This is a genomic window from Microbacterium sp. NPDC008134 (genome assembly GCF_042957055.1).
Taxonomy (GTDB): Bacteria; Actinomycetota; Actinomycetes; order Actinomycetales; family Microbacteriaceae; genus Microbacterium.
In genome coordinates, this window is sequence record NZ_JBIBHO010000001.1 from 1,697,032 (window position 1) to 1,753,628 (window position 56,597).

Sequence of the window (56,597 nt, forward strand, 5' to 3'; positions counted from 1 at the left end):
ACGGTCGTCGTCGAAGAACCGCATGTCCTGGACGACCTTCAGCGCCCACTGATCGGCCACGATGCAGTCGTGCCGCTCGGCGATCGCGCGGACGTTCTCGTTGTAGATCGCGACCTTGCCGCGGAACGCGCGGAACACGGGGGTGAAGGCGGTGTCGATGCCGGTGAAGAGCACCACGGCCGCCCCCGTGGAGGCGAGCCGCGTGACGGCATCCTCGAGCTGGGCGGCGATCAGGTCGGGGTCGGTGCCGGGGCGGATGACGTCGTTACCGCCGGCGCAGATCGATACGAGGTCGGGGTGCAGTGCGACCGCCGGCTCGATCTGATCCTGCACGATCTGGGAGATCAGCTTGCCGCGCACCGCGAGGTTCGCGTAGGCGAAGTCGTCGACCTGTGCGGCGAGGACCTCTGCGACCCGGTCGGCCCAACCGCGGTGGCCTCCGGGGGCGGCGGGGTCGGGATCGCCGATGCCTTCGGTGAAGGAATCCCCGATGGCCACGAAACGACGCCACGGGTGGGCGGATTCGTTGGGAACGTAGGGGGTCCGGGTCGAATCCTGGTCGGTCATCCAGCTCTCCTTCGCGAACATGCGCGGCACGACGGTCACGGCTGCGCAGTGTCAGAGCCTACTCCGCCGGGCGGGTCGGGGAGGGGCGCGCGCCGATGTCCGATGGAGCGATTATCGTTGACCCGATGCTCTCTCCGTCCTTCCCACAGCGCGCCCCCTGGGGAACCGCCAACAAGCTGCGCGCGTGGCAGCAGGAGGCCCTCGAACAGTACTTCGCGGCCGACCAGAGGGACTTCCTCGTCGCGGCGACGCCGGGCGCAGGAAAGACGACATTCGCCCTCACGCTCGCGGTCGAACTCATGCGCATGGGCGAGGTCAACCGCATCATCGTGGTCGCTCCCACCGAGCACCTCAAGACCCAGTGGGCGGATGCCGCGGCGCGCGTGCACATCCGTCTCGACCCGCGCTTCCGCAACAGCGATTGGGCGCCAGCTCGGCACTATCACGGAGCCGTCGTGACCTATGCGCAGGTGGCGGCGAAGTCCTCCGTGCACCGGCACCTGACCGAAGACGCGAAGACGCTCGTGATCCTCGACGAGGTGCACCACGGCGGCGACGCGCTCAGCTGGGGCGACGCGATCCGCGACGCCTACGGTCCGGCGAAACGACGCCTCCTGCTCTCCGGAACCCCGTTCCGCAGCGATACCGCTCCGATTCCGTTCGTCGAGTACCACCCCGACGAATCGGGGGCGCGCATCTCGCGCACCGACTACAACTACGGCTACGGCCGGGCCCTCGCCGACGGCGTCGTTCGTCCCGTACTGTTCCACATGTATGCGGGCAAGATGCGTTGGCGCACCACCTCGGGCGACGAGCTCGAGACGCACCTCGGGCAGGACAACACGAAGGACGTCACCTCGCAGGCCTGGCGCACCGCGCTCGACCCCGAAGGGGAGTGGATGCCGGCGGTGCTCTCCGCCGCAGACCGTCGGCTCACCGAGATCCGCCATCACGTGCCCGATGCGGGCGGTCTGGTGCTCGCGACCGATCAGACGGTCGCCCGCGCGTACGCCAAGATCCTGCACAGCATCACCGGCCAGCAGGCGACGATCGTGCTCTCCGACGACGCCACCGCCTCCGAGCGCATCGAGAAGTTCAGCGCCGGCGAGCAACGCTGGATGGTGGCCGTGCGCATGGTGTCGGAGGGGGTCGACGTGCCCCGCCTCGCGGTCGGCGTCTATGCGACCTCGTCGTCGACGCCGCTTTTCTTCGCCCAGGCGATCGGCCGATTCGTGCGTGCGCGTCGCCGCGGTGAGGCGGCCAGCGTCTTCCTCCCGCAGGTGCCCGTCCTCATGGGGCTGGCGAACGAGATGGACAAACAGCGCGACCATGCGCTCGACCGGCAGTCGAAGGAGGACGACGGTCTCGAGGACTCCCTGCTCGAGAGTGCGAACCGCGAGGAGGAGACTTCCGACGCCCTCACTCAGGAGTTCAGCTACCAGGCGCTGTCCTCGGTCGCCCACTTCGACCGGGTCGTGTTCGAAGGTCAGGAGTTCGGACAACTGGCGGAGCCGGGAACCCCGGAGGAGGAGGAGTTCATCGGATTCCCCGGCCTCCTCGAGCCCGAGCACGTGCACGAGCTGCTGATGCAGCGGCAGTCCCGGCAGTCGCGCCTCCGTGAGGCGCGCGAGGCCTCGGCGGGGCCGACCGAGACGACGACCCTCCCGCCGCCCCTGCACCGCACCCTCAAGGAGCAGCGCCAGCTGCTCAACAGCCTGGTCGGTCTCTACGCGCGGCAGAAGGGCGAGCCGCACGGAGCCGTGCACGCCGAACTGCGTCGGATCTGCGGCGGGCCGGCCGTCGCGCAGGCCACGGTGACGCAGCTCCAGTCCCGGATCGAGATCCTCCGCAAGCGCGTGCGTTCCTGAGCGCTTCGGATCCCCGAAATGCTGGCAATCCCGGCGTCCACTGCTTGTCGGGGCTTCGTCGCGGATACCGTGGAACGGTTGTCCACGCATCCGAGGAGTCAGACATGACCGCCCCGCTCGCCCCCGAGCCCACGGCCGCCGACCGTCGCCGCTGGGCGCGCTATCTCGTCGAGGAGCGTGCCGAGGGAACGGTCTACCAGCGTCTCGCGGCGCGCCGGACGGGCGAGGAGCGCGACATCCTGCTCCGTCTCGCCGATGCCGAGCGCCGTCATAAGCAGCACTGGTTGGATCTGCTCGGCGAGGAACCCGCCCGACTGCCCCGTGCCGGCGTCCGCTCCCGGCTTCTGGGATGGATGGCCGGACGCTTCGGATCGATCTTCGTCCTCGCCCTCGCGCAGAGCGCCGAGGCGCGGTCTCCCTATGACGCCGAGCAGTACGCGACCCCCGCCATGCGCGCCGACGAGAAGGTGCACTATGAGGTTGTGCGCGGTCTCGCTGCGCGCGGCCGGCGCCGCCTGTCCGGTTCGTTCCGTGCGGCGGTGTTCGGGGCGAATGATGGACTCGTCAGCAACCTCGCCCTCGTTCTGGGCATCGGAGCGACGGGAGTCAGCTCGGGATTCGTGCTCTTCAGCGGCATCGCCGGCCTCCTCGCCGGCGCGTTGTCGATGGGAGCGGGGGAGTTCGTATCCGTCCGCTCCCAGCGCGAGCTCCTCGCAGCGACCGAGGCGAACGAGGACGCCGCGGCATCCGCCCATGATCTCGACATCGACGAGAACGAGCTCGCCCTCGTGTACCGCGCCCGGGGTGCAGAACCCGAGGAGGCACTCGAGAAGGCGCGACGCATCGTCGCCGCGGCACAGGCCGGAGTGCGACGCACCGCGACCGGGCCGATCCGCACCCACGGTGACGTGAACGAGGTCGTGGGCAGCGACTGGACGGCCGCGATCTCGAGCTTCCTCCTGTTCGCCTCCGGCGCGATCATCCCGGTGCTCCCGTGGATCTTCGGCCTCCAGGGTGCCGCCGCCGTGATCGTCGCACTCGTCCTGGTCGGGATCGCGCTCCTGAGCACCGGTGCCATGGTCGGCATCCTCTCGGGAGGACCGCCGCTGCGCCGCGCCCTCCGCCAGTTGGCGATCGGTTTCGGTGCCGCGGCGATCACGTACCTCCTCGGGCTCCTGTTCGGCGTCGGCGCGGTCTAGGACGCCTCCGCGTCGGTACGGTCAGGACGCGTCGCCCTCGCCCTGACCGTCGCGGGCGGGAGCGCTGCCACCGGGCATCCCGCCGCCTTGGCCACCTCCGGGCTGACCGCCCATCCCGCTCGTGCCGCCCTCTCCGGCCGTCACCGTGGTCGTGACGCCGTCGACGACCACGTCGTACTCGTCGCCGCTCACGATTCCGTTGCCCGAGTAGACGACCGTCGCGAAGGCTTTGTCTGCGGTGTATTCGGCCACGACGGTTCCGTCCGAGACGATCTGCACGGTCGAACCCGCCGTGCCCGAGACCGAGGCGAAGACCCACCCCTGGGCGGAGTCCGTGGTCGGAGCCATGGCCATACCGGCACTGCCGGCGGCGAGAAGCGTGCCGTCGGAGATGTCGAAGGTGCCGTTCACGTCGATCGCGCCGTTCCCGTTCCCGGTCGGGCCCCAGATCGTAAGGGTGCCACCCGTCATCGTCGCGGAGCCGTTCGAGTCGAACCCGTCTCCCTCGGCGTCGACCGTGACGTCACCGCCGTTGATCGTGATCATCTCGCCGCTGTCCTGCATGCTCTCGCCGCTCCCGGACGATGCGTTGAGCCCATCGTCGGAGGCCGTCACGAAGACCGTTCCCGCGTCGATCGTGATCTGCGCGCTCTCGAGCCCCTCGTAGGAGCGCGTGACGTCGGTCTCGCCGCCGTCGATGTACAGCGCGACGTCGGCGTGGATGCCGTCGTCACCCGTGGCGAGCGTGAGGGTTCCCGCGTTGACGTGCACCGCCCCGTTCGAGTGCACGGCATCGTCCGCGGCATCCGCGTCGATCGTTCCTCCTTCGATGACGACGTACACGCCGCCCTTGAGCGCTTTCGAGGAGACGTCCTCGCTCGGCGTGCGGGTGGATCCGCCGCCGCTCGACACGGCGATCTCTCCGCCGGTGACCACGACATCGGTGGCCGCCGAGAGCCCGTCTCCCGTACTCGTCACCTCGATCTCGCCGCCGGACACCCAGAGGTAGCCCTGGGCCTCGTCGTCGGTCTGATCGCTCGTGAGCCCGTCGCCGCCGGCCGTCACGCTGATCGTGCCGCCCTCGATCGTGAGCGAGTCCTTCCCACGCAGTCCGTCGTCCGCAGCCGTGACCGTGAGGGTGCCGCCGAGGATCTTGAGGTCGTCCTTGCTGGTGATTCCGTCGTTTCCGTTGCCCGTGACCGCCAGCGATCCGCCGCCGCTGATCGTGAGGTCCGCGTCGCTGTAGAGGGCGGCGTTCGCCTCCGCATCGTCGGCGTACGACGCGGCGTCCGACAGGCTGTTGGTGCTGCCGTCGGCCAGCACGATCGCGACATCGTCGGCGCTGAACACCGAGAGCGCCGAGCCCGCGGTGTTCGAGATCGCCACGTCGTCGAGCGTGATCGCCACGACCGCATCCTCGGGGGCGTCGACGACGACCGAACCCTCGAGCGTTCCGGTGAGGGTGTAGGTGCCACCGGCGGTGATCGTGACCGTCGAGCCGTCGACGGTGACGCCGTCGCCGTCGACCGTCGCCGTATCGCCGCTCAGCGTGACGGACGCCGCTGAGCCGCTGGCCTCCTCGGCATCTACCGTCGTCGCGTCCTCGTTGTCGGCGAAAACCTGCTCCGCCGTCAACGTCGCATCGACGTCCTGGACGGCCGCTGCGGTCTCGGTGGTCGCTGACGAGCCCGAGGTGGCGGTCGTCGCGGAGCAGCCCGCGAGCACGACGCCGGCGAGGGCGAAGGGAGCTGCGGCGAGCAGGATTCGGTTCTTCGTGTTCATGGTGGTCACTCTCTTTCGCGGGTCAGGCGGCGGTCGCCGTGGGAAGGACGCTGCGCCGGAGCACGCGCGTCCACTTGTTCGAGGGGAGGTCGGGGCGCATCGCAGCGAGTCCGGTGCCGTACTTGCTGATGCTCGACGGGCGGATGCCGTGGCGCCAGAGGAGCCGGTCGAGGTCACCGGTGCGCAACCCGGACTTCGTCTCGATGATCACGAGACCGGGAGTGCGCAGGCGTGTTCCGTCGGCCAGCTCCCAGGCGAGCCCGGTGTCCACGGTCGCGCGACCGCCGCCGTCGGGCGCCAGAAGCGTCGTGCGTCGATAACGGGTTGCGAGGGTCGCCTGCAGCCCGAGTTCGGATGCTCGGGGGAGCCCGAGCGGGCGGAGGCCGTCGGAGGCGTACTCGAGGCCTTCGGGCGTCAGCGCATCGCGGGCGTCGAAGTCGTACTCGATTCGCTCCTTGACCGTGGTGCTCCGGGCTCCCCGCGTCTTCAACTCGAGGAAGGCGTCGGTGGAGTCGACGTAACTGCGAGTGCGGAGCTTGAAACGGCGTCGACGACCGAGCGCGGCCATCCGATAGCTGAGCAGCTCGGGGGTGTCGAAATAGTGCGACTCGTACGCGAACGCCGTGCGGCCGTCGATCGTCAGCACCCGGGTTCGGGGCTGGAGCGCCGCCAGCACGCTCTCGGCCTCGCCCCGGGAGAGCACGTACTTCCGATCGACGCGGGTGAGCAGGGCGGCTTCGGCCATGAGCTCGTCCAGCCCGATGGGCTCGAGCGTCGGGGGAGTCATCGCCGGCTCGCGCTCAGTGCGGTACCGACCTCGGCGGAGACGGACGCGCGGTAGCGCACATCGACCAGGGTCGTGTCGTTGACGAGATCGATCTGCAGCACCGACAGCTGCGTCACGGGACCGTCGAGAACGCGCTCGAGGTGCGCGGTGAGCGCCCGCTCGTCGGTGTATGCGCGGTCCACGGAGACCGTGAGGTTGCGCGATCGCGCGAGGATCCGCGGGTGGTCGGCGACGTACAGCGCGACGATGATGAGCGCCATCAGTCCGAGCGCCGTCGGGGAGACGTCGGTGGAGAGGCCCGCGATCAATCCGAGGGCGAGTGAGGCGAAGTAGTAGGCGACCTCGCGCTGCGAGATCTCGGAGGAGCGCAGCCGGATGATCGACAGAACGCCGAACAGCCCCAGCCCGAGGCCCAACGCGACGGTCGCTCCCGAGAGAACGACGGCCACCGCGAGCACGCCCACGTTGACACCGACGAAAGCGACGAGGAGGTCGCGACGGCGATGGCGGGTGAAGTAGATGCCGAGGGCGAGGATCGCGATGGCGACGAGGTCTGCGGCGATCATGACGAGGCTGGCCATGGAGGACTCCTGGGGTCGGTGGGGGAACGTGTCCGATCATTTAGCCGTGTCGGGCTATGCGGTTCCTATGTCGCGCCTATGCGGAGATGAGGAATGTCCGCGCGCATCGAAGACCCATAGGCGGGGGACCGGAATCGCCGAGCATCCGGAAAGCATCCCGATAAGGGCGCGCCGTACTCCTGGAGCATGGACACCGCACACGACACCTTTTCCCGCCCGCGTCGTCGTCGGCGCCTGCTCATCGCCTCCGCCGTCGTCGCCTCTCTCGCGCTCGGCGGCGGAGGCGTGTGGGCCGCCGACCGCTATCTCGTCGAGCACGTCGCGATCAGCGATGTCTCCTCGTACGAGGCGGCGCAGAGCACGACCGACGACGCGATCACCACGACGACGAACGGCGAGACGACCGACACCTCGTACACCTCCGATCAGGCCGACATCGCGCTGTCGACCGTCACCGCCGGAACCGGCAGCGACACCGTCACGTACTACGTCGCCGATGTCACGCTGACGGATGCGACGGCCCTGCGCTCCGCGTTCGCCGGCGACGCATATGGCACGAACATCACCGAGACGACGAGTGACATCGCTGCGGCCAGCGACGCGATCTTCGCGATCAACGGCGACTACTACGGGTTCCGCGACACCGGCATCGTCATCCGCAACGGCGTCGTCTACCGCGACGAGGGCGCGCGCGACGGGCTGGCGTTCTACGCGGACGGGCGCGTCGAGGTCTACGACGAGACCGCGACGACCGCCGAGGAGCTCGTCGCCGACGGCGTGTGGAACACCCTGTCCTTCGGCCCGGCCCTCGTGGCGGACGGGTCGGTCGTCGACGGCATCGAGGACGTCGAGGTCGACACGAACTTCGGGAACCACTCGATCCAGGGCGAGCAGCCCCGCACGGCCGTGGGGGTGATCGATGACAACCATCTCGTCTTCGTCGTCGTCGACGGCCGTGACGAGGGGTATAGCCGCGGGGTCACCATGACCGAACTCGCCGACATCATGGTGTCGCTCGGGGCGACGACGGCATACAACCTCGACGGCGGCGGATCGTCCACCCTGTACTTCGACGGGGAGGTCGTGAACCGGCCCTCCAACGGCGGCGAGCGCGGCACGAGCGACATCCTCTACATCGCGGGGAACGGCTCGTGATCGTCCTGATCCCGGCGTACGAGCCGGACGAGCGGATGGTCGAGCTGGTCGATGCCCTCGATGCCGCGCACCACCGGATGCTGGTGGTGGACGACGGGAGTGGGCCGACCTTCGCCCCGTTGTTCCGACGCGTCGAGGATCGCGGTGTCGAGGTGCTGTACGGGCCGGAGAACGCCGGCAAGGCGAGCGCACTGCGGCGCGGACTCGCGCACATCGCCGGGCACTGGCCGGGCGAGGACGTCGTCACCGCCGACAGTGACGGGCAGCATCGGCCCGACGACATCGGGGTGGTCGCGGTGACGCTCGCGCAGAGCGACGGTCTGGTTCTGGGCGGTCGGCGGTTCTCCGGCGACGTGCCTCTCCGCAGCCGGTTCGGGAACGCCGTCTCCCGGGCGCTCTTCCGCGCGGTCGGGGGAGTGCGCGTGCACGACACCCAGACGGGCCTGCGCGGCATCCCGGCCGCCCGCATCCCGGAAGTTCTCGCGGTCGCGGGCGAGCGGTTCGCCTGGGAGATGAACGTGCTGATCGACTTCGCGCGGCGGCGCGTGCCGATCCGCGAGGTCGAGATCGCGACCGTCTATCTCGACGGCAACTCCTCGTCGCACTTCCGTCCGATCCGGGATTCGCTGGCGGTCCTGCGACCGCTCCTGCGGTACGTCCTCGTCTCGTTCGGATCGTTCGTGCTCGACGTCGTCGCGCTGCAGCTGCTGTATGCCGCATCGGGGATGCTGCTGCCGTCGATGATCGGTGCACGCCTGTTGAGCGCCGCAGTGAATTTCGTGCTCAATCGAGCAGTCGTGTTCCGTGCTGCCGAACGAGGCGCGCTCGGGCGTCAGCTGGTGCGGTACGCCGGGCTCGCCCTCGTCCTGCTCGGGATCGGATACCTCGGCGTCGCGCTTCTCGTCGGTGCAGGCGTCCCCGTGCTCATGGCCAAGATCCTGGTCGACGCGGGCGTGTACGTCGCAGGCTTCACGGCGCAGCGCGGGTTCGTGTTCGCGCGCGGGCGGCGCGGTCGGAAGGGGCAGCGAAAAGCCCCGGTGGATCTTGGAGATCCACCGGGGCCATCTGTGCGCGGAGGGGGACTTGAACCCCCACGCCCTTACGGGCACTACGACCTCAACGTAGCGCGTCTACCATTCCGCCACCCGCGCAGGTTTTGGATGATCGTTGCCGACCGAGAAATGACATTACCACCTTCTGGGGTCGGCCTCGAATCGAACGCGACGCCCGGGCGTGGCACGCGGCTTCGATAGCCTGGTTCGCATGACCGAACCCTCTCTTCCCGAGGTCGCGCGCATCGCGAGCGAGCTGATCCGTTTCGACACCTCGAACTTCGGCGGCGGCAACGCGAAGGGGGAGCGCGAGGCGGCGGAGTACGTGGGGGCGTACCTGACCGACCTCGGGCTCGAGGTCGAGTACTACGAGCCCATCCCGCGTCGCACCAACGTGATGGCGCGAGTGCCGGGTCGGGACCGATCGCTGCCCGCTCTCGTCGTGCATGGACACCTCGACGTCGTCCCGGCGATGGCGGAGGACTGGACGGTCGATCCCTTCGCGGGAATCGTGCAGGACGGGATGCTGTGGGGCCGCGGTGCCGTGGACATGAAGAACATGAACGCGATGATCCTCACGGCGGTGGCCGACATCCTGCGGGCGGGTGAGACGCCGGCTCGTGACCTCGTGCTCGCATTCTTCGCCGACGAGGAGAACGGTGGGGTCGAGGGATCCGCACTCGTGGTACGTGATCGCCCCGCATGGTTCTCCGGCGCCGCAACCGCGATCAGTGAGGTCGGCGGATACTCGATCACGGTCGACGACCGTCGCGCGTACCTCTTGCAGGTGGGGGAGAAGGCGCTGATCTGGATCCGTCTGGTCGCGAAGGGGCGCGCCGGTCACGGCAGCCGCCTGCACGACGACAACGCGATCACGAAGCTGGCCGAGGCCGTGGCGGCGATCGGTCGCACGCGCTGGCCGATCCGTCTCACGCCCACCACCACGGCGCTCCTCGAGGGGCTGGCGGCACTCACCGGGCGCAGCGCCGAGGACCCGGACGCGCTGGCATCCGCCGCCGGCCCCGCCGAGGCGTTCCTGCGGTCGTCGTTCCGCACGACGACGAATCCCACTGGCCTCACCGCCGGATACAAGCACAACGTGATCCCCGAACATGCCCAGGCGCTGATCGACGTGCGGGTGATCCCCGGCACCGAGGACGAGGTGCTGGCCGAGCTCCAGCAGATCGTCGGCGACGACATCGTGATCGAGACCGTCGTTCGCGACATCGGCATGGAGACACCGTTCGAGGGCGAGCTCGTCGAAGCGATGGTCGCGAGCATCGGACGGCACGATCCCGGTGTTCCCGTCATCCCGTACCTGCTCGGGGCCGGAACAGACAACAAGGCGCTGTCCACACTCGGGATCACCGGCTACGGTTTCGCGCCGCTGCGCCTGCCCGCCGATCTCGATTTCACAGGCATGTTCCACGGAGTCGATGAGCGTGTGCCCGTAGACTCGCTTGTCTTCGGTCAGCGGGTGCTGGCCGATCTGCTGCGCACGTACTGAGCGCTCCCGCCGGCTCCGTGCCGTCGTCGACCTGAAGGCCCTCCATGCATCTCTTCGAAGCGCTCATCCTCGGCATCGTCCAGGGGCTCACCGAGTTCCTGCCGATCTCCTCCAGCGCCCACCTCCGCATCGTCGGATCGTTCCTGCCCTCGGGGGAGGACCCCGGCGCGGCGTTCACGGCGATCACGCAGATCGGAACCGAGGCGGCCGTCGTGGTGTTCTTCTGGCGCGACATCGTCCGGATCATCACGCAGTGGTTCCGGTCGTTGGTCGGCAAGGCCCCGCGCACGGATCCCGACGCCCGGATGGGCTGGATGATCATCATCGGCAGCATCCCGATCGTGATCCTGGGGTTGTTCTTCCAGGATCAGATCGAGAGCGTGTTCCGCTCGCTCTGGGTGGTCGCGATCATGCTCATCGTCTTCGGCATCCTGCTGGGGATCGCCGACCACGTCGGCGCGAAGAAGCGCACGCTGAACCAGCTCACGTACCCGCACGGCGTCGCCTACGGGGTCGCCCAGGCCCTCGCTCTCGTGCCCGGTGTCTCACGCTCCGGCGGCACGATCACGATGGGACTCTTCCTCGGCTACGAGCGGGCGGCCGCGGCGCGCTACGCGTTCCTGCTGGCGATCCCCGCCGTCTTCGGCAGCGGGTTCTACCAGCTCGCGAAGAGCTGGAACGAGCCGGCGTTCTTCTCGCTGGGTGACACACTGGCGGCCACCGGCATCGCGTTCGTCGTCGCTCTGGGCGTGATCGCGTTCTTCATGAGCTGGATCTCGAAGCGCAGCTTCCTGCCGTTCGTGATCTACCGCATCCTGCTCGGTTCGGTGATCCTCGTGCTCCTGGGCACCGGAGTCATCGCCGCCTGAGGCCGACGCGCGGCCCGGTCAGCGCTTGTGGTCGCCGGGGCCGTCACCGCGGCGCCGCAGGTACTTCTCGAACTCCTGCGCGATCGCGTCGCCGGACGCCTCCGGCGAGTCCCACGTGTCGCGGGTGCGCTCGAGCTGGTGGATGTACTCGGTCATCTCGTCGTCGTCCGCCGCTGCCGCGTCGATCGAGGCTTCCCAAGCGGCGGCTTCCGTGCGCAGCGCGTCGCGCGGCACCGACACCCCGGTGAGTTCGTCGAGGCGGTCGAGCAGGGCAAGGGTCACCTTCGGCGACGGGGTCGCGTTCGCGACGTAGTGCGGCACACTCGCCCAGAGCGTCGCGGTCGGAATGCCGGCCGACTCGGCATAGTGCTCGATCACGCTGAGGATCCCGACGGGACCTTCGTAGAGCGATTTCTCGAGTCCGAGCTCCTCGCGGACCTGCTCGTTCTGGCTGGCGGCGAAGATCGAGATCGGCCGGGAGTGCGGCACGTCGGCGAGCATCGCGCCGAGCAGGATGAATCCGCTCACGTCGTCGCGGAGTGCGACGTCGATGAACTCGGCGGCGAACGACTGCCAGGTGCGGGCGGGTTCGACGCCGGTGAGCAGCCAGAACTCGGGCCCGTCGCCGACGTCTCGGGGGCGCCACAGGGTCGCCTCGGGCCATTTCAGGCTGCGACGGCCCTCGGTGTCCATCCGGGTCGACGGGCGCGTGTACTGGTAGTCGAAGTAGAGCTCGGGGTCGACGGTGTGCACGAGGTTGTACTCGCTCGTCGCACGCAGAGCGGCGAGGGCCCCACTTGCCGCCTCGCCTGCGTCGTTCCAGCCGTCGAAGGCGACGATCACGATGCGTGAACCGAGAACATCCATCGTGATCCCCTTTCGATCGAGTGACGATGCCGTCTCCCCAGGCTAGTCGCGCTCGGCGGAAGACGGGTCCCACGCCGGATAACATGGCTCGGTGAGCACACAGCCCCGCGCGGTCCTCTGGGACATGGATGGAACAGTCGTCGACACCGAGCCGTACTGGATGGCGGCCGAGACCCGGCTCGTCGAGTCCTTCGGTGGGACGTGGACCCACGAGGACGCGCTGCAGCTGGTCGGCAGCGGCCTGATCGACAGCGCGATCATCCTGCAGAATGCGGGCGTGCGCATGGAGGCGGAGGCGATCGTCGCGCACCTGACCGACGAGGTGCAGAACCTGCTGCGCACCGAGGGCGTGCCTTTCCGCCCGGGAGCGCGCGAACTCCTCCTCGACCTGAAGAAGGCGGGCGTCACGACCGCACTGGTGACGATGTCGCTGCGCCGGATGGCGCTGAGCGTCGTCGACCTGATCGACTTCCCGGCGTTCGATCTGGTGGTCGCCGGCGACGACGTCGACAACCCGAAGCCGCACCCCGAGCCGTACCTGCAGGCCGCGGCCCTGCTCGACATCGACATCGCCGAGGCGATCGTGATCGAGGACTCGCCGACCGGCGTCCGTGCCGGGATCGCCTCGGGAGCCGTGACTCTCGGGGTTCCGCACATCGTCCCGCTCGACGACCTCGGCGCCCACGAGCTCTGGCCGACGCTCGACGGACGCACCGCCGCTGACCTGGTCGAACTCCTCGACCGACACTCCGCCACGACGGGAGCCACCCGATGACCGCCTCCGGGGCACACCGTCCGAGCGGCCCGTTCCGCGAGGGGGATCGGGTTCAGCTCACGGGTCCCAAGGGCCGGTTGCACACCGTCACCCTCCGCGAGGACGGCGAGCTGCACACTCACCACGGCGTGCTGCGCCACCGCGACCTCATCGGCCTTCCCGACGGCTCGGTGGCCGCGAACAGCTCGGGTCATGAGTACCTCGCGCTGCGCCCTCTGCTGAAGGACTTCGCGATGTCGATGCCCCGCGGGGCGGCGATCGTGTATCCGAAGGACGCCGCGCAGATCGTCATGCAGGCCGATGTCTTCCCCGGTGCGACCGTGGTCGAGGCCGGAGTGGGGTCGGGGGCGCTGTCGCTCTCGCTGCTCCGGGCCGTGGGTCCCGCGGGAAAGCTCGTGTCGTTCGAGCGCCGTGAGGACTTCGCCGAGGTGGCGCGCGGCAACGTCGCGACCTTCTTCGGAGAGCAGCCCGACACCTGGGACGTCGTCGTCGGCGATCTCGTCGAGCAGCTGCCCTCCGCACTGCCCGCCGGGTCCGTCGATCGCGTCGTCCTCGACATGCTGGCCCCGTGGGAGTGCATCGACGTCGTCGCCGACGCGCTCACACCCGGGGGAGTGGTGCTCTGCTACATCGCGACCGCCACGCAGCTCTCGCGCGTCGCGGAGTACATCCGCAACACCGGCCTGTTCACCGATCCGGATGCCTCGGAGACCATGGTGCGCGGCTGGCACGTCGAGGGCCTCGCGGTGCGTCCCGATCACCGGATGGTCGCGCACACCGGCTTCCTGCTCACGGCGCGCCGCCTGGCGCCGGGAACCATCGCTCCGCAGGTCAAGCGCCGCGCGTCGAAGTCCAGTTACGGCGACGACGACGTGGAGCAGTGGACGCCTGGTGCCGTCGGAGATCGTGAGATCACTGACAAGAACTTGCGCAAGCGGGCGCGCGAGGCCGCTCGGGCCGCCGAGGGCGCGCGCATCGCGACCGCATCGCGCGAATCGGAGCACCCGACCGAATAGACTGGAGGGCGTGCGTAAAACGTCCGCCGTTCTGGCCACTCTCAGCCTCGCCGTCCTCGCTCTGACGGGGTGCACGGCTGCTCCGACTTTCGATGGCGCCGCGTGCGACCGCTCCAGCGGTTCGACCGGTCTCACCGATGCGGTGACCGTCGAGGGCGACCTCGGCACGAAGCCGGACGTGAGCATCTACACACCGTTGCACGTCGAGACCTCCGCGGCGGCGGATGTGGTCGTCGGAGACGGCCGTGCCGTGCAGAACGGCCAGCAGCCCTTCGTCTACGAGCTCACGCTCTTCAGCGGAGAGACGGGCGAAGAGATCGACGGAACTCCGTACGACCCGACCCAGGGGCCCTTGACGACCCTCGACGTCCAGGGCGCGCGTTTCCCCGCTCTCGCAGAAGCGCTGAAGTGCGTGACCCAAGGGTCGCGCACGGTGGTCGCCGTGACCGCAGACGACGCCGGGGCCGAGGCGCTGCAGGCCTTCGGCCTCGACGCCGACGACACGATGGTCTTCGTCGTCGACACCATCGATGTCCTCCTGCCGAAGGCCGAAGGGGCTCTGCAGTTCAACGACGCCCGCGGCATGCCGACGGTCGTCCGCGCGCCCGACGGCACCCCTGGCGTCATCATCCCCGCGTCTGCGGCGCCCTCCGAGCTCGTCACGCAGACGCTCATCCGCGGTGAGGGCGATGAGGTCGGGGCCGATCAGGTTCCGATCGTCCAGTACACGTCCCTCGGTTGGGGCGACAGGAAGGTCATGACGCAGACCTGGGGCAACGCCGTCTCCACCGATCTGCAGCAGGTGGCACCCGCCGTGGCGCAGGAGCTGGTCGGCGAGCCCGTCGGTTCCCAGGTGCTGGTGGTCACGCCGGCATCCGAGTCGGCACCCGCCGTCGTCTACGTCGTCGACATCCTGGGCGCGATCACGGTCCCCACCTCCTGATGGCCGCCCGTATTCCCGCTGAGGAGCGCCTGACGAATCTCGTCGTGGCCCTGATGGCGACGGAGATCGGGCTCACGAAGCAGCAGATCCTCGACAACGTCTCCGGGTACCGCCAGCGCGCGGATGCCGGAACGCGGTCGGATGCCCTCGAGAAGATGTTCGAGCGCGACAAGGACGAACTCCGCTCGCTCGGTGTCCCGGTGGAGACCATCGGCGACCCCGCAGATCCGAACGATCTGCGCGAGGCTCGCTATCGGATTCCGCAGGCGGAGTACGACCTGCCCAGCGATATCGACTTCACGCCCGCCGAGCTCGCCGTGCTGCGCCTCGCCGGAAGCGTGTGGAGCGCGGAATCCGCGTCGGGCGACGCGCAGGCCGGTGTGCGGAAGATCCGCGCTCTCGGTATCGACGGTGACGAGCCGATCATCGGGTTCGCGCCCCGCATCACGGCACGGGATGCCGCCTTCGGGCCGCTCCAAGAAGCGATCGAGAAGAGCCGGGTCGTCGCTTTCGACTACCTCAAGCCGGGGGAGGACGCGCCCCGCCGCCGCCGGGTGCAACCGCTCGCGCTCGTGGACTACGAGGCGCGCTGGCACGTGTTCGGCATCGACATCGACGCCGCCGGCGACCGCACCTTCCTGCTCAGCCGGATCGTCGGGGACGTGACGGTGACCGCGCAGGGCTTCGACACGGCGCTGAGGGAGGGCGCGGGCGATCGTGCTCTCGCCGGACTCGAAACGGTGGCGTCGCAGAATTCCGCCCTGCTCGAGATCACGCCGGGCACCGAGGCATCGCTCCGCCTGGGACGGCGTGCCGTGCCGGCTGTTCAGGGCATCCGTGTTCCTTTCGTCGACGTGCACATCCTCGCCGATGAGCTCGCGTCGTACGGGCCCGAGGTTCGGGTGGTCGAGCCGGACGCGCTCCGCGACGCCGTGGTCTCGCGGCTCCACGCGGTCGCCGAAGCGCACGCCGAACGGGAGGAGGGGCGATGAGTACGAAGAAGCCGTTGCTCGCCGGCGATCGTGTGCGGGTGTACCTGACGCTCGTGCCGTACCTCCTCGAGCACGGTCAGGTCTCGCTGGCCGAAGCTTCCGCGGAGTTCGGCGTGACCCTGCGCGAGATGCGCGCGATGGTCGAGAAGCTGACCGTCATCGGCCTCCCCGGGGAGTCCGGCTTCTGGCAGCAGCCGCAGGAACTGTTCGACATCAACTGGGACCTGCTCGACCAGGAAGACGTCATCGAGATCACGAACGATGTCGCGCTGCGCCGTGTGCCGCGGTTCACGGCGCGCGAAGCCGCGGCGCTGCTCGCCGGGCTGCAGATGGTCGCCGCGGTTCCCGCGGTCTCGGACTCCGGACTCGTCGCAGGTCTCATCTCGAAGCTCTCGCGCGGCGCAGCGGATGCTCCGGCCGAGGTGGTGATCGCCCCCACGGCGGTCGACGAGGTGCGCGAGGCGGTGTCCCGGGGTGTGCAGGAAGGCCGTGCGATCTCCTTCACGTACCAGGCACCCGACGCGCAGCCGACCACGCGCACGGTCGATCCGGTGCAGATCCTGATCACCAACGGCCAGTGGTACCTGCAGGGATGGTGCCATCTGCGTCAGGCGATGCGGACGTTCCATCTCGATCGGGTGAGCGATCCGCAGCTGACCGACATCCCCATCACTCACGCCGGCGAGCACGTCCCCGAGGCGTTCGCCGAGGTCGCCGACGACCGAGAGGTGACCGTCCGCCTTCCCGAGCGGCTCGCACCTCTCCTCGGCGGCCTGCTGTCGGCCGATGAGGTCGAGAGCATCGACGGCGTGGTCACGGCGCGTCTGCACCTCGCCGATCCCCGCGGCATCAAGCGCATCGCCGCGCGGTTCGGCGGCGCTCTCGAGGTCCTCGAGCCCGGAATCGCCCGCGCGGCGACCCGTGAGTGGGCTTCTGCGGGACTCGCGCTCTACCACCGCCCATCCACAGAACAGCCGGGTAGACTGGCAGAATCGCCCACCGACGACGGGAACTAGAGATGTTTGCTGGACTGCAGGGGTGGCACCTCCTGATCGTGCTCGCCGTGATCCTCCTCCTTTTCGGCGCGGCAAAGCTGCCCGCCCTCGCGAAGAGCGTCGGCCAGTCGGCCCGCGTCTTCAAGGGGGAGATGAAGGCGATGAAGGAAGAAGACGGTCCCGCTGCTGCCGAGAACGCAGCGGTGGACCCGACCACGGTGAAGAACTCGGGCTCAGAACCTGAGACTCCGCCGCGCGCCTGACCGCTCGTGGCAGTGATGGACCCGGCCGCGAAGGCGAAGCCGGACCGCGACCGGCGGATGTCGCTCGGTGCGCACCTCGTGGAGCTGCGTCGCCGTCTGATGATCGCCGCCATCGCGCTGGTCGTCGGCATGGTGCTGGCGTTCATCGTCGCGGATCCGATCATCCACTTCATCACCGAGCCGATCCGTCTCATCACCGAGAAGCGCGGTGACGACTTCAGCGCCCTCAACTTCTCGACCGTGACCTCCGCGTTCGACATGCGCATGCGCATCGCCCTGTCGATCGGCCTCTTCGCCTCGGCACCGGTCTGGCTCTGGCAGATCTGGGCGTTCATCATGCCCGGCCTGACACGCAAGGAAGTGCGCTACACGGTCGGCTTCGTCGCCGCCGCTGTCCCGCTGTTCCTCGGCGGGTGCTACCTCGGCGTCATGATCATGCCGCACATCATCGAGCTGATGTGGAGCTTCACGCCGGAGGGCGGCACCAACTTCTACGCCGCTCAGGACTACTACGATTTCATCTTCAAACTGATGCTCGTGATCGGCGTCTCCTTCGTGCTGCCGGTCTTCCTCGTGGCGCTGAACTTCGCCGGCATCATGTCGGGACGGGCGATCCTCAAGGGATGGCGCGTCGCGATCATCATCGCCACCGTGTTCGCCGCCCTCGCGACGCCGGCCGCCGACGTGGTGAGCATGCTGATGCTCGCGGGCATCCTGATCGTCCTGTACTTCGCGGCCGCCGGTCTGTCGCTGCTCTTCGACCGGCGCAAGCGCAAGCAGGATGCGGCCGCCGGCCTCCTGCCGGACGCCGCATGAGTTCGCCGGCGGAGCGTTACGCCGCCGCCCGGCAGGCATCGGAGCATCCCGAGACGTCCGCGTTCGCGGCCCACCAGCGTTTCGATCTCGACCCGTTCCAGATCGAGGGCTGTCATGCGCTCGAGCGCGGGAACAGCGTGCTCGTCGCCGCACCTACCGGGGCGGGAAAGACGATCGTGGGGGAGTTCGCGATTCATCTCGCGATGCAGACGCCCCGCGACAAGGCGTTCTACACGACGCCGATGAAGGCACTCTCGAACCAGAAGTTCCGCGAGCTCGTCGATGTCTACGGCGCGGATGAGGTCGGCCTCCTCACCGGCGACACCAACATCAACGGCAACGCGCGCATCGTGGTGATGACCACCGAAGTGCTGCGCAACATGATCTACGCCGATTCCGCGGCGCTGCGCGACCTCCGCTACGTCGTGATGGACGAGGTGCACTACCTCGCCGACCGATTCCGCGGGGCGGTGTGGGAAGAGGTCATCATCCACCTGCCGTCGCAGGTGCGGCTCGTCTCCCTGAGCGCGACGGTGTCGAACGCCGAGGAGTTCGGCGACTGGCTCGACACGGTGCGTGGTGACACCGAGGTCATCGTCTCGGAGGTCCGACCCGTCCCGTTGGAGCAGCACGTGCTCGTGCGCGACGACCTGCTGCCGCTGTTCGATGATCGGGCCGGCGTCGCGACGGCGCAGGTGAACCAGGAACTGATGCGTATCCGCTCGTTCACCGGTTCGAACTACGAGAACAACCGACGGGCGCAGTCCTACGCCAGTAACCGGCACGCCGGCCGACAGGCGAAACGCCCCCCGCGCGGCGGCCAGCGTCCGGTGCGGCCGTCGAATGCGCGCCGCATCGAGCGGATCGATCGCCCGGAGGTCATTCACCTCCTCGAGCGCGCGAACCTTCTCCCCGCGATCTTCTTCATCTTCAGCCGGGTCGGATGCGACGCGGCCGTCTCGCAGGTGCGTCGTTCAGGGATGCGACTGACCTCGCAGGAGGAGCGCGCCGAGATCCGGGCGATCGTCGAGGAGCGCACCCGCACCCTGCAGGAAGAGGACCTCGGCGTCCTCGGATACTGGGAGTGGCTCGACAACCTCGAGCGCGGTGTGGCCTCGCATCACGCGGGACTGCTGCCGGCCTTCAAGGAGGTCGTCGAAGAGCTCTACCAGCGCAAGCTCGTGAAGGTCGTGTTCGCTACCGAGACGCTCGCGCTCGGCATCAACATGCCGGCGCGCACCGTCGTTCTCGAGAAGATGGAGAAGTTCAACGGTGAGGCCCGAGTGGCGATCACCTCGGGGGAGTACACCCAGCTCACCGGCCGCGCCGGCCGCCGCGGAATCGATGTCGAGGGCCACGCGGTGGTGCAGTGGACCGAGGGCATGGATCCGCAGGCCGTGGCCGCCCTCGCATCGCGACGCACCTACCCCCTGAACTCGAGCTTCCGGCCCACCTACAACATGGCCGTGAATCTGATCGATCTGTTCGGAAAGCCGCGCGCCCGACAGATCCTCGAGTCGTCGTTCGCGCAGTTCCAGGCCGACCGCGCGGTCGTCGGCCTCGCGCGCCAGGTGCGCGAGGCCGAGGCGTCGCTCGCCGGCTACGAGAAGTCGATGTCGTGCGAGCACGGCGACTTCGTCGAGTACTCCACCATTCGCCGCGAGCTCAGCGATCTCGAGAAGAAGAACCGGCAGGACTCGGGTGCACCGCGCTCCGCCCGCGACAAGCGGGTGAAGCGCATCCAGCAGTTGCGCACGCGGATGCAGCGGCATCCCTGTCACGCGTGCCCCGATCGTGAGGCGCACGCCCGCTGGGCGGAGCGGTACTGGAAGCTGAAGCGCCAGACCGACCGCACCCGTCGTCAGATCGAGACGCGCACGGGTACCGTGGCTCGCGTCTTCGACCGTGTCGTCGAGGTTCTCGAGACGCTCGACTATCTGCGCTCCGACGGCGACGAGATGACCCTCACAGAGGCCGGACGCACGATGCGGCGCATCTACGGCGAGCGGGACCTGCTCGTCGCCGAGTCGCTGCGCCAGGGCCTGTGGTCGGGTCTCGATGCGCCCTCGCTCGCGGCGATGGCGTGCTGCCTCGTCTACGAGCCCCGGCGCGACGAGGCGAACTCGGGCGAGCGCGGACTGCCGCGCGGTGCATTCCGTGCCGCGTACGAGAAGACGACGGCCCTGTGGGCGGTTCTCGACGACCTCGAGCAGGACCACCACCTTCCCGGCTCCGAGCCGCTCGCCGCGGGTCTCGCCGGGGCGATGCACTCGTGGGCCCGCGGGGGGATGCTCGACCGCGTCCTCGTGGATGCCGATATGGCCGCCGGCGACTTCGTCCGCTGGGCGAAGCAGACCATCGATCTCCTCGATCAGCTGTCGATCGTCGCCGAAGACGGGACACTCGCCCGGACTGCTCGCACGGCGCTCGACGGAGTGCGCCGCGGTATCGTCGCCTATTCCTCGATGTGATCAGAGTCGCCATGTCTGAACGCACGACTCGACCGCGCCCGCTCCTGCCGCTCTGGGCGGCGTCGATCGCGGCTGCCGCCGCGGCGCTGCTCATGTACCTCGCCTACCCGGCCGCGGCGATCTGGGTACTCGCATTCCCCGCGTCCGCGCTCCTGCTGCTGTCGATGATCGGACGTCGAGCCGGTGGTGCTCTGCTGGTCGGCCTCGTCTACGGCATCCTGTTCTTCGCCCTCCTCGTCTCCTGGACCTCGCGCTATCTCGGCCCGATTCCGTGGGCGGCCCTGAGCGTCGTCGAGGGCGGTCTCACGGCCCTCGCCCTCATTCCGATCGCTCTCGCGTACCGGTGGATCCCTCGGGCCCTCCCCGGCACCTGGGGGCGGATGCTGGTGCTCCCGCTCGTCGTCGCGGCGTTGTGGGTTGGCCGCGAGGTGTTCGTCGGCTCCTGGCCCTACGGCGGGTTCCCGTGGGCGCGCATCGGGATGAGCCAGGCGGAGAGTCCGCTTGCGCCGGTGTCGTCCTGGCTCGGCGTCGGGGGCCTCGGCTTCCTGATGGTGCTCGTCGTGGCGATGCTGATCGAGGCCGTGCGATTGCGGCTGTGGAGGCATCCGCTACCCCTTGTCGTGCCCGCGGCCATCGCGATCGTGTTGCTCGTGACGCCGCAGTTCCCGACCGCTTCTGCGGGAGAGATGCGCATCGCCGCCGTGCAGGGCAACGGCCCGACCGGGTACTTCGACGAGCGCACGCCGTTCGCCGTGGTCCGCGCGCAGATCGATGCCACCCAGCCGCTCTACGGCGAGGACGTCGACCTCCTCGTCTGGCCGGAGGGCGGCCTCGACGCCGATCCCTTCCAGAACGAGACGCTCGCGCGTCAGCTCACCCTCGTCTCGACCCGGATCGACGCGCCGGTTCTCGCGAACGCCGCGACCGCGCGCAATGAGCTGTACTGGAACACGTCGATGCTCTGGACGGATGCCGGGGGAGCGGAGCAGCTCCACGACAAACGTCACCCGGTACCCTTCGGCGAGTACGTTCCCGACCGCGCGTTCTACAACGCGCTGGCACCCGACCTGATCGGTCTGATCGGGCGCGAGTACACCCCCGGTATCAACCCGCCGCTGATGGACGTCGACGGCACGCTCGTCGGCCTCGCGATCTGCTTCGACGTCATCTACGACGACGTGATCCACGAGAGCGTCGCCGGCGGCGCGGAGGTGCTCGTCTTCCAGACCAACAACGCGGACTTCCGCGGGACCGACGAGAACCTGCAGCAGCTGGCGTTCGCGCGGATGCGCGCGATCGAGACGGGGCGCAGCGTCGTGAACGTGTCGACGGTGGGAACGAGCCAGATCATCCGTCCCGACGGGTCGACGGTCACGAGCCTGGACGCAGATGAGGCCGGAGCGATGCTCGAGGATGTCGAACTCCGCTCCGGCCTCACGGCTGGTGTGGTGCTGGGCCCCTGGGTGCAGCAGATCCTGCTCTGGGGCGGACTGGTCGCGCTCGTTCTCGGGTGGTGGCGCGCCCGCAGGGCTTAGGCCCCGATCTTCTCCCGCGTCGGGTCTTCACCGGCGCCACGACGGGCGCGGATGAAGGCGAGACGCTCTTCGAGGAGCTCTTCGAGCTCGGCACGCGTGCGGCGCTCCAGCAGCATGTCCCAGTGGGTACGGGCGGCCTTCTCGTCGGTCGCTTCGAGCGTGACGGCCTGGCCGTCGACGTTGAGCCGGGCGTCGGCTCCGCAGGAGCGGCATTCCCAGGTCTGGGGCGGCTCTGCATCGGCCGCGAACATCAGGTTCGTGACATGGCCGCATGCGTCACAGGTGTAGGTGGTCTCTCGGCGCTCCATGAAAACGACGCCTTCTTCGCTCTGTAGGCTCTGGGCGCCGAGTCGGATGCCGCGCAGGCTGCGATCTGCCATTGTGTGGTCCTCTCGTCGCTGTCAGGTATAACGCTCCAGCCTGTGCGCTTCATCCACGCGCCCGGATTCTCGGCCTTATTCACAGCGGAATCCCAGCGCCGAGGGTTATGAGGGCGGAAGCGCGTCGAGCGCGAGATCGGCACGGTCCGAGACGATCCCGTCGACGCCGAGGGCGACGAGCCGGCGCATCTCCTTTGGCTCGTTCACGGTCCACACGTGCACCTCGACGCCGTGTGCGTGGGCCGCATGCAGCAGTGCGGGGGTGAGGACCCTCACCGGTCCCTGTCGTTCGGGGATCTGCAGGGCGTCGATGTCGCGGAGAGCACGAGCGGGGGAGAGGTGGAGAGCGGAGAGAGCGCGCGCGGCGGCGATGGTGCGGCTCCCGCCCGAGGTGGCGGGGCGCAGAGACGCTCCCGCGCCGAGCACGGCGGCGACCGTGGCGCGCCGGTGGGCGTCCGTGAAGCTCGTCACGAGCGTCCGGTGCGTGTGCTCGGCGAGGAGAGGGCCGAGCGGTTCCGCGGCGGCGGCGGTCTTCACGTCGATGTTGAAGCGCACCGTGGGGAACAGATCGAGAGCATCGGCGACGGTGAGCAGGCCGCCATGATCGGCGAAGACCCGGACGAGATCACGGGTACGTACGTCGCGGACGAGTCGCGGGTCGCCGGTCAGGCGTTCGAGTGTCGCATCGTGGAAGAGCACCACGTCGCCGTCGGCGGTGACCTGGCAGTCGGTCTCGACGTACTCCGCACCGGCGGCGTGGGCGGCGGCGAAGGCGGCGGCGGTGTTCTCCCACACGCCGGAGTCCTCGCCCGCCGAGGTCACGAGACCGCGGTGGGCGAGGACTCGGGGGTGCCGTGCCTTCGCGAAGTAGGGGTGCGTCACACGCCCGGCGGGGGAGTCGGCGCCTGTCCAGGCTTCGGAGTGAACGCACTGCCGATGCCCTTCAGCGCCTCGGTGAGCTCGCTCGGGATGATCCACAGCTTGTTGGACTGCCCCTCACTGATCTTCGGCAGCATCTGCAGGTACTGGTAGGCGAGCAGTTTGTCGTCAGGAGCGCCCTGGTGGATCGCGGTGAAGACGTTCTGAATGGCCTCGGCCTCACCCTGTGCACGCAGCACCGCTGCCTGCTTGTCACCCTCGGCGCGGAGGATCTCCGCCTGACGGGAACCCTCGGCCTCCAGAATTGCGGACTGCTTCGTTCCCTCGGCGGTGAGGATCGCGGCGCGACGGTCACGCTCAGCGCGCATCTGCTTCTCCATCGAGTCCTGGATCGAGATGGGCGGATCGATCGCCTTCAGCTCGACGCGGCCGACGCGGATGCCCCACTTGCCCGTCGCCTCGTCGAGGACGACACGGAGCTGACCGTTGATGTTGTCGCGGCTCGTGAGCGCCTCTTCGAGGTTGAGGCCACCGACGACGTTACGGAGCGTCGTGGTCGTGAGCTGCTCGACGGCGCCGAGGTAGTTCGCGATCTCGTAGGTCGCGGCACGGGCATCCGTCACCTGGAAGTAGACGACCGTGTCGATGGAGACGACCAGGTTGTCCTCGGTGATCACGGGCTGCGGCGGGAACGAGACGACCTGCTCGCGCATGTCGATGAGCGGACGGAGGCGATCGATGAACGGAACCAGGATGTTCAGTCCCGGGGTGAGGGTCTTGTGATAGCGGCCGAGCCGCTCGACGACCCCGGCCGTGGCCTGCGGGATGATGCGGATGGATCGTGCGACGGTCACCACCACGAAGATGATGACCGCGATCGCGAGGATCCAGAGGATCGCGGTGGGGATGAACGAGGCGTCGTTCACGGAGTCTCCTAGTCGTTGACGGGTCGGACGATGGCGGTGGCGCCGTTGATCGCCGTGACGGCGATCGGCGATCCCTGCGGAATCGGTACGGATGAGGCGGAGCGAGCGGTCCAGGTGTCGCCGTTGCTGAGCTTGACCTGTCCGGAGATCTGCGTGATGTCGTGGAGTGCGGTTCCGCGGAGATCGAGGAGCGCGTCGACATTCGACTTCGTCGGGTCCTCGCCCCGCCGCAGCCGCCGGAGCAGCGGCGGGCGGAGGAAGAGGATGAACAGCGCTGCGGCCGCCGCGGCGACGATCACCTGCGCCCAGACCGGGATGCCGACCAGATCGGTGAGCAATCCGATGGCGCTGCCGAAGCTGAGCATCAGGAACGTGAAATCGAGCGTGAGCATCTCGATCACGAGGAACGCGGCGATCAGGACCAGCCAGCCGATCCAGGCCCATTGGTCGATGAACTGTACGAAAGTCGAGACGGTGTCCATGCGGCCTCCTTCGCGGTCAACCTATCACGGTGTCCGGCGCCGTATCGGGCAGCGCGGGGTGGTCTTGATAGTCTGAGTTGCCGCGTCATCGCGGCGTTTCACGCACCATGAGGAGTCACCGTGACCGCTGTTCTGCCCGCAGGATCTCTCGACGGCAAGGTCGCCCTTGTCACCGGCTCGTCGCGGGGGATCGGCGCCGACACCGTGCGCTACCTGGCGGAGGCCGGGGCCGATGTCGTCATCAACTTCCGCAACAAGGCCCCGCGCGCCGAGAAGCTCGCCGGTGAGCTGCGCGAGCTGGGACGCCGTGCGCTCGTCGTCGGCGCCGATCTGACCGACCCTGAGTCTGTCGCGGCGATGTTCGACGCCGTCACCAACGAGTACGGTCGTCTCGACGTGCTCGTGCTGAACGCATCCGGCGGCATGGAGTCCGGCATGGCCGAGGACTACGCGCTCACCCTGAACCGCGATGCGCAGCTGAACGTTCTTCGCGCCGCCGAGCCGCTTCTGGGCGAGGGCGCACGCGTCGTGTTCGTGACCAGCCACCAGGCGCACTTCATCCGCACCACCCCGACCATGCCCGAGTACGAGCCGGTCGCTCTCTCGAAGCGGGCCGGGGAGGATGCGCTGCGCGAGCTCATCCCCGGTCTCGCCGAGAAGGGCATCGGGTTCACGGTCGTCTCCGGCGACATGATCGAGGGCACGATCACCGCGACGCTGCTCGAGCGCGCGAACCCGGGTGCGATCGCGGAGCGTCGTGAATCCGCCGGAAAGCTCTACAACGTGTCGGAGTTCGCGGCCGAGGTCGCACAGGCGGCCATCGATCCCGTGCCGGCCGACAACACACGCCTCGTCGGCGACGTCAGCGCGTTCGTCGCCGGGTAGGGCCCGAGAACACGGATCGGCCCCGTGCTCCTCTGTGGAGCACGGGGCCGATCCGCGTTGCGGAGGTCAGTGCGCGGCGTCCTCCTGGACGGTCGAGGTGAACTCCTTCGCGTCCTTTCCGAGAGTGATCGCGCGGACGATTTGGATGATACCGAGGACGACGAGAGAGATGCCCAGGATCAGCCAGAACGCGAAGCCGGCGACCAGAGGCGAGAACAGTACGACGATTCCGGCCACGATGCTGAGGAGCGCGTAGAGGAGGGTCCACACGCGCGATCCATCCTGACCGAGGAGGCTCAGCGCCACGACGCCGTCGACGATCCAGCTGATGCCGATGAAGATGACGACGACGAAGGCGAGAGCCGCCGCCGCGGCACCGAGGTTCGCGAATGCGATGACGCCGGCGACGATGTAGAGGAGGCCGAGGAGGATGTGCCCGACGCGCGACCATCCGCCGCGTGCGCCGGAGAAGATGCCGAGGCCGATGTAGACGAGGCCCGCGACGACGAGATAGGCGGCGAAGATCGCGGTGACGACGACGGCGGACTTCACCGGCCACACGAGCAGCACGATGCCGGCGAGGAGCGCGACGACGCCCGAGATGGCGAGGGTGATGCGGATCGACGTGAACAGCGATTTCGCTTCGGAGAGTGGTGCGGACATGGGGACCCTTTCTGAGAGAATCCTGTGTGGATTCCCTCAGGGTAGCGCTGAGCACGAGCGCCGTGGGGGTGATCCGCCGCGGAGCGTCGCAGGAGGTCATGCGCCGATGCCGGGCGTCATGGCAAGATCATGACGTGACTCCCGACGAGGATGCGCGCCTGCGAGAGCTGGTGTCGATGCGCAAGGTGCGCGACCGCATAGACCGCGACTACGCGAAACCTCTCGACGTGGAGGCTCTGGCCTCCGGGGTGCACATCTCGGCTGGGCATCTCAGCCGGCGCTTCCGCGAGACCTACGGCGAGTCTCCGTACGCCTACCTGATGACGCGGCGCATCGAGCGGGCGATGGCGCTGCTCCGGCGCGGAGACCGTTCGGTGACCGAGGTGTGCTTCGAAGTCGGGTGCTCGTCTCTCGGCACGTTCAGCAGCCGTTTCACGGAGCTGGTGGGTGTCCCACCCAGCGTGTACCGCGAACGCGCCGCCCACGTCGAGGGAATCCCCGTCTTCCAGGCCAAGCAGGTCACCCGACCGATCAGGAATCGAGAAGCGCCGCGCACCGAGGCGCACCTAGCGTGAACACCATGAAGATCAGCATCCACTACGCCTTCCTCCCGCACACCGACGCCGACGCGGCGCTCGGTTTCTATCGCGACGCCCTCGGCTTCGAGGTGCGCAACGACGTCGGTTACGACGGCATGCGCTGGCTCACCGTGGGCCCCGAGAACCAGCCCGAGACCTCGATCGTGCTGCACCCGCCGGCAACGGACCCGGGCCTCACCGATGACGAGCGTCGCACCGTGCTCGCACTCATCGCCAAGGGGAGCTACGGTGCCCTCACTCTCGCGAGCGACGACCTCGACGCGCTCTTCGAGCGACTGGTCGAGCGGGGCGCGGATGTCGTGCAGGAACCGATGGATCAGCCGTACGGCGTGCGCGACTGCGCGTTCCGCGATCCGTCGGGCAACCTGCTCCGTATCAACCAAGCCGGCTAACCGATCAGCCTCGTCTCCGAAGGATGCCGATGACCACCGTCGACCACCCCGCTGACAATCACGACCTCATCCGCGTCCAGGGCGCACGTGAGAACAACCTCAAGGACGTCAGCGTCGATATCCCGAAGAGACGCCTAAGCGTCTTCACCGGCGTCTCGGGTTCGGGGAAGAGTTCCCTCGTCTTCGACACGATCGCCGCGGAGTCCCGACGCATGATCGACGAGACGTACAGCGCGTTCGTGCAGGGGTTCATGCCGTCGGTTCCGCGTCCGGACGTCGACGTGCTCGAGGGCTTGACGACGGCGATCATCGTCGACCAGGAGCGTCTCGGGGCGAACCCGCGCTCGACCGTCGGTACGGTGACGGATGCGAACGCGATGCTCCGCATCCTCTTCAGCAAGCTCGGGACGCCGTACATCGGCGGGCCGACCGCTTTCTCCTTCAACATCCCCACGCAGCGTGCGAGCGGGGTGATGACCGGCCCCGGCGGCGAGAAGAAGATCGTGAAGGACGCGATCTACCTCGGCGGTATGTGCCCGCGCTGCGAGGGCAGGGGAGCGGTGTCCGACCTCGATCTCACGCAGATCGTCGACGAGTCGAAGTCGCTCGACGAGGGCGCCATCATGGTCCCGGGGTACACGGCCGACGGGTGGATGGTGAAGGGCTTCTCGCAGTCCGGTTTCTATCCCGGAGACAAGCCCATCTCCCAGTTCTCCGAGAAGCAGCGTCAGTTGTTCCTCTACGGCGAGGTGACGAAGGTCAAGATCGCCGGGATCAACATGACCTATGAAGGCCTGATCCCGAAGATCACGAAATCGATGCTGTCGAAGGATCTCGACGCTCTTCAGCCCCACATCCGGGCGTTCGTCGAGCGCGTCGCGACCTTCGCGGTGTGCCCGGAGTGCGACGGCACACGACTCACCGAGGGCGCGCGCTCGTCGAAGATCGACGGCATCAGCATCGCGGATGCCTGCCGGATGCAGGTGACGGATCTCGCCGCGTGGGTGCGCGGTCTGGACCTCCACGGCGCGGGCCCGCTGCTCGAAGCGCTGAGCGCGAATCTCGATGCCTTCGTCACCCTCGGACTCGGGTACCTGAGTCTGGAGCGTCCATCCGGCACGCTGTCCGGGGGAGAGGCGCAGCGCATCAAGATGCTCCGCCACCTCGGGTCGTCTCTCACCGATGTGACCTACGTGTTCGACGAGCCGACGATCGGACTCCACCCGCACGACATCCAGAGGATGAACGGCTTGCTCCTCAAGCTGCGCGACAAGGGCAACACCGTGCTCGTGGTCGAGCACAAGCCCGAGACGATCGTGATCGCCGATCACGTCGTCGATCTCGGCCCGGGTGCCGGCGGCGCCGGCGGGGAGATCTGCTTCGAGGGCACGGTCGAGGGACTCAAGAGCAGTGGCACGCGCACGGGCGAGCACCTGGATGACCGCGCGGTCCTCAAGGATGCGGTGCGTGCGGCGGACGGGGCGATCGAGGTGCGCGGTGCGAGCGCGAACAACCTGCGGGATGTCGATGTCGACATCCCGACCGGCATCCTGACGGTGGTCACCGGTGTGGCGGGCTCGGGCAAGAGCTCGCTGATCCACGGTTCCGTCTCGAAGCTCGACGGCGTCGTGGCGATCGACCAGGGCGCGATCAAGGGCTCGCGCCGGAGCAACCCCGCCACGTACACCGGGCTGCTCGAGCCGATCCGCAAGGCGTTCGCGAAGGCCAACGGGGTCAAGCCCGCGCTCTTCAGCGCGAACTCGGAGGGGGCGTGCCCGACGTGCAAGGGCGCCGGTGTCATCATCACCGAACTCGGGTTCATGGACACGATCGAGACGCCCTGCGAGGACTGCGGAGGAAAGCGCTTCCAAGCCGCGGTGCTCGAGTACAAGCTCGCGGGCAAGGACATCACGGAGGTGCTGGACCTGCCCGTGTCCGAGGCGCGCGTGTTCTTCTCCGAGGGGGAGTCCAAGATCCCGGCGGTGACGGCGATCCTCGGGCGCCTCGATGACGTCGGTCTCGGATATCTCTCGCTCGGACAGCCGCTGTCGACGCTGTCGGGTGGCGAGCGTCAGAGGATCAAGCTGGCGATCCAGATGGGGGAGAAGGGCGACGTGTACGTGCTCGACGAGCCGACGACCGGTCTCCACCTCGCGGATGTGCAGAAGATCCTCGGCCTCCTCGACCGACTCGTCGATTCCGGAAAGACCGTGATCGTGATCGAGCACCACCAGGCGGTGATGGCGCACGCGGACTGGATCCTCGACATCGGCCCCGGCGCCGGGCATGACGGTGGTCGGGTGGTCTTCGAAGGCACGCCTGCAGATCTCGTCGCGGACCGGTCGACACTCACGGGCGAGCATCTCGCGGCCTACGTCGGGGCCTGATTGCGACCCGCAGAAACGATATATCAGTCGCGTCGAGCGATGATCGTGTAGGTGCAGGGGAGGAGGTCGCGCTGGTCTTCGGGCCACGCGTATCCTCCGGGCACCTCCACCATTCGCGGACTGAATCGCCAGGGGAGGGTGCGACCCTCATCGACGTGGACGATCCGCAGGCCGGCGCCGAGGAGCGCTCCGAAGATCTCGGCGAGCGAATGCGGCCACTCGTACGTGCGCGTATGCGAAACCGTGCCGCCACCCGCGTACGTGCTCGCGTCGTCCCATACCTGTGCGGTTCCGTCGCCGAAGAAATACCGATAGCGCGCGGTGAGCGCCGGCGCCTCCTCGTCGAGCGCGTACAGCGCGGGATGCCCGTCGCGGATGAAGAAGGTGCCGCCGGAGCGCAACAGCGCGTGGATCTGCCGCGCCCAACGATCGAGATCCGGGAGCCAGCAGATCGTGCCGATACTCGTATAGACCACGTCGAAGTCACCCGACACGGCTGATCCGGCGTCGAGCACGTCGGTTTCGACCCATTGTGCGTCGACGCCGTGCTCCTGAGCGAAAGCCCGCGCGGTCTCCAGTGCCGGTGCCGAGAAATCGACTCCCGTCACACGGGCACCCGCGCGCGCCAGCGAGACCGTGTCGGTGCCGATGTGACACTGCAGGTGACACACGTCGAGCCCGACGATGCTTCGTGTGGGAAGGAATCGCTCGAGCACCGGTACGTCATGGCGAATCACGTCACTGAGGTGCCCGGGGTCGTCGAATGACTCGCGTGCGTACGACACAGCGTGCAGCGGAACACGATCGTCCCAGTTCTCGCGATTGGCGTCGCGCGCGGCGGCCCAGTCGATCTCCACGTGTTCGCCGTTCATGGCTTCAGCCTAGTCAAGCGGATTCCGACTAAACCGATAATGCACATTATGTCAGATTGAAAGAAAGTCGGCGGGAGCCGCTCCCGCAACTCTGCGGCCGCTGGTCACGATGGGTACTTCTCCCCTGCGCTCGGCGCCGCGGGCGTCACTCGTCTGTGGTTGACTGGCACGCGGTTCACAATCGCATGCCGATACATCGGCTCACTCCATGGGGGAAGAAATGAAACGTCAGATCGCAGCCTGGACCATCGCCGTCGTCGCGGTTCTCGGAATCGCCGGATGCTCGAGCACCCCGAGCGCCGAGAGCGACAGTGACACCTCGACGTCGAGCGAGAGCTCCGCTCCCGCCGAGCAGAACACCGAGCAGTCGGTCGCCGAAGCGTGCTCCGCGGTGAGCAGCGAGATCTCCGGTGTCGCCACCGAGCTCTCTAGCCTCGACATGAGCGCCGCCATGGCCGACCCCGAGGGTACGGTCGCCACCTTCACCGAGACGGTCGATGCCATCGGCGCCGCTGCGGACTCGGTCGACAACGCCGAGGTCAAGGAAGCCGTCACCGCGGTCCACGAGGACTTCGTCTCGCTGCGCGACCTTCTCTCGAAGGTTCTCATCGACCAGGACACCTCGGCAGCCGCCGAGGCATCCACGCTCTCCACCGACATCCAGGAGTCGACGCAGGCGTTCATGACGCTCTGCGCGGGCTGAGCGTCAGTTCTTCCCGCGGGGCCCGGTGAGCGATTGCTCACCGGGCCCTTCGCGTGCATCGAGCGCTCGTCGACGCGAGTACCGTGGAGGGGTGACGCACGCTCCCCTCTCCCCCGTCTCGAATCCCGGGTGGCGAGCCTGGCTGATCTGGTCGGTCGGCGTCGCGGCCTACGTCCTCGCCATCACGAACCGCACGTCGCTGGGGGCGGTTGGTGTCGACGCCGCTGACCGTTTCCAGGCGGATGCCTCGACCCTCGCGCTCTTCGCGGTCGTGCAGCTCGCCGTCTACGGCGGCATGCAGATCCCGGTCGGTGTCCTTCTCGATCGCTTCGGGTCGCGTCCGATCATCACGATCGGGATGTTCCTCATGGCCGCTGGGCAATTGGTGATGGCCTTCTCCCCCAGTATCGGCATCGCGATCCTGGCCCGTGTGCTGCTGGGCGCGGGCGACGCCGCCGTCTTCCCTGCCGTGCTGCGCCTGGTCGCCGTGTGGTTCCCCGCGCAGCGCGGTCCCGTCATGGTGCAGTTCACCGGCATCATCGGCCAGGCGGGACAGCTCGTCGCGCTCGTCCCGCTGGCTGCTCTCCTGCATGCCACGAGCTGGACGGTCACGTTCGGGAGCATCGCCGGGCTCGGTGTGCTCTTCACGATCCTCGTCGCCCTCGTCATTCGCAATCGCCCGGCGGAACAGGCCAGCGACGTCACCGTGAACACCGACACCGGGGTGGTCCGCGTGGTGACGTCGGCCATCGACACCGGTGTCGGCATCCGTGCGGCCTGGGCGCACCCGGGAACCCGGCTCGCGTTCTGGTCGCATTTCACGACTCCGTTCGCCGGCACGGCGTTCATCCTCCTCTGGGGAATGCCCTTCCTCACCGCGGCCCAGGGCCTCTCGGCGGCACATGCCGCTGGACTCATATCTGTATATGTCGTTGCGGGCATGATCTTCGGACCGATCATCGGCGACCTTTCGCGCCGACTCCCGAATCACCGGTCGCTCGCTCTCGTGCTCCCCGCGGTCGGGGTGCAGCTGATCGCGTGGAGCGCTGTCATCGCGCTGCCCGAAGCCGCGCCGATCTGGCTGCTCTACGTTCTCGCGGTCGCCCTCGCGACCGGCGGGCCGGCGTCGATGATCGCGTTCGACCACGCCCGAACGCACAACCCGTCGCACCGACTGAGTACCGCCACCGGGGTCACCAACGCGGGCGGATTCATCGCGGCGCTCATCGCGATCTTCCTGATCGGATTCCTGCTCGACATCCAGGGCGCTGGCACCCCGGAGACCTATTCGCTCGACGCCTTCCGCATCGCCTTCCTCGCGCCCATCCCGCTCTGGATCATCGGATGCACCTTCATCGTGATCGAGCGGAAGCGCACACGCGTGCGGATGGGCCTCGACCCGGAGCGCCATCGGCGGTAGACGGGACGTGCGTCGCGTGGCGGGTTCAGACGGCGCGCAGCAGCGGAAGGAAGGTCTCGAGGATGAGTTCGACACTCACGCGCTCGGGCACCTCGGCGTCGCCCGCCTCGAACTCCGCGAGTTCGATCCCGCGCACGGATCCTGCCGGGAGCGCGGAGAAGATCGCCGCGATCTGGTGCGGCAGCATTCCCTCTCCCACACGGTAGGCGGCGGGGATGTACCCGGGCTCGAGCACGTCCCAGTCGACGTGGATCCAGACGGGCCGTCCGTCGATCAGCTCGACCACTCGCTCGGGGGTGCTGTCCGCGGGGGCGAGAACGCGCACGCCGGCGTCGGCGAGAAGATCGCCCTCTGCCGGGTCGATGTCGCGTCCGCCGACGACGATCACCTGCGTCGGGTCGATGCCCGCTCCGTGCCCGCTGTCCCAGAGGCCGCAGGCGGCGGCGAGCACCATGCCACCGAGATAGCCGGAGTCGGTCGTGTCGGGCGTGTTGAAGTCTCCGTGCGCATCGATCCAGAGGATCACGGCGTCCGGGTGCCGCTCGGCGACGGTCGGGAGCGTGCCGAGACTCGCGGCGCAGGTGTTGGTCGCGAGCAGCGGGGTGGTACCGGCATCGATCGCGCCGGAGACGGCGTCACGCAGGCCGTGCAGCGTCGCGGCCGCCTCCGGAAGCGCCGTGCGCCAGTCGTCCGTGCGCGCCGGAGTCGGTGAACCGATCGTCGTCACAGGCGTGTCGAGCAGCGACGACAGCGCCTCCCCGACGCGTCGCGCGCCCACGAGCGCCCCGTCCGTGCGGTCGGCCACTCGGCCCTGGGACACGATGAGAGAGAACGCAGCAGGCATCCTCCCACTCTCCCACGCGGCGCGGACACCTGCCAAAACGGGCGTTCATCGCCGTCTCGGCGTCCACCCCACCGGTGAGGATCCGTCCTGCAACGCGCGCTCCCGGTCGACCGCGTCGGACCATCCTTGTACGGCGCCGTCGGTGTCGAAGCCTCCGCGCGCGACCCGCATTCCGACGTCGGGATGGTGCATGCGCGGGGCGCCGCCTCGGCGGACCGAGGCACGCACGCTCCAGGCGTCGTCGGCGAACCCGCCGCCGCGGAACGTGCGGTATTCGTCGTAGCGTGCGGGATCGAGCAGGTCCCAGCACCACTCCCAGGCGTTGCCGAGCATGTCGAACAGGCCGAAGAGATTCGGAAGCTTACCGCCGACCGCTTGCGGGGTCGTCACACCGTCCGCACTCGTCCAGGCGGCGTCGGTGAGCGGTGCGTAGTGCGGACCCGTCGAATCCGCGCGGCACGCGAACTCCCACTCGGCCTCCGTCGGCAGGCGGAATCCGTCGGAGGACACGTCCCAGGTGACGTCCTCGCCGTCGAAGAGGTACGCGTGCTCGAGCCCCTCCCACTCCGAGAGCGCGTTGCAGAAATGCACCGCCCGCAACCAGCTGATGTCGGTCGCCGGACGACGCGGATGCGGCGCCGGAGAGTCGAGCACCTCGGACAACTGCTCCTGCGTCACCGGGTAGACGCCGATCTCGAAGGACTCCAGGTCGACCGTCCGCTGCGTCTTGGTCCGGGCATCCTGCAGCACGATCGTGCCGCCGGGAATGCGGCGCAGCTCGATGTCGTCCATCAGGACGGCATCCGCTCGGTCCACACCGGGTACTTCGCGGCGCGACCGTCTCCCGACGACGTGCGAGTGATCCGGCGTCTGACCCATGGCCCGACGTGCTGACGGTAGTAGGCGAGACCGCTCGGCCCCGCTCCCCCGCGCTCGCTCGGCGCCCACCAGCTCGCTGGCGGTTCGTACCCCAGCGCGTGCAGCACGCGTGCGGCAACGCGGTGGTGGCCCGCGGCGTTCATGTGCAGACGATCCTCCGACCAGTACGCACTCGCGGCGAGCTCCCGGTCCGGCCAGTTCAGAGCGCGCACCACGTCGGGACGGTCGCGGACGCGGCGCAGGACGGCTTCGGAGAGCTGATCTCCGCGGCGCTGGATCAACGACCCCATCGGAAGCTGGCCGCTGGGGTTCGCACCGGAGAGGAGCATCATCGTGACCCCCTCGTCGTCGCATCGGCGCAGCACGCGGCTGAAGGCATCGGCGATGTGCTCGAGATCGGCGCGCGGGCGGAGCATGTCGTTGCCCCCGCCGTTGAACGACAGATGCGTCGGACGCAGCGCCAGGGCGGGCTCCAACTGTTGCTCGACGATCGGCCACGCCAGCTTGCCGCGGATCGCGAGATTCGCGTACTGGATGGGATGGCCGGCGGCGTCGGCCCACCCCTGCGCGGCGATGTCCGCCCACCCGCGCTCCCGGCCGTCCGGGAGCACGTCGCCCACTCCTTCGGTGAAGGAGTCGCCGATCGACACGAAACGCACATCTGCCATCGGACAAGCCTATTCCTGCGGGACCAGGTGCAGCACTGGTCCCGCAGGCGAGTCAGGAACGCTTGTCGAGAAGCGCACGCACGCGCGGGATGACTTCGCTGCCGTAGAGCTCGATGCTACGCATCATCGCCTCGTGCGAGAGCGTTCCCGTGGCGTACTTGAGGTCGAAACGCCCGAGCCCGAGGGTCGTGATCGTGTCGGCGATCTTCGCCGCCACCCGATCGGGAGAACCGGCGTAGATCGCACCCTCCGGACCGATGTCGTTCTGGAAGCGGGCTCGGCTGTAGGCGGGCCACCCACGTTCCTTCCCGATGGTGTTGTTCATCGCTTCGAAGCCCGAGTACGCGGCATCCCACGCCTCTGCGTCCGTGTCGGCGATGTGGCCGGGAGAGTGCACGGCGATCGGATGCTTCGTCGTGCCGAAGGAGTCGACCGAGCGGTGGTAGAGATCCACGAACGGCCGGAACCGTGCGGCAGGTCCCCCGATGATGGCGAGCATGAGTCCCAACCCGTGCCGGGCGACGCGCACGACGGATTCCGGGCTCCCTCCGACGCCGACCCAGGTGCGCAGGCCGTTCTCCGTCTTGGGGAAGACGTCCGCGTTCTCGAGCGGGGCGCGCATCGATCCCGTCCAGGTCACCGGCTGCTCCTTCAACAGCTCGACGAAGAGTTCGAGCTTCTGCTCGAACAAGGCGTCGTAGTCACGGAGGTCGAACCCGAAGAGCGGGAAGGACTCGATGAACGATCCGCGACCGAGCACCACCTCCGCGCGTCCGTTCGACACGGCATCGAGGGTCGAGAAACGCTCGAACACGCGCACGGGGTCGTCGGACGAGAGGACCGTGACTGCCGTGCCGAGGCGGATGTTCTCGGTGCGCGCGGCGATCGCCGAGAGCACCATCTCGGGTGCCGAGACGGCGAACTCCTTGCGGTGGTGCTCCCCCACACCGAAGAAGTCGACACCGACGGCATCCGCCATCTCCGCTTGCGCGATGATGTTGCGGATGGTCTGCGCGCCGCTGAGGAGTTCGCCCTCGGCGTCGCGGGTGATGTCGCCGAACGTGTCCAGTCCGAATTCGATGCTCATGTCATCCCTTCCTATTCACCTGAATGAACATCGCGGATGCCGGCGGCATTCCCGTCATCCCGGAAGGAGCACGCCTCGCAGCGTGTCGAGTCCGACGCCACCGATGTCGAGGGCGCGCTTGTGGAAGGCCTTGAACGAGAAGTCCTCACCCTCCTGCTGCTGGACGGCGTCGCGCACCTGCTCCCAGATGCGCTGCCCGACCTTGTACGACGGAGCCTGGCCCGGCCATCCCAGATACCTGTTGACCTCGAACTGCACGAACTGATCGGACATGTTGACGTTCTGGCGCAGGAACTCGAGCGCGTAGTCGGCGTCCCAGACGCCGGTCCCGTCGAGACGCGGCTTGCCGAGGTGGACGCCGATGTCGAGCACGACGCGCGCCGCGCGCATGCGCTGGCCGTCGAGCATTCCGAGCCGGTCGGCCGGGTCATCGAGGTATCCGAGCTGCTCCATCAGGCGCTCGGCGTACAGCGCCCAGCCCTCGGCATGACCCGAGGTGCCGGCGAGCAGACGACGCCACGAGTTGAGCTCGGAGCGGTTGTAGACCGCCTGGGCGATCTGCAGGTGATGGCCCGGCACACCCTCGTGGTACACGGTGGTGAGCTCGCGCCAGGTGTCGAACTCCGTCACGCCCTCCGGCACGGACCACCACATGCGCCCGGGGCGCGAGAAGTCGTCGGTGGGACCCGTGTAGTAGATCCCGCCCTCCTGCGTCGGCGCGATCATGCACTCGATCGTGCGGATCGCTTCGGGGATGTCGAAGTGCGAGGCGGCGAGTTCGGCGACGGCCCGGTCGCTCGTCTCCTGCATCCACCGCTGCAGCGCCTCGGTGCCGACGAGCTTGCGGGCGGGGTCGGACTCGAGGTGCGCGACGGCCTCCTCGACGGTGGAGCCGGGGAGGATCTCGTTCGCGATCGCCGTCTGCTCGGCGACCATCCGGGCGAGCTCTTCGCGTCCCCACTCATAGGTCTCGTCGAGATCGACCGTGGCGCCGAGGAACCGGCGGGAGTTCAGCGCGTAGAGCTCGCGGCCGACGGCGTCGACCTCGCCCGCTGCGGGCACGAGCTCCTCGGCGAGGAAGCGTCGCAGCTCGTGGTAAGCGACGCGCGCCGCGGCCGAGTTGTCGGCCAGGGTGCGCGCGAGGGACGCCGGCAGCTGTCCGCTCTCGGGCACTGCATCCGCCACGAACGCCGCGAAGAATCCGTCGTCGGCGGTGTATCGGTCGATCTGCGTCGCCACCTCGACGACCTGTCGGCGGGCCGGCGTCACACCGCGCGCGATGCCCTCGCGCAGCGTCTCGGTGTATCCGCGGAGGGCGTCGGGGACCGCGGCGAGGCGGGTGGCGATCACCGACCAGTCCTCGGCGGATGCCGTGGGCATGAGGTCGAACGCCGAACGCACGTCCTGCGCCGCCGACGCGATCACGTTGAGGTCGCGCAGGTGCCAGTTCGCCTCGTGAAGTTCGAGCTCGAGGCGCAGCTCGGCACTGAGATCGGCCTTCGTGACCTCGTCGATCGTGTCGACGGGCTCGAGAGCGGTCAGGGCGTCGAGCGTGTGGCGTGTGGCCGCCGCGATCGCGTCATGGCCGGCCGGGCTGAGGTCTCCGAAACGGTCGTTGACCTCGTCGCGCCCGATGTAGGTCCCGAGCGTCGGAGCGAGGTCGACCAGCGTGTCGACCCAGTCCTCGGCGACCTTGTCGATGGCGGTGGGAGTGCGCGGGGTGGAAGTCATGCGATCCACACTAATCCTCGGATGCCGTCAGCTGCGGTCAGTGCGCGGCCTCGTTCCAGTCGTGACCGCGCCCCACCTGCACGTCGAGCGGCACCGACAGATCAGCGGCGTCGCCCATGCGCGTGCGCACGATGCGCTCGGCGGCATCCCACTCCCCCGACGCCACTTCGAGCACGAGCTCGTCGTGGATCTGGAGCAGGACGCGCGACCGGAGACCCTCACGGCGGATGTCGTCATGGATGTGGAAGAGCGCGATCTTCATGATGTCGGCAGCGCTGCCCTGGATCGGGGCGTTGAGCGCCGCACGCTCGGCGTTCTCGCGCAGCACCCGGTTGGGGCTCGCGAGGTCGGGGAACGGGCGCCGGCGTCCGAAGATCGTCTCGGTGTACCCGACCTCCTTCGCGGCGAGGACGGACGCACGCAGATAATCGCGGACCGCACCGAAACGTGCGAAATACTCGACCATGAGTTGCTTCGCCTCGGACTGCTCGATGCGCAGCTGCTTCGAAAGACCGAAGGCCGAGAGGCCGTAGACGAGGCCGTACGACATCGCCTTGACCTTCGTACGCATCGCGGCGGTGACGTCGCTCGGATCGACCCCGAAGACCCGCGCCCCGACGAACCGGTGGAGGTCCTCCCCGCTGTTGAACGCCTCGATCAGACCTTCGTCGCCCGAGAGGTGCGCCATGATCCGCATCTCGATCTGCGAGTAATCGGCCGTGAGTAGGGCCTCGTAGCCGTCGCCGACCTGGAACGCGCTGCGGATGCGCCGCGACTCCTCGGTGCGCACCGGGATGTTCTGAAGGTTGGGGTCGGTGCTCGAGAGCCGACCGGTCTGGCTGCCGGTCTGCACGTACGTGGTGTGGATGCGCGCGTCGTCGCCGATCGCCGTGTCGAGAGACTCGATGATCTGCCGCAGCTTCGTGGCCTCGCGGTGCTGCAGCAACAGGGTGAGGAACGGGTGCGGGTTCGACTCCTGCAGGTCGGCGAGCACGGCGGCATCCGTCGAGTAACCCGTCTTGGTCTTGCGCGTCTTGGGCAGCTGGAGGTCTTCGAAGAGAACCTCCTGCAGCTGCTTGGGCGAGCCGAGGTTGAACTCGCGGCCGACGATGCCGAAAGCATCCTGGGCGATGCCCTCGGCCCGGGTCGCGAGTTCACCGGAGAACGTGGAGAGCACCTCGTGGGAGACCGCCACACCGGCGAGCTCCATATCGGCCAGCGCGAGCAGTGTGGGCAGTTCGATGTCGGTCAGGACCGTCGCCACCGACTCGGGGATGTCCTCGCGCAACGCCGTCGCCACTCGGAGGGCGAACCACGCCTCCTGCGAGGGAGTCGCTCCCTCGGTCTCGGGAACCAGCTGCGACGGGTCGGCCTCGGGGAGCTTCTCGCCGAGGTAGCGCTCGACCAGGTCGCCAAGAGTTTTGTCGGGGAAGCTCGGGCGAAGGAGCCAGCCCGCGAGGCTCGTGTCGTACGCGAGGCCGCCGAGGCGGATGCCCGCACGGCCCAGACCCTTCACCTGGCCCTTGGCGTCGTGGAGCACCTTGGCGCGATCGGATTCGAGCCAGGAACGCAGCACGTTGGCCGCGGCATCCGTCCAATCCGTCTCGCGCAATTCGGTCTCGGACGCGACGCCCAGACGCGCCGGAAGGCCGCCCTGGGTGATCACGCGGAGTGCGAGTTCGCCCTGCGCTGCCTCGGCCCACGCCGCGAGGTCGGCTGCGGTCACTTGCTGCGGAACCGGGAGCTCGACCACCGTGGCCGGGTCATCGGCGACCTCGCCGGCACCGACGGCCTCGAACACGCGCGGGAGGAGAGTGCGGAATTCGAGGCGCGCGAAGATGTCGCGGACGGCCTGCGCATCGATCGGTGTGACGGCCAGGTCGTCCGGCGCCACCGGGAGCTCCACGTCGGTGAGGAGGCGGTTGAGCTTGCGGTTGCGGCGCACGTCGTCGATGTGGTCGCGCAGGTTGCCGCCCACCACGCCCTTGATCTCTTCGGCCCTGGCGAGGAGATCGTCGAGCGACCCGAACTGGGTCAGCCACTTCACCGCGGTCTTCTCGCCGACCTTGGGAACGCCGGGGAGGTTGTCGCTCGTCTCGCCGACGAGGGCGGCGATGTCGGGATACTGCTCAGGGCGCACGCCGTAGCGCTCCTGCACCGTCGTGGGATCGTATCGCTTGAGCTGCGACACGCCCTGCACCGACGGGTACAGCAGCGTGACATCGTCGTTCACGAGCTGGATCGTGTCGCGGTCGCCGGACACGACGAGCACCTGGTACCCCTGCTCGGCACCCTGTGACGACAGCGTGGCGAGGATGTCGTCGGCCTCGATGCCCTCCTTGGTGAGCACGGGGATGGACATCGCCGCGAGGCAGTCCTGCAACAGCGGGATCTGACCGCGGAACTCCTGGGGGGTCTCGGACCGCGTCGCCTTGTACTCGGGGTACTCGTCGGTGCGGAAGGAGTGCCGCGAGGTGTCGAACGCGATCGCCATGTGCGTCGGCTGCTCGGCCTTGATGAGGTTCACCAGCATCGACAGGAACCCGTAGATCGCGTTCGTGTGCTGGTTGTCCTTGGTCGTGAAATTCTCGACCGGCAGCGCGAAGAAGGCGCGGTAGGCGAGCGAATGGCCGTCGACGACCATGAGGGTAGGCTTTGCGGAGTCCGTCACCCTGTCAGCCTAACGAGGACCACGGACATGCGCTGAGGAGGATGAATGAGCGACGTCGCGACGAGCGAAGGCCTCGAGTGGGCGACCGCCCGTGGGATGGGGGCCCTGGCCGAGAAGATGGGCATCGAGTTCACCGAGTTCAGTATCGAACGCTCGGTCGGCACCATGCCCGTCGAGGGGAACACCCAACCGGTCGGCCTGCTGCACGGCGGTGCGTACGTCGTGCTCGGTGAGTCGCTGGGGTCGATGTCGGCCAACCTGCACGCGGGCCCCGGTCGTCTGGCGGTCGGTGTCGACATCAATGCCACGCACACGCGCTCCGCGACCTCGGGAATCGTGACCGGAGTGTGCACGCCGATCCATCTGGGGCGCAGCATCGCGGTGCACGAGATCGTGGTGACCGATGATCAGGGTCGCCGCTGCTCGACCATCCGGATCACGAACATGATCAAGGACGCGCCGAAGGCTCCGTGACCGACTTCTCCAGCAGGCGCTGGAAGAGGACGTGGTCCTGCCACTCCCCCGCGATCTCCAGATAGCGCGGGGCCACGCCGATCCGGGTGAAGCCGTTCGCGGCGAGGACGCGCTGCGACGCGACGTTGTGCAGCAGCGTGGCCGCCTGCACGCGGCGCAGACCCAGGGAATCACGGGCGTGGCGGAGAACCGCATCCACCGCACGCGTCGCCAACCCGTGTTTCGTCGCGTCCGCGGCGACCCAGTAGCCCAGGTCGCCGTTCTGGAACGCTCCGCGCACGATGCCGTTGAGGTTCATCCTGCCGCGGATGCGACCGTCTCGTGTCGTGATGACGAAACGCATGCTGCGGCCGGACTGCGCCTCTTCGACGGTACGGCGCACATCGCGCTCCTGCCATTCCGCCGTGAAGAACTCCTCGGAACGAGCGGGTTCCCACGGGGCGAGGTGCGCGCGATTGTCGGAATAGGCGCGGGCCAGTGCCGCGCCGTCGCCCGAACGGACCGGACGGAGTGTGTGCTCGGGATCGAGCCGGAACACTACTTCTTGGGTGCGAGCTGCTCGATGATCGCCTTGGCGACGTCCTGCATCGTGAGACGGCGGTCCATGGACGCCTTCTGGATCCAACGGAACGCCTCCGGCTCGCTGAGGCCCATCTTCTCGTTCAGCAGGCCCTTCGCGCGATCGACGAGCTTGCGGGTCTCGAAGCGCTCGACCATGTCGGCGACCTCGGCCTCGAGCGTGATGATCTGCTCGTGACGAGCGAGCGCGATCTCGATCGCCGGGAGCAGATCGTTGGGCGTGAACGGCTTGACGACGTACGCCAGGGCGCCGGCCTCGCTCGCCCGCTCGACGAGCTCCTTCTGACTGAAGGCCGTGAGGAGCACGACGGGTGCGATGTTGCCCTTGTGCAGCTTCTCGGCGGCGCTGATGCCGTCGAGCTGGGGCATCTTGACGTCCATGATGACGAGGTCGGGGCGCAGCTCGGTCGCGAGCGCGACAGCGGTCTCGCCGTCGCCGGCCTCTCCCACCACATCGAAGCCGTTGTCGCGGAGGATCTCGACGATGTCGAGACGGATCAGCGATTCGTCCTCGGCGACGACGACGCGTCGGGGTGCGGATGACGTGGGCTGCTCGGCCAGTTCTTGCTCGGTCACGCATCCATCCTACTGGAGTGCGTCTCAAGCTCGGCCGTGCGCGTCGGCTCGGCGTCGGGAAGTCCTCTTCTGCGCTACAGTCGTAGTCGCGATACACGGGCCGGCGTGGCGGAATGGCAGACGCGGAGCACTCAAAATGCTTTGTCCGAGAGGGCGTGTGGGTTCGAGTCCCACCGCCGGCACCAGCGAAAAAGGGTCCTGCACATATGTGCAGGACCCTTTTCTGTCGGCATCCGTCATCGCCGGGTACGCCGGAGGGGCGGAGCCGAAGCCCCGCCCCTCCCCTGACCGCTCGGGTCAGACGCCGTCCTTGTAGATCGGAGCGGCGCCGTTGACGGCGTCTCCGACCTTGTGGACGCGGATGTCGTTGGTCGAACCGGCGATCCCGGGAGGGGAACCGGAGATCACGACGACCTTGTCGCCCTCGACGGCGAGGCCGTTCGAGAGCAGGTAGTCGTCGACCTGCAGGTACATGAGGTCGGTGTGCTGCACCATCTCGACGAGCGTCGACTGGATGCCCCAGGTCAGGGCCATGCGACGACGGATGTCGGGCTCCGGCGTGAAGGCGAGCATGGGGATGCGCGAGCGCAGGCGCGACAGGCGACGCGCGCTGTCACCGGACTGCGTGAACACGCACAGGAACTTCGCCTCAACGAACTCCGCGACCTCGAGCGCCGCGAGCGTGATCGCCCCGCCCTGGGTGCGCGGCTTGCTCGTGAGCGGCGCGATGCGCTCCAGGCCGTGCTCCTCCGTCGACTCGACGATGCGGGCCATGGTCTCGACCGTGACGACCGGATAGTCGCCGACGCTGGTCTCGCCCGAGAGCATGACGGCATCCGCACCGTCGAGCACCGCGTTCGCGACGTCGGAGGTCTCGGCGCGCGTGGGCACCGGGCTGCTGATCATCGACTCGAGCATCTGCGTCGCGACGATGACGGGCTTCGCGTTGCGGCGAGCGAGCTCGACGGCGCGCTTCTGCACGATCGGCACCGCCTCGAGCGGCAGCTCGACACCGAGGTCGCCACGGGCGACCATGATGGCGTCGAACGCGTCGACGATGCCTTCGAGGGCATCCACGGCCTGCGGCTTCTCGACCTTGGCGATGACGGGGACGCGCACGCCCTCCTCGGCCATGATCTCGTGCACGCGGGTCACGTCGTCCGCGTTGCGGACGAACGAGAGGGCGATGAGGTCGGCACCGATCCGGAGACCCCAGCGGAGGTCCTCCTCGTCCTTCTCGCTCAGCGCCGGAACGTTGACCGCGACTCCGGGCAGGTTGATGCCCTTGTTGTTCGACACCGCACCGGCGACGACGACCTTGGTGGTCACCGTGACGCCGTCGGTCTCGACGACCTCGACGCGCACCTTGCCGTCGTCGATCAGGAGGAAGTCACCCGGCTTGACGTCCTGCGGCAGACCCTTGAAGGTCGTGCCGGAGATGTCCTTGTTACCGATGATGTCTTCGGTCGTGATCTTGAAGATGTCGCCCTGGGCGAGCTCGTACGGTCCGCCCTCGAACTTGCCGAGGCGGATCTTCGGCCCCTGCAGGTCGACGAGGATCGCGACCGCGCGGCCCGAGTCCTCAGCGGCGCGGCGAACGTTCGCGTAGTTGTTCTCGTGCACGGAGTAGTCACCGTGGCTGAGGTTCAGGCGAGCGACATCCACACCGGCGTCGATCAGCGCGCGCACGGTCTCATAGGTGGAAGTTGCGGGGCCCAGGGTGGCGACGATTTTCGCGCGTCTCAACAGATTCTCCAGGGGATAAAGGGATAGAACTCGGGCGACACTGCCGGCCTCAGCCTACGCGGGCTGCAGGCCGATCGCGACATCGTGAGGCTGAACGGGAGACGGCAGAACGGTGCTGCCCATGAGGTACAGGTCGACGCTCGCGGCCGCGGCGCGACCCTCGGCGATCGCCCACACGATGAGCGACTGTCCGCGTCCCGCGTCGCCAGCGACGAACACGCCGGGCACCGTCGACTCGTAGGTCGCGTCGCGACGGAACGCACCGCGGTCGGTGAGCTGCGGACGGGTGTCCTCGGTGAAGCCGTCGGTCTCGGGACCGGTGAAGCCCATCGCGATCAGCACGAGATCGGCCGGGATCTCGCGCTCCGTGCCGCTCTTGGGCACGCGACGGCCGTCGATGTACTCGGTCTCGGCGACACGCAGCGCGCGCACCTCTCCGACCTCGTTCGAGAGGAACTCGACGGTCGAGGCCAGGAAGACGCGCTCCCCACCCTCCTCGTGAGCGGAGGAGACCTCGAACACGGTCGGCATCATCGGCCACGGCTGGTGGTCGGGACGCGTGTCTCCCGGTTGCTTGCCGATCGCGAGGTTGGTCACGCTCAGCGCGCCCTGGCGGTGCGCGGTGCCGATGCAGTCCGCGCCCGTGTCGCCACCACCGATGACGATGACGTGCTTGCCCTCGGCGGAGATCTGATCGGTGACCGTGTCGCCGGCGACGGCGTGGTTCGACTCGACGAGGTACTCCATCGCGAAGTGCACGCCGTCGAGGTCACGACCGGGGATCGACAGATCGCGGGGAACCGTCGATCCGGTGGCGATGACCACCGCGTCGTACCGGGCGCGCAGATCGGCCCAGGTGATGTCCTTGCCGATCTCGACACCGGCCCGGAAACGGGTGCCCTCCTCCTGCATCTGACGAAGACGCGCCTCGAGCTGGCCCTTCTCCATCTTGAAGTCCGGGATGCCGTAGCGGAGCAATCCGCCGATGCGGTCATCCCGCTCGAAGACGGCGACGGTGTGACCGGCGCGCGTGAGCTGCTGCGCGGCGGCGAGCCCGGCGGGCCCGGAACCGACGACCGCGACCGTCTTTCCGGTCAGGCGCTCCGGGGGCTGAGCCTCGACCCAGCCCTGGGAGAAGGCCTCGTCGATGATCGAGACCTCGATCTGCTTGATGGTCACGGCGGGCTGGTTGATCCCCAGCACGCACGAGCTCTCGCAGGGTGCGGGGCACAGCCGTCCGGTGAACTCCGGGAAGTTGTTCGTCGCGTGCAGGCGATCGATCGCAGCGCGGCCTTCGCCCCGCCACGTGAGGTCGTTCCACTCGGGGATCAGGTTGCCCAGCGGGCATCCCGAATGGCAGAACGGCACACCGCAGTCCATGCACCGGCTCGCCTGGCGGCGGAGCACGGCCTTGTCGCCCGGCTCGTAGACCTCTTTCCAGTCCATGATGCGGACGGGCACCGGACGGCGAGCGGGGAGCTCGCGCTCGGTTACCTTCAGAAAGCCTTTGGGATCAGCCACCGGTCACCTCCAGGATGCGGTTCCAGACGATGTCGCCGTCGGGGTCGATCCCCTCGGCCAGTGCTTCCTCGCGCATGCTCCGCACGGCGGCGAAGTCACGCGGGAGGACCTTGACGAACTCCGCCGAGACCTCGGCGAAGCGGTCGAGCATCTCGCTGCCGAGAGGCGACGCGGTGCGTTCGACGTGCTCGACGAGAAGACTGCGCAGGACTTCGAGGTCGGCGCGGTCGAGCGGCTCGAGGAGCAGTTCACCGCTCCCGAGCGACTGGGCGTTGATCTTCGCGGTGTCGAGCGCGTGGACGTACGCCACTCCCCCGGACATACCGGCGCCGAAGTTGCGGCCCGTCGATCCGAGGATGACGGCCAGACCACCGGTCATGTACTCGAGCGCGTGGTCTCCCACGCCCTCGACCACGGCGGTCGCACCGGAGTTCCGGACGAGGAACCGCTCGCCGACGACGCCGGAGAGGAACATGGTCCCCGCCGTCGCGCCGTAGCCGATCACGTTTCCGGCGATGACGTTCTCGTGGGGGGCGATCTGCGAGCCGCGGGGCGGACGGATCGTGATGTCGCCTCCCGAGAGACCCTTGCCGACGTAGTCGTTGGCGTCGCCCTCGAGTCGCAGCACGATGCCCTGCGGCATGAACGCTCCGAGCGACTGCCCGGCGGTTCCGTGCAGCGTGACGTCGATCGTCTCCCGCGGAAGTCCGGCCGCGCCGTGACGCGCGGTGACCTGGTGCCCCAGCATCGTTCCGACGGCACGCTCGGTGTTGGCGATCGGAAGCTCGACGACCACGGGCTCTCCGTTGAGGAGGGCGTTCTTGGCGATGTCGATGAGCTGCACGTCGAAGTGCTTCTCGAGCTCATGATCCTGCGTCCGGCCGCTGCGACGCGGCTCGCCAGCCGGGAAGACCGGCCCTTCGAGCACGGGGGTCAGATCGAGACCGTCGGTCTTCCAGTGCGCGATGGCCGCGTTGGTCTCGAGCAGTTCGGCGCGTCCGACGATCTCGTCGATCGAGCGGAAGCCGAGCTCCGCGAGCAGCTCGCGCACCTCCTCGGCGATGAACTCCATGAAGTTCACGACGAACTCGGGCTTGCCCGTGAACCGCTCGCGCAGCGCCGGGTTCTGGGTCGCGACGCCGACCGGGCAGGTGTCGAGGTGGCAGACGCGCATCATGATGCAACCGCTGACGACGAGGGGCGCGGTCGCGAAACCGAACTCCTCGGCACCGAGCAGCGCGCCGATGATGACATCGCGGCCGGTCTTCAGCTGTCCGTCGACCTGCACGACCACGCGGTCGCGCATGCCGTTGAGCATGAGGGTCTGCTGCGTCTCGGCGAGACCCAGCTCCCACGGCGTTCCCGCGTGCTTGAGCGAGTTGAGCGGGCTGGCGCCCGTTCCCCCGTCGTGACCGGAGACGAGGATCACGTCGCTGAGCGCCTTCGCCACGCCCGCCGAGACCGCACCGATGCCCGACTGGCTGACCAGCTTCGTGTGGATGCGCGCCTCGGGGTTGGCCCTCTTCAGGTCGAAGATGAGCTGCTTGAGGTCCTCGATCGAGTAGATGTCGTGGTGCGGCGGCGGCGAGATGAGGCCGACGCCGGGAGTTCCGCCGCGGGTGCGGGCGACCCACGGGTACACCTTCTGCGGCGGCAGCTGACCGCCCTCGCCGGGCTTCGCACCCTGTGCGAGCTTGATCTGGATGTCGTCCGACTCGGTGAGGTACTGGCTCGTGACCCCGAAGCGTCCCGAGGCGACCTGCTTGATCGCGCTGCGGCGTTCCGGGTCCATCAGGCGCTCGGAGTCCTCGCCGCCCTCGCCGGTGTTCGACTTGCCACCGATGCGGTTCATCGCGATCGCGAGCGTTTCGTGCGCCTCACGCGAGATCGAGCCGTAGCTCATCGCTCCGGTCGAGAAGCGCTTGACGATCGCCGAGACGGGCTCGACCTCGTCGAGCGGCACGGGCTTGCGCGTGCCGGTGCGCAGCGAGAAGAGGCCACGCAGGGTCTTGAGCTCCGCCGCCTGGTCGTCGACGAGCTTCGTGTACTCGCGGAAGATGTCGTAGCGGCGGGTGCGCGTCGAGTGCTGCAGCTTGAAGACGGTCTCCGGGCTGAAGAGGTGCGGCGAGCCGTCGCGACGCCACTGGTACTCGCCGCCGGTCCACAGGCGCTCGTGCGCCCGCGCCGCGGCATCCTCGGGGTACGCGTAGTCGTGACGTGCCTGGTTCTCGGCGAACACCTCTTCGATGCCGATGCCGCCGAGCTTGGACTCGGTGCGCGTGAAGTAGGCGTCGATGAACTCCTGGCTGAGGCCGACGGCCTCGAACACCTGTGCGCCGGCGTACGACGACACCGTCGAGATGCCCATCTTCGACATGATCTTGAGCACGCCCTTGCCGAGCGCGTAGATCAGGTTGCGGACGGCCTTCTCCGGGGAGATGCCGGTGATGTAGCCGGTGCGCACGAGGTGCTCGACCGTCTCCATCGCCAGGTACGGGTTGATGGCCGAGGCCCCGTAACCGATGAGCGTCGCCACGTGGTGGACCTCGCGCACATCGCCCGCCTCGACGATGAGACCGACCTTCATGCGGTTCTCACGACGGATCAGGTGGTGATGCACCGCCGCGACCATCAGGAGCGACGGGATCGGGACGAGGTCCTTGTTCGAGTCGCGGTCGGAGAGGATGAGGAACTCGGCTCCGGCCTCGATGGCCGCGTCGGCCTCGGCGCACATCTCCTCGAGCCGCTCGGCGAGCGAATCGGAGCCCGCGTCGAAGTGGTAGAGACCGCGGATCGTGGCGCTCGAACGGTCGGGAAGGGCCTTGTCGATGTGACGGATCTTCGCGAGCTCGTCGTTGTCGATGACCGGGAAGTCGAGGGAGACGGTGCGGGTGTGCTCCGGACCCCACGACAACAGGTTGCTCTCCGGGCCGAGCCCGAGCTTGAGGCTCGTGACGACCTCTTCGCGGATCGAGTCCAGCGGCGGGTTCGTCACCTGCGCGAACTGCTGCGTGAAGTAGTCGAACAGCAGGCGGGGACGCTGGCTGAGCACGGCGATGGGCGTGTCGGATCCCATGGCACCGAGCGGCTCGGCGCCGTTCTGCCCCATCGGGGTCAGGAGGATGCGGACCTCCTCCTCGGTGTAGCCGAAGGTGCGCTGGCGGCGCGTGATGGATGCCGGCGGGTGCACGATGTGCTCGCGCTCGGGCAGCTCGGCCAGGCGCACGGCGCCCGCGTCGAGCCACTCCTGCCATGGCTGCAGGGTCGAGAGATCGCGCTTGATCTCCTCGTCCTCGACGATCCGGCGCTGCGCGGTGTCGACGAGGAACATCTTTCCCGGGCGCAGACGACCGCGGCGCTTGATGCGCTCCGGCTCGAACGTGAGCACGCCGGTCTCGGACCCGATCACGATCAGGCCGTCGGTGGTCTCGGTCCAACGGCCTGGGCGCAGTCCGTTGCGGTCGAGCGTCGCGCCGACGAGCGTGCCGTCGGTGAAGATGAGCGCCGCGGGGCCGTCCCACGGCTCCATCTGATTCGAGTGGTACTCGTAGAACGCGCGCAGCTCCGGCGTGATGTCGGTCTGCTTCTCGTAGGCCTCGGGAACCATCATCATGATGGCGTGCGGCAGGCTACGGCCGGTGAGCGTCAGCAGCTCGAGAACCTCATCGAAGGAGGCCGAGTCGCTGGCGCCGTCGGTGCAGATCGGGAGCAGCGGGCGCACATCGCCCAGCAGCTCGGACTCGAGCTGCGACTGGCGGGCGCGCATCCAGTTGCGGTTGCCGCCGACGGTGTTGATCTCGCCGTTGTGCGCGAGCATCCGCAGCGGCTGCGCGAGCGGCCACGAGGGGAAGGTGTTGGTCGAGTAGCGGGAGTGCACGACCGCGAGCTCGGAGGCGAAGCGCTCGTCCTGCAGGTCCGGGTAGAACGGCTCGAGCTGGAGCGTTGTCACCATGCCCTTGTAGCCGAGGGTGCGGCTCGAGAGAGAGACGAAGTAGGCGCCGAGCTCATGCCCCGCGCGCTTGCGCAGGCGGTAGGCGACGCGGTCGAGCGCGATGTCGGTGAGGGGGGCGTGGGCGTGCGTCGTGCCGCCGGCGCTCACGAAGAGCTGCTCGAAGGCGGGACGGGCCTCGTCGGCCAGCTTGCCGAGGTGCTCGTTGACGGTGGGAACCTCGCGCCACCCGAGAACGCGCAGACCCTCGGCACGGGCGATCTTCTCGATGCCGGCCTTCTGCTGGCGGCGATCACTGGAATCGCGAGGCAGGAACGCGAGTCCTGCGGCGTACTCCCCCACCGGGGGAAGGTCGAAGTCGGTCACCGCGCGGAGGAAGGCGTCCGGCATCTGCGTGAGAATGCCCGCTCCGTCTCCGGTGCCGGCATCCGAGCCGATCGCACCGCGGTGCTCCAGGTTGCGCAGCGCCTCGAGCGCCAACGCGATGATGTCGTGCCCGGCGTAGCCGCGCAGGGTCGCGACCATGGCCAGGCCGCAGGCGTCCTTCTCGAACGCCGGGTTGTACATGCCCTGCTTCGGGGGGTAAGCGCCGGAGGCGCCGTAAGGGGGCTGGAAGTACACCAGTTACCGTCCTCAGATATTCAAGTGACACCGGGGACGACGTTGGCCCGCTCGTTCAGTGCAATGGTTCTCTCGCGCCACGAGGTGGCGGCTATCGGGAGCCGTTCTCGCTCGTGGGAGCGGTGCTTGTGGCGGTAGCTCCTGCGGTGACCTCGTCAGCCGGAGGCTCGCTCACGTCGACGAAGTCAGAGGGATTGTCCTGCGATTGTACATCAGCGTCGTCGAGGTCCTTCCGCGACCGGCCGGGCATGTACGGCGACGGCTCGAGTCCGGGGTGGCGGCGGGTCTGCACGATGAGGATGGCGAGCCCGATGAGGATGCCGAGGATCGCGGCCGCGACGTTGCTGCGCAGGCCGAGGATGATCTCGCTCGGGTCGATGCGGATCGACTCCCAGACGACGCGGCCCGCGCTGTACCAGATGAGGTAGATCGCGAAGAGGCGGCCCCACTGGAAGAACAGCTTGCGACCGAGCCACAGCAGCACGATGACGCCCAGACCGTTCCAGATGACCTCGTAGAGGAAGGTCGGGTGGAAGAGCGTGCCCTCCGGCAGCCCGGGCGGGAAGGCGCTGTTGGTCGACTCGATCTCGAGTCCCCACGGCAGATCGGTGGGAAGACCGAACAGCTCGTGGTTGAACCAGTTTCCGAAGCGGCCCATCGCCTGGGCGAGGAGCAGGCCCGGCGCGAGCGCGTCGGCGAAGCTCCAGAAGCGGATGCCGGTCCACTTGCAGCCGAGGTAGGCGCCGATAGCGCCGCCGATGAGGGCACCGAAGATCGCGATGCCGCCCTCCCAGATCGCCCACACGGAGCCGGGCTCGAACGGGTTCCAGGTGTTGATACCCTCACCGAAGTAGTCGTTCGGGTGCGTCGCGACGTGGAAGATGCGCGCACCGATGATCGCGAGCGGCACGGCGAGGATCGAGATGTCGATGACGACCCACGGCTCCGCCCCGCGCTTGGTGAGGCGGTGATTGGTCAGCAGCGTGGCGACGATGATCCCCGCGATGATGCACAGCGCGTAGTAGTGGATCGTGAGCGGGCCGAGCGTGAACGACGACTCGGGCGGACTCGGGATGCTGGTGAGCACGCCGCTGAGGGTGCTGTGGAGCGCGAGGGACATGAGTGCGATCCTACTTCTCGATGAGGGGGCTCGACGACGAAGTGCCGGCGGCCAGGGTTCGGGTGACGTCGGCGAGGGCGTCGAGTCCTCCGTCGCGGAGCGCGCGGACGAGCGCGGTTCCGACGATCGCGCCGTCGGCGTACTCCGACACCGCGGCGATCTGTTCGGCCGTGGAGATGCCGATGCCGACGCAGGCGCGCTCGGCGCCCTGTGCGCGCAGGCGGCTGACGAGCGTGCGGGCGGCGCGGTCCAGTTCGGCCCGCTCCCCCGTGATCCCCATCGTCGAGACGGTGTAGACGAATCCGGTCGAGGAACGCGCCACCAGGGCGAGGCGCTCGTCAGACGACGTCGGGGCGGCGAGGAACACTCGGTCGAGACCGGTGCGCTCGCTCGCGGCGATCCACTCGTCGGCCACCTCGGGCGTGATGTCGGGGGTGATGAGTCCCGCTCCGCCGGAGGCGAGCAGATCATCGGCGTATCGATCGACGCCGTACTGGACGACCGGGTTCCAGTACGTCATGACGAGGACCGGAACATCGGTGGCCGCAGTGATGGCGCGGAGCGCCGTGAAGAGATCGGCCGTCCGGAATCCGGCGGCCAGCGCGGCCGTCGTCGCCTCCTGGATGACGGCGCCGTCCATGACCGGGTCGCTGTAAGGAGGCCCGAGCTCGATGATGTCGACGCCGTTGCGGGCGAGGGTGATCGCCGCCTGGATGCTCGTCTCGAGGTCGGGGTAGCCGACCGGGAGGTAGCCGACGAAGACCTTGCGCCCGTCGGCCTCCGCCTTGTCGAAAGCGCGCTCGATGCGGCTCACTGGTCTCCTCCGTCGGTGGTCGACGCGTCGTACAGGTCGAAGTAGGACGCGGCCGTGGCCATGTCCTTGTCGCCGCGCCCCGACAGGCACACCGCGATGACGGCATCCGGCCCGAGCTCGCTTCCGATGCGCAGTGCACCGGCGAGGGCGTGAGCCGACTCGATCGCCGGGATGATGCCCTCGGTACGGCTCAGAAAGCGCAGCGCCTGCATCGCCTCGTCATCCGTGGCGGGGATGTACGCGGCGCGACCGATGTCAGCGAGCCACGAGTGCTCCGGACCGACACCCGGGTAGTCGAGCCCGGCGGAGATGGAGTGCGACTCGACCGTTTGGCCGTCCTCGTCCTGCAGCACGTACGTGCGCGAACCGTGCAGCACGCCCGGACGACCGCGTTCGATCGACGCGGCGTGCCGAGGCGTGTCGACGCCGTCACCCGCCGCCTCCACGCCGTACAGACGCACCCCCTCGTCGTCAAGGAAGGCGTCGAACATGCCGATCGCGTTGGATCCACCGCCCACGCAGGCGACCACGGCATCCGGGAGGCGCCCGACCTCGGCGAGGAGCTGCTCGCGCGCCTCCTCGCCGATGATCTTCTGGAAGTCGCGGACCATCGCCGGGAACGGGTGGGGACCGGCGGCGGTGCCGAAGATGTAGTTGGTCGTCTCGACCGAAGCGACCCAATCGCGGTACGCGTCGTTGATCGCGTCCTTGAGGGTGCGCGATCCCGAGGTCACCGCGACGACCTCGGCCCCGAGCAGCCGCATGCGCGCGACGTTCAGCGCCTGACGCTCGGTGTCGACCTCGCCCATGTAGATCGTGCAGTCGAGACCGAAGAGCGCGGCGGCCGTCGCGGTGGCCACGCCGTGCTGCCCGGCACCGGTCTCGGCGATCACGCGGGTCTTGCCCAGACGCTTCGTCAGGAGCGCCTGGCCCAGCACGTTGTTGATCTTGTGCGATCCGGTGTGGTTCAGATCTTCCCGCTTGAGGAAGACCCGCGCTCCCCCGGCGTGCTCCGCGAAGCGCGGGACCTCGGTGAGGATCGAGGGACGACCGGCGTAGGACGTCAGGAGCCCGGCGAGCTCCGCTCGGAACTCGGGGTCGGCGACGGCGGCCTCGTAGGCCACGGTCAGTTCGTCGATCGCAGCGATGAGGGATTCCGGCATGTACCGGCCGCCGAACGTGCCGAAGTACGGTCCGTGCTGTTCGCGCAGGCTCATTCGCCGGCCTCCAGGAAAGTGGTGAGCGTCGTGACGGGGTCGCCGGTCACGAGGGCCTCGCCGATGAGGACGACATCGGCTCCCGCACCGCGGTAGTGAGCGACGTCCGCAGGGGTGAGCACGGCGGACTCGGCGATCTTGATCGCGGAATCAGGGATGCGGTCGGCCAGCCGGCCGAAGAGATCGCGATCGAGCTCGAGGGTCTTCAGGTCGCGCGCGTTGACGCCGATGAGCGGTGCGCCGAGGTCGATGGCCGCCTCGAGTTCATCCGCGGAGTGCGTCTCCACGAGCGGCGTCATGCCGAGCTCGCCGATGAACCCGAACAGGTCCTGCAGCACGGCGGGCTCCAGACCGGCGACGATCAAGAGCACCAGGTCAGCACCCGCGGCGCGGGCTTCGAGCACCTGGTAGCGGGTGGCGATGAAGTCCTTGCGCAGCACCGGGAGCGACACTTTTGCGGTGACCGCCTCGAGGTCGGCGAGGCTGCCGCCGAATCGGCGTTCCTCGGTCAGCACGCTGATCGCCGACGCGCCGCCGGTCTCGTAGAGCGAGGCCTGGAGCGCGGGGTCGGGGATCTCGGCGAGAGCGCCGCGAGAGGGACTCGCGCGCTTGACCTCCGCGATGATCTTCACCCGCGTCGCGGGGGCGAGGAACGACAGCGCATCCTTCGCGGCTGGCCGGGCGAGGGCTTCTCGCTCGACCTGCGCCAGGGGACGCGAGAGGGCGCGACGCTCGGCGTCTGCGACAGCGCCGGCCGTCAGGTCGGCGAGGACCACTAGTGCGCCTTCGGCGAGTACTTGGGGCCCTTCACGCCGTAACCGGCCTTGGCGAGGATCCAACCGACCAGAGCGCCGATCGGGATCAACGCGGCGGTGATCCAGACGAGGGTCGGCTGCTCGAAGCAGAACGCGACCGTGGCGGCGGTGAAGCCGATGAGCATGATCACGACGGCGGTCCAGGCCGCAGGCGAGTGTCCGTGGCCGGGGTCAGCGATCGGGTTGGTCATGGTCTCCTCCGGGGAACGACAGCGGGATCGGATTCAGTCTATCGGGGTCATCGGGTCGGATCGGTTCCGCGGGACAGGTCGTCCCAGGAATCGATCGCGTCGACGGGGCCGTCGGTGTGGGCCGGAACGTCGCCACCGGTACGGTACCGGCGGCCGCCGCTCTTCCAGCGTCGCCAGGTGAACAGGGCGAAGATCGCGACGGCGAGCAGGAGGACCCACCCGACGAGTGCGATCACCGGCCAGGCCGACGGGGTGATCGATGCGACCACCGTCTCGACGGCGGCGTCGCCCGCGAGTCCGGTGGCCTCGGTGACCGTCGGCGCGACGGACGACAGCGGCACCGCGATGAGCAGTTGGAGCGTCGACCAGCCCAGGAACACGGCGGCCCCGGCGGCGAGGATCGCGAAGATCAGGCGCAGAACCGGGCCGGCGATCGAGAGCGCGGCGCCCAAGGCGAGCACGGCGAGACTCAGCGGAGCGAGCAGCACGAGGGCGGATGCTCCGGGCACCAGGATCTCGGCCCCGGCATCCGCGCGTTGCACCGTCAGCCAGGTCTGCGTCGAGGAGATGATCCCGATCGCGCCGGCGAGGAGGAATCCGAGCAGGGTGATCGAACGCCCGCGTCGCGCCACGTTCATTCGGACGCGCTCCCGACCGCGGCCTCCAGATCGGTCGTGTCGAAGCACGTGCGCGTTCCCGTGTGGCAGGCGGGCCCGGTCTGGTCGACCGTGAGCAGGATCGCGTCGCCGTCGCAGTCCAGTCGGGCGCCGTGCACCACCTGGATGTTCCCCGAGGTGTCGCCCTTGCGCCAGTACTCCTGACGGGAGCGCGACCAGTAGGTCGCGCGGCCGGACGTGAGCGTGCGCCGCAGCGCCTCCTCGTCGACCCACGCCATCATCAGCACCTCGTGCGAGTCGTACTGCTGAACGATCACCGGGGCGAGTCCGTCGGCGTTCCAGGCCACCTGGGCGATCCGGGCATCGAGTTCGGTCATCGAACCAGCACTCCTTCCGCGCGCAGCGCGTCCTTGACGTCGCCGACGGTCAGCGCGCCGGTGTGGAACACGCTGGCCGCGAGCACGGCGTCGGCGCCCGCGTGGATCGCCGGTGCGAAGTGCTCCACGGCACCGGCTCCGCCCGAAGCGATCACCGGGACGGTCGCGACCTCGCGCATCATACTCACGAGTTCGAGGTCGAACCCGTCTCGCGTGCCGTCGGCGTCGATCGAGTTCACGAGGAGCTCGCCTGCTCCGCGTTCCGCAGCCTCACGCGCCCACTCCAGTGCGTCGAGCGTCGTCTGCGTGCGCCCGCCGTGCGTGGTGACGACGAAGCCAGAGGCGGTCCCCTCCGCGCGCTTGACGTCGAGTGAGAGCACGAGCACCTGAGCGCCGAACCGGTCGGCGATCTCGCCCACCAGGTCGGGGCGTGCGATCGCCGCGGAGTTCACGCCGACCTTGTCCGCGCCCACGGCGAGCAGCCGAGCGACGTCGTCGACGGTGCGCACTCCCCCGCCGACGGTCAGCGGAACGAAGACCTGCTCGGCCGTGCGCTGCACGACGTCGTACGTCGTCGCGCGCGCGTCGACGGTGGCAGTCACGTCGAGGAAGGTGATCTCATCGGCGCCCTGTGCGGCGTAGTGCCGCGCGAGCTCGACGGGATCTCCCATGTCACGGAGATTCTCGAAGTTCACGCCCTTCACGACACGGCCGTCGGCCACGTCGAGGCACGGGATCACCCGTCGCGCGAGAGCCATCAGAGCCTCGCGGCGTGGATGGCGGTGACGAGGATCGCCCGAGCTCCGAGCGCGTAGAGGTCGTCCATCACCTGGTTCACGCGCTTGCGCGGGATCATCACGCGCACGGCGACCCAGGCGGGATCGCGTAGCGGTGAGATCGTCGGAGACTCTCGACCCGGGGCGATCGCGACGGCCTGATCGACGAGGTCGGCCGGGAGGTCGTAGTCGACGAGCACGTAGCGACGGGCGACCATGACGCCGCGCAGTCGGCGCAGAAGAGTATCGGTGCCGTCGGCGTCACCGTCGCGGCTGATCAGCACGGCCTCGGACTCGAGGATCACCGGTCCGAAGATCTCGAGGCCGGCCTGCCGGAGCGTCGTGCCGGTGGAGACGACATCGGCCACGGCATCCGCCACGCCCAGACGCACGGCGGACTCGACGGCGCCGTCGAGTTGCACGAGCTCGGCGGTGACACCGTGCTCGCGCAGGAATGCGCCGACGAGACCCGGATAGGCGGACGCGACGCGGACGCCCTCGAGGTCCTGGAGCGACGAGAACCGGCCGGGAGGGCCCGCGAAACGGAAGGTCGAGCCGCCGAAGCCGAGCTGCTCGATCTCGCGCGCGGGCTGCTGCACGTCGAGCAGGAGGTCACGGCCCGTGATCCCCACGTCGAGCGCGCCGGATGCGACATACGTCGCGATGTCACGCGGGCGGAGGAAGAAGAACTCGACG

52 protein-coding genes, 2 tRNA genes and 1 pseudogene (2 of these 55 only partly in view) are annotated in these 56,597 nt (G+C 68.4%); 23 read left to right on the plus strand and 32 right to left on the minus strand.

What is annotated here, in order from left to right; genetic code table 11:
• Window positions 1-567: the 5' portion of an SGNH/GDSL hydrolase family protein gene (locus tag ACFY9N_RS08030; protein WP_391477922.1), read on the minus strand. Its footprint begins 261 nt before the window's first position; 567 of the gene's 828 nt are visible here — the first part of the coding sequence; it begins with the start codon at window positions 565-567; its stop codon lies beyond the left edge, outside the window.
• Window positions 568-692: 125 nt separating this feature from the next.
• On the opposite strand from ACFY9N_RS08030, the gene ACFY9N_RS08035 reads away from it, so the two are divergent.
• Together ACFY9N_RS08035 and ACFY9N_RS08040 are read left to right on the plus strand one after the other, a co-directional pair.
• A complete protein-coding gene (locus tag ACFY9N_RS08035) occupies window positions 693-2,435 on the plus strand; it encodes a DEAD/DEAH box helicase (protein ID WP_391477923.1) in 1,743 nt (580 codons plus the stop codon).
• 104 nt (window positions 2,436-2,539) lie between these two features.
• Entirely contained in the window at window positions 2,540-3,634 is a 1,095-nt protein-coding gene (locus tag ACFY9N_RS08040; protein WP_391477924.1) for a VIT1/CCC1 family protein, read from the plus strand.
• 21 nt (window positions 3,635-3,655) lie between these two features.
• Here ACFY9N_RS08040 and ACFY9N_RS08045 read toward each other — a convergent pair whose 3' ends face one another.
• From ACFY9N_RS08045 to ACFY9N_RS08055, 3 genes are read right to left on the minus strand one after another with little or no spacing between them, the layout of a single operon-like run.
• Window positions 3,656-5,416, minus strand: a complete 1,761-nt coding sequence (locus ACFY9N_RS08045) for a carbohydrate-binding domain-containing protein (protein WP_391477926.1) — start codon at window positions 5,414-5,416, stop codon at window positions 3,656-3,658.
• 22 nt (window positions 5,417-5,438) lie between these two features.
• Entirely contained in the window at window positions 5,439-6,203 is a 765-nt protein-coding gene (locus tag ACFY9N_RS08050) for a polyphosphate polymerase domain-containing protein (RefSeq protein WP_391477927.1), read from the minus strand.
• Entirely contained in the window at window positions 6,200-6,784 is a 585-nt protein-coding gene (locus ACFY9N_RS08055) for a DUF4956 domain-containing protein (protein ID WP_391477928.1), read from the minus strand. Before ACFY9N_RS08055 ends, ACFY9N_RS08050 begins: the two co-directional genes overlap by 4 nt.
• A 186-nt stretch (window positions 6,785-6,970) precedes the next feature.
• Here ACFY9N_RS08055 and ACFY9N_RS08060 point away from each other — a divergent pair, with 186 nt between their 5' ends.
• Both ACFY9N_RS08060 and ACFY9N_RS08065 read left to right on the plus strand, forming a co-directional pair.
• The gene (locus ACFY9N_RS08060; RefSeq protein ID WP_391477930.1) at window positions 6,971-7,939 is read left to right on the plus strand and encodes a phosphodiester glycosidase family protein; all 969 of its coding nucleotides are present in this window, start codon (window positions 6,971-6,973) and stop codon (window positions 7,937-7,939) included.
• Between the two features lie 35 nt (window positions 7,940-7,974).
• A pseudogene (locus ACFY9N_RS08065) lies at window positions 7,975-8,874 on the plus strand (glycosyltransferase); the annotation flags it as partial.
• A 133-nt stretch (window positions 8,875-9,007) separates the two neighbouring features.
• Here the strand turns inward: ACFY9N_RS08065 and ACFY9N_RS08070 are convergent.
• Window positions 9,008-9,090, minus strand: a tRNA-Leu gene (locus tag ACFY9N_RS08070).
• Between the two features lie 112 nt (window positions 9,091-9,202).
• Between ACFY9N_RS08070 and ACFY9N_RS08075 the strand changes: the two genes are divergently transcribed.
• Window positions 9,203-10,498 carry a M20/M25/M40 family metallo-hydrolase gene (locus ACFY9N_RS08075; RefSeq protein WP_391477931.1) on the plus strand — a complete coding sequence of 432 codons (1,296 nt, stop codon included), beginning with the start codon at window positions 9,203-9,205 and terminating at the stop codon, window positions 10,496-10,498.
• A gap of 44 nt (window positions 10,499-10,542) precedes the next feature.
• Window positions 10,543-11,367, plus strand: coding sequence for an undecaprenyl-diphosphate phosphatase (locus tag ACFY9N_RS08080; protein WP_391477933.1), 825 nt, complete (start codon window positions 10,543-10,545; stop codon window positions 11,365-11,367).
• 18 nt (window positions 11,368-11,385) lie between these two features.
• Here ACFY9N_RS08080 and ACFY9N_RS08085 read toward each other — a convergent pair whose 3' ends face one another.
• Window positions 11,386-12,234, minus strand: coding sequence for a PAC2 family protein (locus ACFY9N_RS08085; RefSeq protein WP_391477934.1), 849 nt, complete (start codon window positions 12,232-12,234; stop codon window positions 11,386-11,388).
• Window positions 12,235-12,325: 91 nt separating this feature from the next.
• Between ACFY9N_RS08085 and ACFY9N_RS08090 the strand changes: the two genes are divergently transcribed.
• Genes ACFY9N_RS08090 through lnt form a run of 9 tightly spaced genes read left to right on the plus strand, consistent with a single transcriptional unit; the run spans window position 12,326 to window position 22,040 of the window.
• A complete protein-coding gene (locus ACFY9N_RS08090; RefSeq protein ID WP_391477936.1) occupies window positions 12,326-13,009 on the plus strand; it encodes an HAD family hydrolase in 684 nt (227 codons plus the stop codon).
• Window positions 13,006-14,025 (plus strand): tRNA (adenine-N1)-methyltransferase, encoded by a 1,020-nt coding sequence (locus ACFY9N_RS08095; RefSeq protein ID WP_391477937.1) that lies wholly within the window; start codon window positions 13,006-13,008, stop codon window positions 14,023-14,025. Before ACFY9N_RS08090 ends, ACFY9N_RS08095 begins: the two co-directional genes overlap by 4 nt.
• Window positions 14,026-14,035: 10 nt before the next feature.
• Window positions 14,036-14,968, plus strand: coding sequence for a hypothetical protein (locus tag ACFY9N_RS08100; protein ID WP_391477938.1), 933 nt, complete (start codon window positions 14,036-14,038; stop codon window positions 14,966-14,968).
• Window positions 14,968-15,960, plus strand: a complete 993-nt coding sequence (locus ACFY9N_RS08105) for a helix-turn-helix transcriptional regulator (protein ID WP_391477940.1) — start codon at window positions 14,968-14,970, stop codon at window positions 15,958-15,960. Before ACFY9N_RS08100 ends, ACFY9N_RS08105 begins: the two co-directional genes overlap by 1 nt.
• A complete protein-coding gene (locus tag ACFY9N_RS08110) occupies window positions 15,957-16,976 on the plus strand; it encodes a helix-turn-helix transcriptional regulator (RefSeq protein WP_391477941.1) in 1,020 nt (339 codons plus the stop codon). The genes ACFY9N_RS08105 and ACFY9N_RS08110 overlap by 4 nt, the downstream gene beginning before the upstream one ends.
• 2 nt (window positions 16,977-16,978) lie before the next feature.
• Window positions 16,979-17,218 (plus strand): twin-arginine translocase TatA/TatE family subunit, encoded by a 240-nt coding sequence (tatA, locus tag ACFY9N_RS08115; RefSeq protein WP_247622496.1) that lies wholly within the window; start codon window positions 16,979-16,981, stop codon window positions 17,216-17,218.
• 57 nt (window positions 17,219-17,275) lie between these two features.
• On the plus strand, window positions 17,276-18,034 hold the full coding sequence (tatC, locus tag ACFY9N_RS08120) for a twin-arginine translocase subunit TatC (protein ID WP_247633975.1): 759 nt from the start codon (window positions 17,276-17,278) through the stop codon (window positions 18,032-18,034).
• Window positions 18,031-20,505, plus strand: coding sequence for a DEAD/DEAH box helicase (locus ACFY9N_RS08125; RefSeq protein ID WP_391477942.1), 2,475 nt, complete (start codon window positions 18,031-18,033; stop codon window positions 20,503-20,505). The genes tatC and ACFY9N_RS08125 overlap by 4 nt, the downstream gene beginning before the upstream one ends.
• An 11-nt stretch (window positions 20,506-20,516) precedes the next feature.
• Window positions 20,517-22,040 carry an apolipoprotein N-acyltransferase gene (gene lnt, locus ACFY9N_RS08130; RefSeq protein ID WP_391477943.1) on the plus strand — a complete coding sequence of 508 codons (1,524 nt, stop codon included), beginning with the start codon at window positions 20,517-20,519 and terminating at the stop codon, window positions 22,038-22,040.
• Here the strand turns inward: lnt and ACFY9N_RS08135 are convergent.
• The 4 genes from ACFY9N_RS08135 to ACFY9N_RS08150 form a co-directional block, all read right to left on the minus strand.
• Window positions 22,037-22,420 (minus strand): RNA polymerase-binding protein RbpA, encoded by a 384-nt coding sequence (locus tag ACFY9N_RS08135; RefSeq protein WP_391477944.1) that lies wholly within the window; start codon window positions 22,418-22,420, stop codon window positions 22,037-22,039. The genes lnt and ACFY9N_RS08135 overlap by 4 nt on opposite strands.
• A 105-nt stretch (window positions 22,421-22,525) precedes the next feature.
• Entirely contained in the window at window positions 22,526-23,302 is a 777-nt protein-coding gene (locus tag ACFY9N_RS08140) for a glycerophosphodiester phosphodiesterase family protein (protein WP_391477945.1), read from the minus strand.
• Window positions 23,299-24,225: an SPFH domain-containing protein gene (locus tag ACFY9N_RS08145; protein WP_391477947.1), complete on the minus strand. Its 927-nt coding sequence runs from the start codon at window positions 24,223-24,225 to the stop codon at window positions 23,299-23,301. Before ACFY9N_RS08145 ends, ACFY9N_RS08140 begins: the two co-directional genes overlap by 4 nt.
• 8 nt (window positions 24,226-24,233) lie before the next feature.
• Window positions 24,234-24,707, minus strand: coding sequence for an NfeD family protein (locus ACFY9N_RS08150; RefSeq protein ID WP_391477948.1), 474 nt, complete (start codon window positions 24,705-24,707; stop codon window positions 24,234-24,236).
• A gap of 120 nt (window positions 24,708-24,827) precedes the next feature.
• Here ACFY9N_RS08150 and ACFY9N_RS08155 point away from each other — a divergent pair, with 120 nt between their 5' ends.
• Window positions 24,828-25,592 carry an SDR family oxidoreductase gene (locus tag ACFY9N_RS08155; RefSeq protein WP_391477949.1) on the plus strand — a complete coding sequence of 255 codons (765 nt, stop codon included), beginning with the start codon at window positions 24,828-24,830 and terminating at the stop codon, window positions 25,590-25,592.
• A gap of 66 nt (window positions 25,593-25,658) precedes the next feature.
• Here the strand turns inward: ACFY9N_RS08155 and ACFY9N_RS08160 are convergent, their stop codons facing one another.
• A complete protein-coding gene (locus ACFY9N_RS08160; protein ID WP_391477951.1) occupies window positions 25,659-26,255 on the minus strand; it encodes an HdeD family acid-resistance protein in 597 nt (198 codons plus the stop codon).
• Window positions 26,256-26,431: 176 nt separating this feature from the next.
• Here ACFY9N_RS08160 and ACFY9N_RS08165 point away from each other — a divergent pair, with 176 nt between their 5' ends.
• From ACFY9N_RS08165 to ACFY9N_RS08175, 3 genes are read left to right on the plus strand one after another with little or no spacing between them, the layout of a single operon-like run.
• Window positions 26,432-26,830: a helix-turn-helix transcriptional regulator gene (locus ACFY9N_RS08165; protein WP_391478470.1), complete on the plus strand. Its 399-nt coding sequence runs from the start codon at window positions 26,432-26,434 to the stop codon at window positions 26,828-26,830.
• Window positions 26,831-26,835: 5 nt separating this feature from the next.
• A complete protein-coding gene (locus ACFY9N_RS08170; RefSeq protein ID WP_391477952.1) occupies window positions 26,836-27,246 on the plus strand; it encodes a VOC family protein in 411 nt (136 codons plus the stop codon).
• A 29-nt stretch (window positions 27,247-27,275) separates the two neighbouring features.
• The gene (locus tag ACFY9N_RS08175; RefSeq protein WP_391477953.1) at window positions 27,276-29,633 is read left to right on the plus strand and encodes an ATP-binding cassette domain-containing protein; all 2,358 of its coding nucleotides are present in this window, start codon (window positions 27,276-27,278) and stop codon (window positions 29,631-29,633) included.
• Between the two features lie 23 nt (window positions 29,634-29,656).
• On the opposite strand, the gene ACFY9N_RS08180 is transcribed toward ACFY9N_RS08175, so the two are convergent.
• Complete coding sequence (locus ACFY9N_RS08180; RefSeq protein ID WP_391477954.1) at window positions 29,657-30,505, minus strand: class I SAM-dependent methyltransferase; 849 nt, start codon at window positions 30,503-30,505, stop codon at window positions 29,657-29,659.
• Between the two features lie 220 nt (window positions 30,506-30,725).
• Here ACFY9N_RS08180 and ACFY9N_RS08185 point away from each other — a divergent pair, with 220 nt between their 5' ends.
• Together ACFY9N_RS08185 and ACFY9N_RS08190 are read left to right on the plus strand one after the other, a co-directional pair.
• Entirely contained in the window at window positions 30,726-31,208 is a 483-nt protein-coding gene (locus tag ACFY9N_RS08185; protein WP_391477955.1) for a hypothetical protein, read from the plus strand.
• A 91-nt stretch (window positions 31,209-31,299) separates the two neighbouring features.
• The gene (locus ACFY9N_RS08190; protein WP_391477957.1) at window positions 31,300-32,628 is read left to right on the plus strand and encodes a nitrate/nitrite transporter; all 1,329 of its coding nucleotides are present in this window, start codon (window positions 31,300-31,302) and stop codon (window positions 32,626-32,628) included.
• Window positions 32,629-32,653: 25 nt separating this feature from the next.
• Here ACFY9N_RS08190 and ACFY9N_RS08195 read toward each other — a convergent pair whose 3' ends face one another.
• From ACFY9N_RS08195 to polA, 6 genes are read right to left on the minus strand one after another with little or no spacing between them, the layout of a single operon-like run.
• The gene (locus ACFY9N_RS08195) at window positions 32,654-33,472 is read right to left on the minus strand and encodes an arginase family protein (protein ID WP_391477958.1); all 819 of its coding nucleotides are present in this window, start codon (window positions 33,470-33,472) and stop codon (window positions 32,654-32,656) included.
• A 45-nt stretch (window positions 33,473-33,517) separates the two neighbouring features.
• Window positions 33,518-34,264 carry a formylglycine-generating enzyme family protein gene (locus ACFY9N_RS08200; RefSeq protein ID WP_391477959.1) on the minus strand — a complete coding sequence of 249 codons (747 nt, stop codon included), beginning with the start codon at window positions 34,262-34,264 and terminating at the stop codon, window positions 33,518-33,520.
• Window positions 34,264-35,019, minus strand: a complete 756-nt coding sequence (locus ACFY9N_RS08205) for an SGNH/GDSL hydrolase family protein (RefSeq protein ID WP_391477960.1) — start codon at window positions 35,017-35,019, stop codon at window positions 34,264-34,266. Before ACFY9N_RS08205 ends, ACFY9N_RS08200 begins: the two co-directional genes overlap by 1 nt.
• Before the next feature lie 52 nt (window positions 35,020-35,071).
• On the minus strand, window positions 35,072-36,106 hold the full coding sequence (locus tag ACFY9N_RS08210) for an LLM class flavin-dependent oxidoreductase (RefSeq protein ID WP_391477961.1): 1,035 nt from the start codon (window positions 36,104-36,106) through the stop codon (window positions 35,072-35,074).
• A 54-nt stretch (window positions 36,107-36,160) separates the two neighbouring features.
• The gene (locus ACFY9N_RS08215) at window positions 36,161-37,837 is read right to left on the minus strand and encodes a DUF885 domain-containing protein (protein WP_391477962.1); all 1,677 of its coding nucleotides are present in this window, start codon (window positions 37,835-37,837) and stop codon (window positions 36,161-36,163) included.
• A 37-nt stretch (window positions 37,838-37,874) separates the two neighbouring features.
• Window positions 37,875-40,508 carry a DNA polymerase I gene (gene polA, locus ACFY9N_RS08220; protein WP_391477963.1) on the minus strand — a complete coding sequence of 878 codons (2,634 nt, stop codon included), beginning with the start codon at window positions 40,506-40,508 and terminating at the stop codon, window positions 37,875-37,877.
• A gap of 45 nt (window positions 40,509-40,553) precedes the next feature.
• On the opposite strand from polA, the gene ACFY9N_RS08225 reads away from it, so the two are divergent.
• Window positions 40,554-40,982, plus strand: coding sequence for a hotdog fold thioesterase (locus ACFY9N_RS08225; RefSeq protein ID WP_391477965.1), 429 nt, complete (start codon window positions 40,554-40,556; stop codon window positions 40,980-40,982).
• Here the strand turns inward: ACFY9N_RS08225 and ACFY9N_RS08230 are convergent.
• Window positions 40,957-41,520 carry a GNAT family N-acetyltransferase gene (locus ACFY9N_RS08230; RefSeq protein WP_391477966.1) on the minus strand — a complete coding sequence of 188 codons (564 nt, stop codon included), beginning with the start codon at window positions 41,518-41,520 and terminating at the stop codon, window positions 40,957-40,959. The genes ACFY9N_RS08225 and ACFY9N_RS08230 overlap by 26 nt on opposite strands.
• Window positions 41,520-42,137 (minus strand): ANTAR domain-containing response regulator, encoded by a 618-nt coding sequence (locus ACFY9N_RS08235; RefSeq protein WP_247622473.1) that lies wholly within the window; start codon window positions 42,135-42,137, stop codon window positions 41,520-41,522. The genes ACFY9N_RS08230 and ACFY9N_RS08235 overlap by 1 nt, the downstream gene beginning before the upstream one ends.
• Window positions 42,138-42,236: 99 nt before the next feature.
• On the opposite strand from ACFY9N_RS08235, the gene ACFY9N_RS08240 reads away from it, so the two are divergent.
• Window positions 42,237-42,322: transfer RNA gene (locus tag ACFY9N_RS08240), tRNA-Leu, on the plus strand.
• A gap of 112 nt (window positions 42,323-42,434) precedes the next feature.
• Here ACFY9N_RS08240 and pyk read toward each other — a convergent pair.
• From pyk to hisG, 12 genes are all read right to left on the minus strand, one after another.
• A complete protein-coding gene (pyk, locus tag ACFY9N_RS08245; protein WP_391477967.1) occupies window positions 42,435-43,883 on the minus strand; it encodes a pyruvate kinase in 1,449 nt (482 codons plus the stop codon).
• Window positions 43,884-43,937: 54 nt separating this feature from the next.
• Complete coding sequence (locus ACFY9N_RS08250; RefSeq protein ID WP_391477968.1) at window positions 43,938-45,404, minus strand: glutamate synthase subunit beta; 1,467 nt, start codon at window positions 45,402-45,404, stop codon at window positions 43,938-43,940.
• Window positions 45,397-49,920: a glutamate synthase large subunit gene (gene gltB, locus ACFY9N_RS08255; RefSeq protein ID WP_391478471.1), complete on the minus strand. Its 4,524-nt coding sequence runs from the start codon at window positions 49,918-49,920 to the stop codon at window positions 45,397-45,399. The genes ACFY9N_RS08250 and gltB overlap by 8 nt, the downstream gene beginning before the upstream one ends.
• Before the next feature lie 145 nt (window positions 49,921-50,065).
• On the minus strand, window positions 50,066-51,094 hold the full coding sequence (lgt, locus tag ACFY9N_RS08260; RefSeq protein WP_391477969.1) for a prolipoprotein diacylglyceryl transferase: 1,029 nt from the start codon (window positions 51,092-51,094) through the stop codon (window positions 50,066-50,068).
• Window positions 51,095-51,104: 10 nt separating this feature from the next.
• The gene (gene trpA, locus ACFY9N_RS08265; RefSeq protein WP_391477970.1) at window positions 51,105-51,908 is read right to left on the minus strand and encodes a tryptophan synthase subunit alpha; all 804 of its coding nucleotides are present in this window, start codon (window positions 51,906-51,908) and stop codon (window positions 51,105-51,107) included.
• Window positions 51,905-53,125, minus strand: a complete 1,221-nt coding sequence (gene trpB / locus ACFY9N_RS08270) for a tryptophan synthase subunit beta (RefSeq protein WP_391477972.1) — start codon at window positions 53,123-53,125, stop codon at window positions 51,905-51,907. The genes trpA and trpB overlap by 4 nt, the downstream gene beginning before the upstream one ends.
• Window positions 53,122-53,901, minus strand: coding sequence for an indole-3-glycerol phosphate synthase TrpC (gene trpC, locus ACFY9N_RS08275; protein ID WP_391477973.1), 780 nt, complete (start codon window positions 53,899-53,901; stop codon window positions 53,122-53,124). The genes trpB and trpC overlap by 4 nt, the downstream gene beginning before the upstream one ends.
• On the minus strand, window positions 53,901-54,131 hold the full coding sequence (locus ACFY9N_RS08280) for an HGxxPAAW family protein (RefSeq protein ID WP_247622464.1): 231 nt from the start codon (window positions 54,129-54,131) through the stop codon (window positions 53,901-53,903). The genes trpC and ACFY9N_RS08280 overlap by 1 nt, the downstream gene beginning before the upstream one ends.
• Window positions 54,132-54,178: 47 nt before the next feature.
• Window positions 54,179-54,769, minus strand: coding sequence for a Trp biosynthesis-associated membrane protein (locus tag ACFY9N_RS08285; RefSeq protein WP_391477974.1), 591 nt, complete (start codon window positions 54,767-54,769; stop codon window positions 54,179-54,181).
• Window positions 54,766-55,125 (minus strand): phosphoribosyl-AMP cyclohydrolase, encoded by a 360-nt coding sequence (hisI, locus tag ACFY9N_RS08290; RefSeq protein WP_391477976.1) that lies wholly within the window; start codon window positions 55,123-55,125, stop codon window positions 54,766-54,768. The genes ACFY9N_RS08285 and hisI overlap by 4 nt, the downstream gene beginning before the upstream one ends.
• Window positions 55,122-55,883: an imidazole glycerol phosphate synthase subunit HisF gene (gene hisF, locus ACFY9N_RS08295; RefSeq protein WP_391477977.1), complete on the minus strand. Its 762-nt coding sequence runs from the start codon at window positions 55,881-55,883 to the stop codon at window positions 55,122-55,124. The genes hisI and hisF overlap by 4 nt, the downstream gene beginning before the upstream one ends.
• Window positions 55,883-56,597: the 3' portion of an ATP phosphoribosyltransferase gene (gene hisG, locus ACFY9N_RS08300; RefSeq protein WP_391477979.1), read on the minus strand. It continues 125 nt past the right edge of the window; the window shows 715 of its 840 coding nt (coding positions 126-840); its start codon lies beyond the right edge, outside the window; the stop codon is at window positions 55,883-55,885. The genes hisF and hisG overlap by 1 nt, the downstream gene beginning before the upstream one ends.

Coding starts and splice junctions, on each gene's coding strand:
- ACFY9N_RS08035 (WP_391477923.1), top strand. CDS start 693: ATGCTCTCTCCGTCCTTCCCACAGCGCGCCCCCTGGGGAACCGCCAAC.
- ACFY9N_RS08040 (WP_391477924.1), top strand. CDS start 2,540: ATGACCGCCCCGCTCGCCCCCGAGCCCACGGCCGCCGACCGTCGCCGC.
- ACFY9N_RS08045 (WP_391477926.1), bottom strand. CDS start 5,416: ATGAACACGAAGAACCGAATCCTGCTCGCCGCAGCTCCCTTCGCCCTC.
- ACFY9N_RS08050 (WP_391477927.1), bottom strand. CDS start 6,203: ATGACTCCCCCGACGCTCGAGCCCATCGGGCTGGACGAGCTCATGGCC.
- ACFY9N_RS08055 (WP_391477928.1), bottom strand. CDS start 6,784: ATGGCCAGCCTCGTCATGATCGCCGCAGACCTCGTCGCCATCGCGATC.
- ACFY9N_RS08060 (WP_391477930.1), top strand. CDS start 6,971: ATGGACACCGCACACGACACCTTTTCCCGCCCGCGTCGTCGTCGGCGC.
- ACFY9N_RS08075 (WP_391477931.1), top strand. CDS start 9,203: ATGACCGAACCCTCTCTTCCCGAGGTCGCGCGCATCGCGAGCGAGCTG.
- ACFY9N_RS08080 (WP_391477933.1), top strand. CDS start 10,543: ATGCATCTCTTCGAAGCGCTCATCCTCGGCATCGTCCAGGGGCTCACC.
- ACFY9N_RS08085 (WP_391477934.1), bottom strand. CDS start 12,234: ATGGATGTTCTCGGTTCACGCATCGTGATCGTCGCCTTCGACGGCTGG.
- ACFY9N_RS08095 (WP_391477937.1), top strand. CDS start 13,006: ATGACCGCCTCCGGGGCACACCGTCCGAGCGGCCCGTTCCGCGAGGGG.
- ACFY9N_RS08105 (WP_391477940.1), top strand. CDS start 14,968: ATGGCCGCCCGTATTCCCGCTGAGGAGCGCCTGACGAATCTCGTCGTG.
- ACFY9N_RS08110 (WP_391477941.1), top strand. CDS start 15,957: ATGAGTACGAAGAAGCCGTTGCTCGCCGGCGATCGTGTGCGGGTGTAC.
- tatA (WP_247622496.1), top strand. CDS start 16,979: ATGTTTGCTGGACTGCAGGGGTGGCACCTCCTGATCGTGCTCGCCGTG.
- tatC (WP_247633975.1), top strand. CDS start 17,276: ATGTCGCTCGGTGCGCACCTCGTGGAGCTGCGTCGCCGTCTGATGATC.
- ACFY9N_RS08125 (WP_391477942.1), top strand. CDS start 18,031: ATGAGTTCGCCGGCGGAGCGTTACGCCGCCGCCCGGCAGGCATCGGAG.
- lnt (WP_391477943.1), top strand. CDS start 20,517: ATGTCTGAACGCACGACTCGACCGCGCCCGCTCCTGCCGCTCTGGGCG.
- ACFY9N_RS08135 (WP_391477944.1), bottom strand. CDS start 22,420: ATGGCAGATCGCAGCCTGCGCGGCATCCGACTCGGCGCCCAGAGCCTA.
- ACFY9N_RS08150 (WP_391477948.1), bottom strand. CDS start 24,707: ATGGACACCGTCTCGACTTTCGTACAGTTCATCGACCAATGGGCCTGG.
- ACFY9N_RS08160 (WP_391477951.1), bottom strand. CDS start 26,255: ATGTCCGCACCACTCTCCGAAGCGAAATCGCTGTTCACGTCGATCCGC.
- ACFY9N_RS08165 (WP_391478470.1), top strand. CDS start 26,432: ATGCGCAAGGTGCGCGACCGCATAGACCGCGACTACGCGAAACCTCTC.
- ACFY9N_RS08170 (WP_391477952.1), top strand. CDS start 26,836: ATGAAGATCAGCATCCACTACGCCTTCCTCCCGCACACCGACGCCGAC.
- ACFY9N_RS08175 (WP_391477953.1), top strand. CDS start 27,276: ATGACCACCGTCGACCACCCCGCTGACAATCACGACCTCATCCGCGTC.
- ACFY9N_RS08180 (WP_391477954.1), bottom strand. CDS start 30,505: ATGAACGGCGAACACGTGGAGATCGACTGGGCCGCCGCGCGCGACGCC.
- ACFY9N_RS08185 (WP_391477955.1), top strand. CDS start 30,726: ATGAAACGTCAGATCGCAGCCTGGACCATCGCCGTCGTCGCGGTTCTC.
- ACFY9N_RS08195 (WP_391477958.1), bottom strand. CDS start 33,472: ATGCCTGCTGCGTTCTCTCTCATCGTGTCCCAGGGCCGAGTGGCCGAC.
- ACFY9N_RS08200 (WP_391477959.1), bottom strand. CDS start 34,264: ATGGACGACATCGAGCTGCGCCGCATTCCCGGCGGCACGATCGTGCTG.
- ACFY9N_RS08205 (WP_391477960.1), bottom strand. CDS start 35,019: ATGGCAGATGTGCGTTTCGTGTCGATCGGCGACTCCTTCACCGAAGGA.
- ACFY9N_RS08210 (WP_391477961.1), bottom strand. CDS start 36,106: ATGAGCATCGAATTCGGACTGGACACGTTCGGCGACATCACCCGCGAC.
- ACFY9N_RS08215 (WP_391477962.1), bottom strand. CDS start 37,837: ATGACTTCCACCCCGCGCACTCCCACCGCCATCGACAAGGTCGCCGAG.
- ACFY9N_RS08225 (WP_391477965.1), top strand. CDS start 40,554: ATGAGCGACGTCGCGACGAGCGAAGGCCTCGAGTGGGCGACCGCCCGT.
- gltB (WP_391478471.1), bottom strand. CDS start 49,920: ATGTACAACCCGGCGTTCGAGAAGGACGCCTGCGGCCTGGCCATGGTC.
- lgt (WP_391477969.1), bottom strand. CDS start 51,094: ATGTCCCTCGCGCTCCACAGCACCCTCAGCGGCGTGCTCACCAGCATC.
- trpB (WP_391477972.1), bottom strand. CDS start 53,125: ATGAGCCTGCGCGAACAGCACGGACCGTACTTCGGCACGTTCGGCGGC.
- ACFY9N_RS08280 (WP_247622464.1), bottom strand. CDS start 54,131: ATGACCAACCCGATCGCTGACCCCGGCCACGGACACTCGCCTGCGGCC.
- ACFY9N_RS08285 (WP_391477974.1), bottom strand. CDS start 54,769: ATGAACGTGGCGCGACGCGGGCGTTCGATCACCCTGCTCGGATTCCTC.
- hisI (WP_391477976.1), bottom strand. CDS start 55,125: ATGACCGAACTCGATGCCCGGATCGCCCAGGTGGCCTGGAACGCCGAC.
- hisF (WP_391477977.1), bottom strand. CDS start 55,883: ATGGCTCTCGCGCGACGGGTGATCCCGTGCCTCGACGTGGCCGACGGC.